Below are 57,671 nucleotides of genomic sequence, written 5' to 3'. Positions count from 1 at the left end.
TCACAGGAACATCTGAAACCTCTGAAACTGGAACAACAGCAGGGATGAGTGAGAAAATGGCTGGAATGAGTGAGAAAATAATGGGAAAAGTTAAAGAAGTTCCAATAAGCACAGATATCCTTTCAGCAAGAATAGAAGTATTTCTGGATGAAAAAAGTGACCAGCTAATAAAGGACTGGGACCTTGCAACCAAATCCGATATAAATGACCTTGAAAAAAGGTACAGTAAAGTATCAAGGGATGTTGGGGAACTGGAAGGCAGGTTCAATGAGTACAGGGGTTACACCAACAAGAAGATCAAGTCCATTGAAAATAGACTTGAAAAACTTGAAATGGAATGAGTCAGATCCTAGATTTTTAAGTTTCAAGACTTAAATTAAATTTTTTAATCTTTTCCTGTATTGAAAATTTTAGATTACCTTTTTTATTTTAAAACAACGTTTATTTTAAAAAGATAACATCATAATAAGTATGAGGGGAAACCTTTATATACTGTGAAATGTAAACAGTAATCTACAGCGGGGTGGGGTAGTCTGGTGATCCCGCGGGGCTCATAACCCCGAGAGCCCTAGTTCAAATCTAGGCCCCGCTATTTCATTTAACTCATTTTAAAATTAGATTATAAAATTAAATTCATTGTTAAATCAAATTATTTAGTCATGGATATATGATTGTGACAAACTTTAAATTGAACCATTCCAATATTTAATATTGACAGTTCAATGGCAAGCCGAAGGGCAGCCAACGGTTTTTACATCTTAGGATGTAATCAAACTGAGGAAACTCCACACATCTTACAGAACCGTGGTGCTATAAAGCACATGCCAAGAGGCATGACACTGGAGCAGAAACGACACGTCTTCTGGTGAATGAATATGATGCGCAAGCTGAAGACACCAGAAGGAACGGTGAAACGGCCATTCCGCGGGATGCAAGGGCAAATACTGTCAGTGAATCCTGTATGAGGCAGAGGTAGCTCGCAAAGATGAATGCTGCTGGAACAGAATGTGGGTTATTCTCGGCATGCCATTGACCTTCAAATTTAATTTTAATCAAATTCAATTCTAATTTTAATTTATAAACAACGATGAAAGGATTTAACACAATCAGAAATTTTTTTATATATTCCCAAAGAAATAACATTTATAATGGGAATTTACAGTTTATCCTACAAAAACCTTCGAAGAAACAGGATGAGAAACCTTTCAACCCTCATGAGAATAACCTTTGGAGTGATTGTTCTAACGATCCTCCTGAGTTCAGGAATAGGACTCAACAGTACGGTTAAACAGGTTGAAAATTTAACAGGAGACGTGATCCCACATAACGCTTCTAATCAAAACACCAACGCAGTTGAAATCGTACTGAACTCCGCAAGGGAAACTGTAAACTCTGTTTTTGGAACTCAATTCACGAGCTCTGAATTCTCGAAGAACGTGGCAAATATTTTAATGAATCTGATTTATTTGCTTGATTTTATTGCAAGTCTGGTGTTCTTAGTTGGTTTATTTGGTATTTGGAATGCCATGAACCTGAACATGCTTGAGAGAAAACGTGAATTTGGCCTTTTGAAGGTTATGGGTTTTACAGAGAATCAAATCATTCTCAGCACAATCCTTGAGGCTGGCATACTTGGCCTGATCGGAGCAGTGGTGGGAACCATCATGGGTGTTGGAGGGGTAACATTCGCCTCTCAGGTGCTCAACTTCAACCAGCTCTCAGTTCTGGTACCATGGTACCTTCCCCTAGGGATTATTTTAATAACAACTCTTCTGAGTATGTTGTTAGCGTTTTATCCTGCATGGTATGGGTGCAGGCAGGATGTCTCGAATTCGCTGCGTTACGAGTAGTGTTTCGTTTTTTTATCAGCTGTTATAACTACTTTTGATTCATATTTCAGAGCTTTTTAAGGAGTTCTAGGAATAAGGGGTATAAATTAATTCGTACATCCTTTAAATTCCTCATAAACCCTTAAAGAACTTGCTAAAGCTTTAGTTTCTGTTATGAATGCACCCATCATTATTGCCAGGAGGATCTGTTCATCCGTTGCTCCAGATTCCCTTGCAACATCCACATGTGTTTTAAGGCAGTGTTCTGCTCCAAGTGCAGATGCAGCGCCTATTGATATAAACTCCTTGGTTAATGGTGGTAGGGAATCATCCTCCATGAAACACTCTAATTTTTTAAAATAAGCATTTAAAGCACGTGGATTTTCACTCAAAACCTGAAATATCTTCGGAACAAAACCGAAGTAGGTTGTTATCTTTGCGAGTATCTCCTCAACATCTGCATCGTTTAAATTCTCTTTGTCTTTGCTTTCCATGGACATTGTATCATCTCATTTCTTGGATCATCATTCAAACTTCAATCTAATGATAATATGCACAGATAAAATAAATAGTTTCCTTATATCACGTCGTTATATTGATGATACTTTTGATTTAATGAAAAGTATTTTGTAATGAAAGTTTTCAATTCAAATGGACCATTTCAAATTTATAGGAACATCAATAGAACTTGAACAAAACAAAATTAGAATTCAGTTTAATTAGAATTCAGTTTAATTAGAATTCAGTTTAAAAAACTTAAAGTGACTTTTAAAAAAGTAATTAAAAATTATTAAAAGAGAAATTAGGGGTCATCAAAGTTCAATGACTTATTGCATCCTTGAACTTGTCGAACAATCCCTTCTGCTCCGCGTATATCTCATCCCCACTGACTTCAGCAAACTCCTGCAAAAGTTCCTTCTGCTTTGGGCTGAGCTTCTTAGGTGTTATGATTTTAACCTTAATGTAAAGGTTTCCCTTGCCATTCCAGCGCAGATGCGGCATTCCATGACCTTTTATACGGAAAGATGTGCCTGTTTGGGTTCCTGCAGGTATTTTAAGATCCACAGCACCGTCAAGTGTTGGGGCTTCAACCGTGTCACCAAGGGATGCCTGAACAAAGCTTATTGGCATTTCATATGTGAGGTCTGAACCCTCCCTATGGAAGAGCTTGTGCTTTTTAACATGGATCATAACGTAAAGGTCACCTGAAGGTCCGCCTCTCACACCTGCATCTCCCTCACCTGGAACACGTAGACGGCTGCCGTCCTCAACACCTGCAGGGATCTTGACGTGTATGGTACTGGTTTTCCTGACTATGCCCTTGCCTTGGCATTCACTGCAGGGTGTTTCAATGATCTTTCCCTCACCCTTACAAACACTGCAGGGCCTAACAGTTGCAAACTGACCCAGGGGTGTGTTGTTAACGTGTCTGACCTGACCGCTTCCTCCACAGGTTTCACAGGTTTTTGTATCTGTTCCTGGTTCTGCTTTAGCTCCGTGGCAGTGTGGGCATATCTTCTTGTGAGGAACTTCTATGTCCCTTTCGATACCCGTTGCTGCCTCCTCAAGGGTGATCCTAAGTTCGTAACCAACATCATCACCCTGGCGGGGTCCGTTTCTGTGGCCGCCTCCAAATCCGAAGAGGTCGAAGATGCTTTCAAATCCTCCCCCACTTGCACCTCCACTTCCTCCGAATCCAAATCCTCTGAATATGTCTTCAAAGTTCACGTTGTTGAATATGTCTTCCTGGCTGAATCCGCCCATACCTGCATGGCCGTACTGGTCATAGGTTTGTTTCTTCTCTTCATCAGAGAGCACAGCGTAGGCTTCGCTTATCTCCTTGAATTTCTCGGTTGACTCTGGGTCCTCACTAACATCTGGGTGGTACTTCATGGCCAGTTTACGGTAGGCTTTTTTAATTTCCTTTTTATCTGCACCCTTATCTACTCCAAGAACTTCGTAATAATCACGCTTCTCTGCCATTATAATCTTACCTTCAATTTTTTAGTTCAGGGCTGAATTTATCAGCCTGTAATGATTTTATGAGATTGATAATATAACTTAAATGACTACCAACAAAACTTTCTTTTCCTGTGGTAATTTTTGTGGTATGAAAATAGGTAACATATAGAAAATTAAACTTCATCTTATTTAATGGTACGATTGCTAATGTAATCTAATATAATTTTTTGTTGAACAATTCATTAAATAATCTTCATTAATTTTATTGATTATTTATTAATATTTACCAATTAATTTATGTTGATTAATTAATGATCTTACTTGTATCGGTAATAAAATAAATGAATGATGGGAGGAGGTTTTGAACCTCAACTCCAATTAAATGCTTATTTTTTGACTTCGTAGTCAGCATCTATTGTGTCGTCGCCATCATCCTTGGTTTGACCTGCATCCTGCTGACCTGCGCCCTGAGCCTGTTCCTGTTGAGCTTGTGCCTGCTGTGCTTCCTGGTATATCTTTGCACCAACTTCCTGCACTGCCTTGGTGAGCTCCTCAGTTTTGGCCTTGATTGCAGCAAGGTCGTCGCCTGTTGCAAGTTCCCTGAGCTCTTTGACAAGGCCTTCGATCTTGGTCTTCTGGTCTGCCTCAACCTTGTCTCCAAGTTCGTCCAGGGTTTTCTCTGAGGTGTAGATCATTGAATCTGCATTGTTGCGGACTTCAATTTCTTCCTGGCGCTGTTTATCTTCCTCTGCATGCTCTTCAGCTTCACGGACCTTCTTGTCAATCTCGTCTTTTGAGAGTTTGTTTGGAGCTGTTATTGTAACCTTCTGCTCTTTACCAGTTCCCATGTCCTTTGCAGAAACGTTCATGATACCGTTGGCGTCGATGTCGAATGTAACCTCAATTTGAGGCATTCCCCTTGGTGCTGGTGGAATTCCAACAAGCTGGAACCTTCCAAGTGTTGTGTTATCTGCCGCCATAGGCCTTTCACCCTGAAGCACGTGTATGTCCACGGATGGCTGGTTGTCCGCTGCTGTTGTGAATATCTGGCTTTTCTTGGTTGGTATGGTGGTGTTCCTCTCGATCAGTTTGGTGAAAACTGCTCCGAGTGTTTCAATACCCAGAGATAATGGGGTAACGTCAAGTAGAACAAGGTCTTTGACTTCTCCAGCCATAACTCCTCCCTGAATTGCTGCTCCTGATGCAACACATTCCATTGGGTCAATTCCCCTTTCAACAGGTTTTCCAATGTACTTCTCAACGAACTTCTGGACAGCAGGCATCCTTGTTGGACCTCCAACGAGTATGATCTTGCTTATTTCAGATTTACTCATCTTAGCATCAGATATTGCCTGTTCCATTGGTCCTGAACATCTCTTGATGATAGGATCAACGAGTTCTTCGAGTTTTGCCCTTGTAAGGGTTGCTGTCAGGTGTTTTGGACCGTCTGCTCCTGCTGTTATGAATGGAAGGTTTATGTCAGTTGTTAGGGTTGTTGAAAGTTCGATCTTGGCCTTCTCCGATGCTTCCCTGAGCCTCTGAACTGCCTGGTCATCGTCAAGGAGATCTATTCCTGTCTCTGCCTTGAAGTCCGCTGCAAGGTGTTTCATTATGGCAACGTCCATGTCGGTTCCACCGAGTTTTGTGTCTCCGCTTGTGGATTTAACCTCGAAGACTCCTCCTCCGAACTCCATAACTGTAACGTCCAGGGTTCCTCCACCAAGGTCGAAAACCATGATTTCAAGTTCGTCTTCCTCTGCCTTGTCTATACCGTAGGCAAGACTTGCTGCTGTTGGTTCGTTAACCAGACGCACAACTTCCAGACCTGCAATGGTACCTGCATCCTTGGTTGCTGTTCTCTGGTTGTCATCGAAGTATGCCGGAACTGTTATAACTGCCTTGTTCACTGGTTCGCCAAGGAAGGATTCTGCATCCTTTTTGATCTTCTGGAGGATGAATGCGGAGATCTCCTGTGGTGTGTACTCCTTACCAAGGACTTTGACCTTGTGGTCTGTACCCATACTCCTTTTTATAGCACTTATGGTGTTTTCAGGGTTTGTTACTGCCTGTCTTCTTGCAGGTTCACCCACGAGTCTCTGTCCGTCCTTTGTAAATGCAACGTAGCTTGGGAAAGCTTTACCGTACTGTGTTGCTCCTTCTGCACTTGGTATTATGGTTGGTTTACCTCCAACAAGTACAGCTGCTGCTGAGTTACTTGTACCCAGATCTATACCGATTATTTTTTCTTTTTTTGCCATGAAATTCACCTCTTTTTCTAAATACGCTTATTTAATGAGTTATTTCAAATACAATTGATTTTTAACGTATCTTTTTCAGATATTATATTCAATTTCTATCATTCACAAATGATCTTCAAAGTCGAGTTTTAAGGTTGAAGATTTAAACCAATGCTTTTGATCAATTTAAGAATTTTCATTTTTTCTTGCAGACCTTGACCTTTGAATACTTTATGACCTTTGAATCCAGGGTGTAACCCTTTGCAAGTTCTTCAAGGACTGTTCCATCTTCGAAGTCGTCGCTGTCCTCCACCATGAGGGCTTCATGTTTGAATGGGTCGAACTGCTCCCCCTCGCACTGGATACGCTGGAGGCCTTCTCCCTCAAGGATCTTCGTGAGCTTCTTGTAGATTATTTCAACTCCATCCTTGAGATCATCGGATTTTTCAGTTTCAAGGGCCCTTTCAAAGTCCTCGTAAACATCCAGGATCTTCAGTATCAATCCCTCATTGGCGTATTTGATGTACTCCTTAACATCCTTCTCAGACCTCTTTTTGAAGTTTTCAAAGTCAGCCTGGAGGCGCTGAACCTGATCCTTGTAATCTTCAATGTCCTGGTCTTTAGTTTGGATCTCGTCAACCTTCTTCTGGAGTTCCTCATCCTTCACTTGGATATCCTCATCTTTTTCCTGGATCTCAGATTTTAAACTGGCCAGATCATCCTTTAACTTCTTTATTTCATCTTTATCGGTCATTTATTCACCTTTCATATGGTATAAAAAGAACAGTAACCTTTAACTATTATAGTTACCAAAGGTTATATAAACCTTTCGCACAAGTATAAACTAGGAAGGATGCAAACATTCAACATATCATCAAATTAACAATCATGAATTTAAGGGGATTAAATTATGGATCTTGAAGCAATATTAGATGTAATGGGTTGCAAAACCCGAAGGGACATATTGGACCTTTTAAGGGATGAACCTCGCTTTGTGAGTGAAATATCACGTGAATTAGAGGTTGGACAGAAGGCAATAATTGAACACCTGCGCGCAATGGAGGAACTTGGACTTTTAAGTTCATCCTTCAAGAAGATAGAGCGAGGAAGGCCACGTAAATACTACGACATCTCCAAGGACATAGAAATTCAGATATTCATAGGCCCGGGCTCAATAAAGGTGAATGTTCTCGGTGATGAGTTCTCAGAACTCCAGAAGATACAGAACAAAATCCAGATGGGGGATGTTGAGGTTGCAGAGGAACTCATAAACCTCATCAAGAAGTACGCAGAGGCCAAAAACTATGCAGAGTACCTTCTGGCAGAGGTTGTGAGGCGCAAGCAGATCAAGGCACTGCAGGAATTCAACGATAAAATGGGATGATAAAAGTTCCAATGCTAGTTTATAATAATTTTTCTTTTATAGGAATTTTATAATTTTATTAAAGATAGCCCATTAAAAATAATAACTAATTAAATTTTAACAATTTTTACTTTTTAAACACTTTAAACTTATTTTTAGACTCTAAATCGTGTTTTTAGTTTTTAAATTTTTTTAAAATCTTTTTTCAAAAAAATAAAATTAATATGATTTTTTTATTCAAAGGATCCGAGCCTGTTGTGGTGCCATGCAGCCACTGCAGCCTGTCCCATTGACACTGAACCGTCGCCTGCACAGCTGTCACGGTGCTGGAGGAAACTGTAACCTGCACTTTCAACGAAATCCTTGATGGTCATGCTGATGGCTTCGTTGTAGAAAACACCTCCGGAACCTCCTATGGACTCCACACCAGTTCTGTCTGCACAGCGCACAGCAAGATCCGCAAGTCCCATGGAAACGGCCCTTTGAGCAGCCTTAGCAATATCTGCAATTTTCCTGTTCTCTTGCTTCAACTCCAGAACGTTCATGAGTATCTTTGACGTATCCAGAACCGCTTTTCCATCCTCTCTTTTGATTTCGTATGGAATTTCAAGGGAATCCCTGCCATGGTAACCAACCGATTCCAGTTTCATGGAACACTCACCCTCGTAGGTACGTTCTCCACAGATTCCAAGTGCAGATGAAATTGCATCAAGAACACGACCGGTACTCGTTGTTGTGGAAAGGTTGAATCCACGCTCAAGCTGTTTGGAAATGAGTTCAACTTCCCTTTCGCCGTGTTTGAAGTAACTCTGGTAGTCCCGTTTCATGAGTTCAACAAGCTCCTCACGGTCGTAGTAACCGTGCAGCATGGACATGACCATTCTGATTGGATACTTGGTTGTTAAATCTCCACCAGCCATCTTCTGAGGCATTAAGCTTCCAGCACGTTCATATTCATCCTGTTGGATGTGGAGTATTTCCCCTCCCCACGCAGTTCCGTCATCACCGTAACCAACACCATCTGCTGCAATGCATATCATCTCATCAAGATTATTATCAACGCATAGGGCTGCTGCATGGGCATGATGGTGCTGAACATTGAAAACAGGACATCCGAAACGTTCACCCATCTCATCTGCAAGTTTGGTTGTGAAGAACATTGGATGGAGATCGCAGGCAACAACATCAACTGAATCAGTCTTTGTTATGCCAATCATGTGATGAACTGCATCTTTCATTGAAAGGAAGGTTTCGTACTTGGTTGTGTTACCTATGTACTGTGAAACGTAACATTTCCCCTCCTTGAGTATGGAGAAGGTCACATCTATCTCAGGACCAAGTGCAAGGACGTTCAGATCTGTGTTTATTCCTGAAAAATCGTATGGCTCTGGTACGTAACCCCTTGAACGCCTTATGAATGCCATTTCACCTCCCCTGAATCTGACAACAGAATCATCACATCTGTTAACGATTCTGCGGTCGTGCAGGAGGTAGCAGTCTGCAACATCCTCAAGTTTCTCAACTATGTCCCTGTTGCGGATCAACATAGGCTCTCCAGGCATGTTGGCAGAGGTCATTATGAGTGCAGGTTCATCAGTGTAACGAAAGAGCAGGTGATGCAGTGCAGAGTAGGGGAGCATAACTCCCAGGTTGTGAAGAACAGGGGCAACTGAAGGTGCCAGGTAATAATCATCATTTTTATTTAAAACAACTATGGGACGCCTCCTTGATAGCAATGCTTTTTCTTCAAAATCTGCAACCTCTGCAAAGGTTTTGATGGTCTCAAGGTCAGGGGACATACATGCGAAGGGCTGGTTGAACCTTTCAAGCCTTTCACGGAGTTTCAAAACAGCATCATCATCTGTGGTCTTTACAACGAGGTGCGTACCACCTATACCCTTAACTGCAAGAATTTTACCCTCATCTATGAGTTTAACAGCTTCTTTTATGGGATTTTTCACTTCAAGACGTTTTTCGTTGTAGAGGAAGACTTCAGGACCACATTCTGGACAGCAGGTTGCCTCAGCATGGTAACGTCTGTCTTCAGGGTTTTCATATTCCTCTGTGCAGTCTGGACAGAGTGGGAAATCATCCATTGATGTTCGCTCACGATCGTAGGGCACAGACTCAATGACCGTGAAACGTGGACCGCAGTCTGTGCAGGCTGTGAAAGGATACTTGTAACGCCTGTTGTTGTCATTTAGGACTTCTTCAAGACAGCTATCACATGTTGCAAGGTCTGCAGGTATCACTGATGATCCTGAGAAGTTTTCAGAACTGGATAGTATGGTAAAATCATTGAATTCCTGACGATCTGAATCCATCCACTCCAGTTCAATGGAGTTTATAACAGAAATTGGAGGTTTTTTAAGCTTTAAATTTTTGGTAAAATCTTCTATATCTGTTTTGTCCCCTTCAAGGATGATCTCCACGATGTTTCCAAGGTTTCTGACGTAACCCGTGAGTTTCATGCTCTTTGCTATTCTGTAAACTGTGGGTCTGAATCCGACTCCCTGAACTATTCCCTGTACTAAGATCCTGGCTTTCTCCAAACTTCACACCCCGATATTCCAGTTTCAATGATGGATTGTTTATCAGCTGATTTCAACGGCTTTTTTTAATTGAGCCAAAGTTTTTATCACAGCGTTTATATACTATAGAATTCTTTTTAACACTCCAGATTTATATATTAGGGATAGATAAGATTAGTGATACCATGAAGGAAATACTTCAAAAACTTATGAATGGAGAGATCTCCTCAGAAGAAGCAGAGAAAATGCTTAAAACCATGCAGATCCGTGAACTGGAGGACTTTGCCAAGATAGACACAGGCAGGGATGTTCGTACAGGTGTCCCAGAGGCAATATTCGCAGAGGGTAAGGACGACGATGAGCTGGTTAAGATCGTTCTTGGATTTGCAGACAAGGGCCATGTGATTGTAACACGCCTTGAAAAGGATCGCTACTCTCTGATCAAGGATGAACTTAAGGTTCTTGAGGATCAGGGCCTTGAACTGGATTACAATGAAAGGGCAAGAATAATGGTTGTCAGGGACCATGAAATAGAGAAGAACGGTAAAATAGGTATAATAACTGCAGGCACCTCTGACATTCCAGTTGCAGAGGAGGCGCGGATAATAGCAGAAGAGGCAGGATGCGAGGTCCTGACGTCCTACGATGTGGGAGTTGCAGGAATACACCGCCTTTTTGGCCACATCCGCAGAATGCTGGAAAAGGATGTTAAGGTCATCATAGTGGTGGCAGGAATGGAAGGAGCACTTCCATCGGTGGTTGCAGGCCTCGTTGATGTTCCAGTTGTTGGGGTGCCAACCTCTGTGGGATACGGAGTGGGTGAAGGTGGATTCACAGCTCTTTATGCCATGCTTCAGTCATGTGCACCAGGAATAGCAGTTATGAACATTGACAACGGCTTTGGAGCAGGCGTTTTTGCAGTTACTATCGTTAAACAGATATGTAAACCCTAAAAATGATATGGGCATTAACCCCAACGTTTATTTAATCCTAATTTATTTTATCAAATCTTAAATCCTAATTTTCATATCCCAATTTTCATCAAATCTTAATTTCATTGATTTGATATACAAAATTCCAATTAATTTTAAACCCCTAATTCTAAAATAAGCTAAAAATAAATAATATACAATCTTAAAAAGTCAATTAAACACTTACCTGATTCACTTCATACCATGGGGGCAGGCGTAGATGCACATTCCACAGACTCCAGGTTTATCCATCCTCTCAAGGTCCTGAAGGTACTTCTCACACCTGCGTGCATCGTAACGGGATTCACGGGGTTCATCTTCGCTGAAATTTCTCCCTGTGAATGCGTTGACGGGACAGGCATCCACACAGTCTGTGCACTTACCGCAACGATCATCCAGAGGTTCTGCAGTTTTAAGGGGAGCATTAGTTAGAACAGTTCCCCACCTGACTCTGGGGCCTGCTTCAGGTGTTATAAGAAGACAGCTTTTACCTATCCATCCAAGCCCTGCAAGGTGGGCTGCAAGCTTATGGGAAAATGCCGCTGCAATCTTTTCATCGTCAACACGTTTCGAGGAGGGTAGGGGCAGTGCCTTGTAACCCTCGTTCTGGATGAGGCTTCCAATGCGTGAGGTTAAAAGGTCCAACCTTAGGTTTGTAATGTCGTAGATATGGCGGTAGTTCACAGAAACCGTGGTTTCGTAGCTGTGCGGTAGTTCATCTACTACTGTATCAGGGAGTCTTATACCCACTGAAACAGCCCTAGGATACCTTACAATGTTTTTACCTCCATAATCACCTATGAAATTCTTAGCACTGCTCAGATCCGCCACTCCAAAGAAATCTGCACCCAGTGCCCTTGAAAATTCATCCAGCCTCTCATCCATAAGCAAGTATTTCAACCTCCAAGTATATCTTTCAAAACCTTTTAAATTTCTATTTTTCTTAATCTAATTTATTTAATCAGGTTGCATTCAGCCTTTACGCCCTGCTACAACACAGTACTCGTAGTACTTGTAGAAGACATCCACATCATTGAAACCAATTGTATCGAACCATTTGAATGTAACAACAAGTGTTGCAGGATTGTCGAGCTTTCTCCGTTTATAGATGATGGATTTTTGTTCTTCTGTTAAATTTTGGCTTTCAAGGTTTTCATCATGCCTTCGTTGGTACTCACCTTCGGCCCTGTTAGTTGAACCACGCACTTCATCAGCATTTATGAAAATACCGCCCTTATTCAGGTGAGTGTAAACCTTTCTGTAAAGAAACTCCTTGTTCTCATGGCTCAAGTGGTGGATGGACAGGGATGAGATAACTATGTCATAGTTTCCTCCAAAATCCTCTTCAACGTAGTCAGCCTGGACGTACCTGAAGTTGGACTGCCCTTTGAATCGTTCCCTTGCAACTGCAAGCATCTCACCAGAGAGATCCATAAGGGTAAAATCTGCCTGGGGATACTTCTTAAAAATGTACTCTGTCAGGAGTCCTGTGCCTGCACCAAGATCCAGCACGCGGGGCTTATCAGGGGAGCAGTGTGCAAGATCGGCTGTTACCTCGTAAAGTTCATCTAGGTGAGGTATAACAGCCCTTCGGTGTTTGTCGTAATCCTCTGCACCTTCATCAAAGCTCTTCTTTATATGTTCATGTACCATGTTTTCCCTCCAGATTTAAGGTTTATCTGGATCACTCCAGATTCAAAGATTATTTGGATAGTTTAAGCTCAATTGGAGCTTTTCTATTTAAGGTTTTCTTGAATTTTTCTTGAATTGGAATGTTTTATAATCTGTAATTTATATATAATAAAATAATATTGGATATACGATACTTTCCAGAGGGGTGATTTTAATGGATGTTTTTGAAGCAGTGAAGGCTAGAAGGAGTATCAGGACTTACCAGAATGTGGAGATTGAGGAAGAAAAGCTTCAAAGGATACTTGAAGTTGCAAGACTGGCACCTTCAGCTGCCAACAGACAGCAGTGGAAGTTTCTGGTTGTCAAGAATAAGGAAACACGTGAAAAACTTGTTGAAGCAGCCCATGGTCAGCAGATGGTTACTCAGGCACCTGTGCTTGTTGTTGCCTGTTCAACAGAGTCTGAACATGTGATGCCATGCGGTCAACCAGCCTACACAGTGGATCTCTCAATTGCAGTTTCTTTTATGATACTGGAGGCACAGGAACTTGGACTTGGAACCTGCTGGCTTGGAGCATTCAGTGAAGACGCATTCAAGGAGATTCTGGAAATACCTGATGATGTAAGGGTTGTTGCAGCCTTCACACTGGGATATGCAGATGAAGATCCTGATTCAAGGCCAAGGAAGGCTATTGGTGAGATAACGTCTTACGAGAAGTACGAATAAATAATGAAGGCCATAACTCCAGGATATTTTAAACTGGATTTTTAATTTTTTTAAAAAACTTTTTAATTATTCATAACACTTTTTTCATGAATATAAAACGTATTTTCCGGCTGAAATGCCAAATATCTCACGTATATCAATCTATTACTTGGTTACCCCGATCGTTAATATTTTAAAGGATCAAATTCATAAATATAAGGTGAAAAATGATTAATTTTACCTGAAAATTCAATTGAAGTTCATAGTATCTTGTTTAAAAGTTTTCAATGGATTTAATATCTTTAATAAGATTCTGAAACGTGATGTAACCTTTAATTCAGGAGAATTATTGACTATTGAAATTTATTTTTTGGCACGTAAATCATTGAAGGGGCCAAAAACTTCTAAAAGCCTATTCAAAAACCTAAATTAAATGAATGGTTATAAGGAGGGAATTCAATGTCAGATCTTAAATTAAGCCCAGGTAATGACGTGGAAACTAGTGATTCTAAGTGGGCTTGGCTCTATAAAATTGGGGGAATTGCTGCACTGGTCATAGTGGTAATTATTCCCATCCAGTCTTTTATATTTGTCACCTGGCCTCCACCAACCACAGTATTGGGTTACTTCACCTTATTTCAGAACAAATGGTTCATTGGACTCTTAGACATGGATCTTCTGTACCTCCTTGTCAGTGCTCTTATGATACCTGTATATCTTGCACTTTACCTTGCTCTAAAACGAATCAATGAGTCTTTCATGGTAATTGCTTTGATTTTGGGACTTGTAGGGATAGCAGCCCATTTTTCATCCAACACTGCCTTTGAAATGCTTTCTCTCAGCAACCAATACGCGGCTGCAACAACAGATGTGCAGCGGTCTATTTTATTGGCGGCAGGACAGGGAATGCTTACCACATTTCAGGGCACTGCCTTTGACGTGTATTACATCCTCAACGCAATCACACTTATTATAATCTCATTTGTCATGCTAAAAAGCAATATTTTCAGTAAAAAAACTGCTTATTTGGGGCTACTGGCTGGTTTATTGATGTTGGTGCCGTCCACGGCAGGTACCATAGGTATTTACTTTGCTTTCACATCTCTCGTTCCATGGGCGATATTTTCAGTCCTGGTGGCAAGACGGTTGTTCCAGTTAGGTAAAAGTTGAAATAAGGTGGGTGTTCTTTAAATAAACTAATTTTATCATTCTTGGATAAAGGAAATTTTAGAAAAGATTTAGTAAAAATTATATTAGGTGTTTAATTTTCATCTGAAGGCTCGAATGTAGCATAAAAACCATCAGTATCTGCATAAAGGGCCTTGAAACCATAATCCTCAGCCTGTTTCATGGTTTTCTTAATGAAATCCCTTCCCCATGCAGTTACAGCTTCAGCACATTCTATCCTGTACCACCTGAATCTGGAGTATCCATAAACACCGTACATTGAATTTGCAAGTCTTTTAAGGGCCTGCTGCTGCACGTCCAGTATCTGCTTCTCCCTTGGATTCTCAGATGCCTTCATCATGGTCTTGATCCTCACCCTCTCCTTGAGTATGTTCCCTATTATAGATGGAACGAATCCAACAGGTTCTTTTAGGAATTTATGGCCAACCTCGGGGGCTATGTAACACTCATCCTCACTGCACTCTGAAACCATGGTGTCTGGGGAAACGTTCTTTGAGATTATTATGCTGGGGTACAGGCTCCTGAAGTCGAAGGAAACTATGTTCTCATGGAGTCCCTTCACAGGGTCCTTAACGTAGCCGCCTGCTGCCCTTTTACTCCTCCTCTCTGAGTACTGTGTTGAGGAGGGTTTGTTGGGCACGATTTCTCCGTACTCGTAAGCCTTCCTTATGAGATACCATTCCACCATCTGTCCCGTTGTCATTCTGGCTATGTCGAAGAATGGCTGGCCAACGATACGGGTGAGCTCCAGACTCAGGGGCAGCATTTTCTCTCCGATCTTGGTAACGGCCACGGCATCATCAAGGGAATACCTGAATAATGTGTCCAGTTTCTCCCCTCCATCGTCCCAGTACTGGTAGATCTCATCCCCTGGAACATCCTCCTTCTCCTCATCGAAAAGTTCCCTGTAAACCCTTTCAAGGGTGTAACGGTCCAGTGTGAGGTAGCGGCGCATTAATAAATAGAGATCAACGTGTATCCTACCCTTGATAAGTCCTGCATTTGCAAAACCCCTTCTCATGAACTTCAGCTTGGAAGCATCAGTGCCCATGTCCAGTTCAACCCCGATCTTCTCTGCTCTGTCGTTTATGTAGGGCATGTCGAAGTTGTCTGAGTTGTAACCAATTAAAAGGTCGGGGTTTTCAGATTTAACAATTTCAACAAACCTTTCAAGCATGGCTTCTTCACTTTCAAGGGTTTCAACAAATTCAAGCCTGGAACTTTTGGTTGAAAGCACCTTCTCAAGTCCCTGGTTGCTTGAGAGGCTCATCATTATGATTGGATCAACCTCTGCCTGTGGCATGCCTTTAGGGTTGTAAACCTCTATGTCGAAGCTCAGTATCTTCAGATCTGGAAATTCAGATTCAACTGGGCGAGGTTCACCCTGAATTTCAAACACACAGGTGTCCTCTGCACATCTGAAACTGTTATCCTCAGCATTTACGAACTCACCATCCACCTCAACCTCTGACATTGGAAACAATCCTTTATCTATGAGATAACGGCGGTAGAAGGGTATGTCGTGTTCTCGTATATCCAGAACAGAGTCCAGGTTCCTTATCTTATCCCTCAACTTTGGAACATCTTGGGGATGCTTGAGAGTAACCTTCAGGAAGTCTTTGGTTTTGCCTATGTCCTTTTCACGGACCCATTCAACTCCTTCAACATCCATTTCATTGATATCAGTCACACACTCCTCTGAATCATGTGGAAGAACGTAGATATAGGGTTTGAAGCCTTTATCGACTGCTATAACGGATCTCCCTTTTTCATCACCCTGCAGTTTGCCGAACAATCTGACAACTGCTCTGTCGTCTTCTGTGATGTAATCAATGTCCAGAAGCACGAATTTTTTGGTTTCCATAGCTTCTTATTTATAGAGATGTCTGTATATAATTTGTTGAATAACAAAATCACAGATTCTGGCAGTAAATTTCAAATGTAAGTTGCATGAAAAATTAGATGAATATAATCCGCATATATCTTTTATAAAATTCTCAATATTTATAAAAAAAAATCAGATTTGAAATTAAAACTTTTGATATAACTTTTTGATACCGTGGTTTAATACCATTAATACCAGTAAAATTGTTTAATTAATCTTAAAAGGAACGTTTTTAGAGATGAACATTGAAAGACTTGACACAAAAAGGCATGACCTTCAGCTGGTTTCAGAGCTTATCTACGAAACAGATAAAGACCTCTTCAGAATATTCCTGGATGAAAACCGTGAAAAAGCCCTTAAAAAACTTCAAAAACTCATAGTGGCTGGAAAGAATCCATACGGCCATGAGAACATCCACGTTGCAGAGGATGAAGATGGTAAAGCCATGGGTGTTCTGGTTGCCTACAGAGGGGATGAAATAAAATTCATGGACGAAGTAAAGGTTTACAGGAATGCAGTGAACTTTTTACAGTTTTTAAAGCTCACGCTCGTGAAACCAATCTTCGACAGGATTTCAGCTTCATCCATAGATGGTGATGATTATTACATCGGCAACATAGCAGTCAATCCTGAAGTAAGGGGTAAAGGAACTGGAACCTTCCTTCTCGAACATTCCTTCGAGATTGCAAGGAAGAAGAACTGCAAAAGAATGGTTCTTGATGTGCTATTCTACAACACCAAGGCGCGGGCATGGTACGAGAAACATGGCTTCACAGTTTACGGTGAAAAAAGGTTCAAATGGTTCGGACTTGATGATGGAACCTGGGGAATGGAGTGTTTGCTCTGAAAAATTTAAAATGATATTAATTCATGAATTAAGTAATTTATGCACTGATTTTTTTTAATTCAAACATTACTTCTTATTTAATTTTTAATTCAATTTCTAATTTTAATTCGTTTCCATATTAATTGATCCTGATACAAATTTGAAACCCTCAACACTCCTCCACACAAACCCAAATTATAAATAGTACCTTGCATTATACAGTACCTTGTAAAAGTACAGTGATACCATGAACACCCAATTTAAGAAAGGAGTGCTGGAAATCTGCGTTCTGGCAATACTCGACAAAAAAGACTGTTACGGTTATGAAATGGTCTCTGAGATATCCGAGAACATCGCAATCTCAGAGGGAACCATTTACCCCCTTCTTAAAAGGCTGAAAAAGGAAAAACTTGTGACCTCTTACTTGAAAGAGTCCTCAGACGGCCCTTCAAGGAAGTACTACAGACTCACAGATCTGGGAAAACAAAAGAAGGATGACTTGGTTGAAGAGTGGAAGAGTTTCTCTGTAGGTGTTAACAATTTACTGTACTCTGAAAATGCCACGGATTTGGAGGAATTTAAGGATGAATAAATGGGAATATCTTGAAAAACTCGATGAACTGCTGAAAGATCTGCCCGAGGAAGACAGGGAAGATATACTTTCAGACTACGAAGAACACTTCCAGATAGGGCTGGAAAATGGCAGGACTGAGGAAGAACTTTCAGGGGCCCTGGGAGATCCAAAAATAGTTGCAAAACAGGTTAAGGCAGAGTACATGATCAGCAAAGCTGAGGACAAACCTTCAGCAGGCCGTATGATGGAGGCAATATTGGCAGCGGCAGGATTGGGACTTTTCAACATGATATTCGTGGCTGTACCTGCCCTGGGATTTGCAGCCATTCTGGTTACACTGTTCGTTGTAGGACTGGCAGTTGTTTTCACAGGGATCTTGGCAATATTCTCACCACTCCTGAATGTGATAGTCCCAAACTACGTCCACCTCCCTGTGAGTAAGGGGATATTCGGCACACTCATAATGATAGGTGGAGGCATGGGTTTAACGGTTCTGGGAACAGTATGGGTGGTTATAATGGCCTACGTATCTAAATGGTTCTACGATCTGGCAATCAGATACCTGAAATTGAACTTGAGGATTATAAAAGGACGAGATGCTTCAAACAACTAAAAAAAATAATGGTAGTGATTTTTATGGACAAATTTCTTTGGAAGATAATCGCAAGCACGAAGGGAGGAAACAATCGTGCCAGGATAATAAAAGAACTGGAAAATCGACCATACAACATCAACAAGCTTTCTGAAAAACTCTCCCTGGACTACAAAACCGTTAAGTACCATATAAATGTCCTTGAGGAAAATGAACTTGTCACCTCACCTGGAAAAAACTACGGAGCCCTTTACTTCCTCTCGGAGAGAATGGAGGAGAGCTATGATTCATTCCTTGAGATCTGGGATGAGTTTAATGGGGATTGATTGAAGTCATGGATGATGTTGATCTGAAGATGGATTCCAGTCAGGGATGAGGTTAGTATGGGCAGGGATGTAACATCCATGATCCTGAATAATAATTATAATTTTTGTTCATAATAATCAATTTTAGTATATTACTTATTTTTAATCTCTTTAGAATCAAACACCGTGCAAATTTGTATGAGATCATTAAAAATTTTGTTAGGGACCAATTCTTGAATTTTTAGTTATTTTTTCACGATTTTTGAGGGAGTGATGGTGAGGTGTATTATGAATGGGGATCTCTGATGGTTAAAATTTGAATATATTCTAATTTATCTGTATAATTATTAAAAATGAGCTTAATAAATGTTTTATACATTTATTGTGGATTTTTTAGGTCTTTTATGTATTCTATCTGGTTTTTGATTGAAGTATCTTCTAATTCTTGTTTTGGTGCTTTTTTTCCGATAGTTTTATATATTGTTTTATTTAATTAGTTGTATTATTGTATTATTTGTAGTATTGTTTTTGTTGATTTGTATTAATTTGTTTGTGGAAGGTTATTTGATGATAAATGGGAAGTTTAATGTTGTTTTAGTGTTGATATTGGTTTTAGCGATTTTAACTCCGAATTTGGTTTATGCAGGTAATTTAACCGGGCCATGGAGTGGAAGTGTTAGTGATAATGGCCGAAGCGCTGTTGTAACGTCTCAGGCGGGTAACGTTACGGTTACGGGTGTTGTTACGACTTCCGGTAATGCTCGTTGGGGTGTTGCAGATTCGGGTGTGCCAGGTTCTGCTCCATTTTCTAATGGTAAGTTGAATACAAATAACTTCTGGAGCAATTCACATGCTGCAGGGCACACGTCCCTGCAAAGCAGTTACTGGTGGGATATTAGTCCAGATTCTGTGGGTACAAACATAGATCGTGCCGGAGATGATAAAGGAACCGGGTACATCACTTTTTACTTCAGCAAACCTGTTTTAAATCCAGTTTTGGACTTGGATCGTATGGGTGGTGATGGTCGTGTTTCAAACAAGGCAACCACTAACTCTGCAATCTTAACACTCTTAAACTCAGATCTGAGCCTTACTAAACTTTCGGGTAACAGTCAGTTTCAGGTTACCAGTAAAACTATAGAGAGAACACCTAATCAGAAGTTCTCCCAGTTTAATCAGGAAGCTTCATGGGCAGCCAACAGTGCAGGTGCAGGAAGCGTAATGATCAAAGGAATAATCAGCAGTGTGAGTTTTAAGTGGACAGGAACCGGCATAGAAGGAATGGGACAAGACGGAATAGAACTAGTATGGGACTTAACAGAGTACGTGGATAACACAGCCCCGGTTGTCATATCTTCGTTGAATCGTAATATGGTACGTTCTGGTGATAATCTTACTGTGGATGCTCAGTCCAGCGCAGATACGTCGTATATTGTTGCTAATGTTATGGGAAACCTGTACAGTATGAATAAAGGTTCGGGTAACAATTGGAACCTGGATTTCACAGTTCCAGATGCGGCAGATGGCGTTTATACTGTGTTATTGGGTGCTTTTGATGGTATGGGTAATATGGGCACTTCAATAATGAACTTCACTGTGGATAACACTGCACCAACTATAAATGCGACTTGTAATCCGGTTTTAACAAGGACCGGGAATAGTGTTCTGGTGAATGCCACTGCAGATGATGACACCGCGAGTATGACCCTGGAAGTACTGGGAACCATCTACAACATGATAAAAGATCCAACTGGCACTTGGATATTCAACTACACAGTACCAAAACTTGCAGATGGCACCTATGACATCATATTAACTGCAATGGATGCACTGGGAAATACAGGTAACAACTACCTCAATTTCACAGTGGACAACACAGCACCCACACTATTAGGGGATTTAAATCAAACCACATCCAGAACAGGGGATAACATAACATTGAATGTGAGTGCAGACAACGACACAGCCACTTTAACCGCAACCATCCTCGGACAGGTTTACAACCTCACAAAAGGTACTGATGGCTTTTGGACACTCAATTATACGGTACCACAGGTTGCAGACGGACTCTACACCATAATTCTAACTGGAACTGATGCACTGGGAAATATGGGTAGTGCATCGTTGAATTTTACGGTGGATAACACTGCGCCTGGTATTAATGGTTATGTGTTGCCGGGTCTTACTAAAACTGGTAACTCGGTGCTTGTTAAGGTGGTTTCAGATCCTGATACGGTTCGTATGACTGCAACAATACTCGGAACAACTTATGCTATGATCCAGGGTCCTGATGGTATTTGGACTCTTCAGTACACAGTACCACAGGTTATGGATGGTCTTTTACAGGTGATTCTGGATGCTTGGGATGGTGCTGGTAATCATGGATTTAATACAACGAATATGAGTGTGGATAATGCGCTTCCTGGTGTGAATTGTACTGTTTTACCGGGCCGTACTAAAAATGGCGGTAATGTCACGTTGAGGGTTTGTGCAGATCCTGATGTGGTTAATATCACAGCACTCATCACTGGAAACCATTACAACCTAACACAAAACAGTGACGACACATGGACCCTCAACTACTCCGTTCAAGGACTTGCAGACGGATTTCAAACCGTACTTCTTACTGCTACCAATGGTTTGGGTAGTCAGGGAACAGCTTATACAGGGTTTACTGTGGATAACACTGCACCGACCCTAAAAGCAGAGGTTTTGCTTGTTACTGTTAGGGAGGGTGGTAAGCTTTTTGTGAGGGTTTATTCTGATGTTGATGCTTTGGTAGTTACAGCGGAGATTCTCGGAAAAACCTACAACCTAATTAAAGGGTCCAACAGCATCTGGACACTCACCTACACTGTTCCCGGGCTTAAAGACGGTAATTACAATGTTTTATTGAGGGGTTGGGATGATCTCAACAACACCAACAACACCACAGTCGCTTTCAAGGTACAAAATCCCGTAACCCCAGTTAATCACGGTTCAAGTGGAGGTGCTAGTGGTTCATCCACATCAACTCTACATTCTGGTTTGTATGGTGGTGTGAGTTCTTCTTCTTTGAGTAGTTGTGGTCCTATGGCTCTTTCGAATGTTTTGTTTGGGTTAGGTATTTCTGCGTCGGTGGATGAGATTGTAAGGTTTGCAGGTACTACTAATGTGGGTACTAGTTTTTTGGGTTTGATACAAGCTGCTTTGAAGTTTGGTGTTTCCTTGTCTGGTGTTCAGTTGGGTGTTGGTGGGCTTCATCCTTTGGATATTGTTCTTCTGAATTTTAATGGAGTAACTCATTATAGTGTAGTGTTGCAGAATTTGGATGGTTGGGTGGTGCTTCAGGACCCAGTTTTAGGTATACGTGTTCTAACTAAAGACCAATTCAACCAGATATATACAGGATATGCTTTAATTTTGCCTCCTGTAAGCAGAGGTATTCCTTTAACCATTGATCAGATGAAAAATTTGATAGGTGGTGCTGGTTTAGAGGCTTTGTATGTTGGCTGGGGGGCTTCTATGGAGAGTTCGGTTGAGGTTCCAGGTTGGGGTTGGATAGTTGCAGCTCTGATTGCTCTATTTGGTGCGGTTTTCTTTGGAGGAAATTATCTCTTAGATAAATACGCACCCAACTTAATCCCCCAAAAAAGAACAGGATGGAAAGGACTAATACAAGATATTATAAATCTACCATGGCCAATTTTAAATTCGTTGAAAAAAGGAATTCCTGATTATAATATTAGATTATCTGATAATTTTAAAGAATACCAAGATAAAGAAGGAATTAATGGAATTTTAGGTAGGATACCTACTCCAAGGGATATTCGTGATCAGATTGCAAAGTTGATGGAAAACTGGGAAAACCTCAGTAAACCCTATAAAATGGCTGGAACTTTTATTTCATTGATTCTTTCGGGGTTTTATTTGTTCAAAAATGTGCCCGCACGTAAGAGGGACGTTTTTATTGGTGGAATGGTTAATTCTGTTAAATCTACATTTAAACCTATTGTTAAAGTGTCTAAACCTGTTGTTAAAATAATTAAAAAAGAATTTAATGAATATAAGCATAAAGGGGCTGTAAAATATATTAAACATAAAATTCAACAAGTAAAAAAAGGTTACAATCAAATAAAGAGATACTATGCCAAAAATGTTAAACCTCTCGTGAAAAAATATGTTAAACCAAAAGTACACAAATATCTGGATCCTATAGTGAAAAGCAAACCTTACAAGATGGTTAGGAATGTTCCAGTTATAAAGCAGGGTTTAAATTTTGTAGGTAAAATTGGAAGAAAAGTAGGGTTATGGTAAAAATGGGAATACTCACTTTATTTAAAAATAAAAAAGAGGATTGTAATAAGTTTATGAGGCTTAAACAGTATTCTGAAGTACTTGAATGTAGTGATGAAATATTAAAGAATGAACCAGAAAATTCAATTGCGTGGTACAATAGAGCTTTGGCACTCACTAATCTTGAAATGTATGAGGAAGCTCTTCAATCTTATGATAAAACAATAGAGCTAAACTCTAAAAATGTAGATGCATGGCAGAATAAAGGTTGGATTCTTAATAAACTTGGAAAGCCTGAAGAGGCTGTGGTTTGTTATGAGAAGGCATTAGAATTAAATCCTGAAAATGGAAGTATATGGTACAATAAGGGATGGATATTCACTAGATCTGGAAAATTTGAAGAAGCATTAAAATGCTATGAAAAAGCATTAGAAATAGATCCTGAAGATTTAAAGTCATTACATAATAAAGGAAACACTTTAATTAGGCTTGAACGGTATGATGAATCTTTAAATTATTTTAATAAAGCTTTAAAATTAGATCCAAACTCTGAATATTCTTGGAATAATAAAGGTGTTGCACTTTTCAACCTCGAAAAATATGAGGAATCTTTAGAATGTTATGATAAAGCTATAGAGTTAAACCCTAAATCTGAATATGCTTGGTATGAAAAGGGTCATTTATTTAAAAAGCTTGGAAAGTTTGAAGAAGCTTTTGTATGTTATAGTAATACTTTAGAAATAGATCCTGAAGATGAAGATGCATGGTATGAGATGGGAATAGTTTTAGAAAAACTTGAAAGATACTCTGAAGCATTAGAATGTTATAATAAAGTTTTGGAGTTGAATCCTGAATTTGAAGATGCAATCAAAGCTCAAAAATCAGTTAAAAAACTTTTAGAGACTTAATCAACAAATATTCCTTTTTTTATAATGTAATGGATATTAACTTCTTTCTGATGTTGTGGCAGTTACAGCGGAGATTCTCGGAAAAACCTACAACCTAATTAAAGGTTCCAGTGGTATTTGGACACTCACCTACACTGTTCCTGGACTTAAAGATGGTAATTACAATGTCATGTTGAGGGGTTGGGATGATCTCAACAACACCAACAACACCACAGTCGCTTTCAAGGTACAGAATCCAGTAACACCCATTAATCACGGTTCAAGTGGAGGTTTTACTGGTTCATCCACATCAACTGTGCATTCGGTTTCACAGGGTTACAGTAACGGTGTTCATAGTGTGCAGGGTGGTTCTTCTGGTTCTGCCGTGGCTGTTAAAGTGGTTTCTCCTATTGCTCCTGTTGGTGGGGGTTTGTCTGCCATATCTTCATCGTCTTCTGGTTTGTTGGATGGGTTTTTGGATTATGCAAGTAATTCTTTGGATTGTAATGTGCAGGGTTCTATTTATGGCAGTTATGCTAAGTTTATAGAGAATCCTTTTAGCCCGCTTTTTTATCAGTTTTACATACAAGATAAGTTGATGCAAGCCGCTCAGAAGGCCCGGAGTACTGGGAACTTCTGGGATTTCTGGAATTATAATTTTTATCATATTTACGGTTACAGTAATTTGGATCATGTGTGGGGTGGGGAGAATATTAAGTGGCTGCTTTATTGGGGATTTGGTGTTGAACAAAATGGTGATATGTCCGTTGGAAACTTCCTCCTAAACGTACTTGCGATAATACCCATCGGAAGAGCAGGAACAATACTGGGTAAGGCATTATCAGGACTACTAAGTAAAACAGGAATAAAAATAGGAATAAAATTAACTGATAATGTTTTATTAACGAGAATTGGAAGTTTCATGAGACGTTTAACTGAGAAGTTTAAATTAAATAACCTTGAATATTTGAAGGAGGTTGTTTCTTGGGTGGGTGATGTTTTGTTTCCTAATCCTGTGGGTTGGTTTGTGGATGTTTGTAAGGGTTTGGGTAAGTTGGTTGGTAGTGAGAGGTTGGTTGCTATTGCAACGGCTTTTGGTAATTTTGAGTTTAGGAGGGGTTTGGGAGATTTGGGTAAGCTTTTGGTTAGTCCAGATCCACTTAAGAAAGTATGGGAGAATTACGGTGAGCTCGGTGCTTTTTTAAATAGAAATTTGAATTATTTAATAGATTCATCTAAAAGTTTAATAGATTCCTCTAAAAAAGTTATTAATAAAGCCGTAAATACTGCTAAAACCGGTTTTAATAAGGTTATGACTAAAATCACCAATACTGTTAGGCAGGTACTGCCAAAAGTCGTGACTAAAGTTAAAACAACCATAAAAAAAGTAGTTAATAAAGTTAAAAAAACTGTTAAGAAAGTAGTTAATAAAGTTAAAAAAGTTGTAAAAACAGTTAAAAGAGTAATTAAGAAGGTAGTTCATAAGGTTAAAAAAGTTGTGAAGAAAGTGGTTAAAGTTGTGAAGAAAGTAGTTGCTAAAGTCAAAACTACCGTTAAAAAAGTAGTGACTTCAACTGTAAACTGGATCAAAAGTAAATGGCCATGGTAATGGAAGTGAAAAATATGAGTTTTTTTAGTGCAGAGCCGACTGTTGATGTTGCGGGTAAAGTTTTGGATGAGTTTGGTGATGTTGATGGGTTAAAGGAAGTGATTGAGGGTATACTTGCTTTGGAAGATTCTGAAGTTTATGAAAAGCTTGTTCATATGGGTAATCCTATTGATTCAAGTGTTGATAAGGGTTATGCTGCTAAAAGTGATGATTATTCTGATTTAGCAATTTTTGCTGGTAAATATCTTAGTAAATTTCCTTTAAGTATTCCTTTAGCACCATTAATCGATATAAAACATTTTTGGGTGATTTATACTTTTATAGGCGATCTTTACAGTATTAGGACAAATCATAATATTTACCAGGAAGATTTATACAAAGTTGAAAACGGAGAAATGGCCACAAGAATAATTTTGCTCTTAGAGGATTTTGATTCTGACATTGAAACTCCCAATCCTAGTGCTGAATTTTTTAAACGTTTAGGTAAAGTTAAATGGCAAAATAAACAGGTAAAGAGGCTTTATAATCATATTCATGAAATTAATTTTATGTTGATACATAACAAGTGGAAAGGAACAGAAAGGGTGTCAACAACTTTTTTAGTCACTGAAGAATCTTTTATTTTGCTTTTATCTGGTTGTAGTGCAGTTATGTGTGGTAGGGATAAAATTAACAGTTTTGATGTTATAACGGCTAATAAAACTTATCTAAAACTTATAAACACAGATATTAGTCGTTTGATGTGATGGTTTATGGGGTTTAGGAATTTTTTTTGCAGTGTTAGCTGCAGTGATTTTTCATTGGCACTGGTACGGTCATTGCTTTGTCTGTAGATTATGTTGGCCAATCCTCGGGAAATCCAATTATAAGGATTGTTTATATGTTTTGTACTGGCTTCAATGGTTTACAACCTTATAAAAGTTGATACAGTTGAAGATAAAATTCAAAAAAAGGAAAAACCAGTTGCAACTGGTAAAGACATCTCCAGAAAACTTGAAGAAAAACAGCAGAAAAGATAAGGGCAAATTTATCGGTTCTGATTTAAATTTAACTGATAAAAAAAAACTTTGAATTTCTTTTTTTCATACATTAAATCCTTATTTTTACTTCTTAACCTTTCATCTTTCATTCAATGATTTCCTACATTGAACTTCTGAGACCCAATTTGGGTGTAATCTGGAGTGAATCCAGAGACAAATTTGAGGAAAATACGGGTTAAATTTCCCTTAATTTTGGAAAAAACTATTTTTAAGAGTTTAATCAACATTAAAATAGAGTTAAATTTGATGGGGTGATTTAAACTGGATTTTAACATTCAAAATATTCAAAAAATTGTTATAAAATCTTCAAATAAAATAGATCAGATATATTCATGATTTCAGTATTTTTTAATCCCTTTGAAGATTTTTTTTTAGTCAATCGATAAGTGAAAGAATTTGAGGTGATAAATTATGGATCTTTATAAACTGGCCTTCAACAACATCCGCAGAAGGAAGCTCAGAAGCGCCCTGACGATGCTAGGAATAATCATCGGCGTTGCAACCATAATGGTGCTTGTGGGCATAACTGCAGGTGCAACATCGGTCGTAAAAGAAGAAACAAGTGCTTATATGTATGATTTAACTGTATCCCCTGCAGGAAGCACGGGATCTTACCTGATGGATAACCAAACAGCTTCGAAGGTGGAAGCCTACTCCAAACTCTACGATACCAAGGAATTCACAGTCTTCAAGCAAACAATAAATGGACAGGAAATTGCGGTTCAGGGAACCAACGACTGGAAACAGCTCAGACTCAAGACAGGATCCCCAGGAGTTGTTATGGACTACAGTATTGCTGACACCTTGGGCTACAAGGTCGGTAGCAAGGTGAACGTTGATGGTAAGGAAATGGCAATAACAGGAATAGCCAAAGAGGATGGAAACGGCCTATACATAAATCAAACCCTTGCAAAAGAGATGCAGGATAACAGGGTAAGTATCATAACAGCCAAAACCCATGGAGACCCAAAAACAGTGGCAGATGCACTTGAAAAGGATGTTGGAAATGTTACAGTCGAAACAAAATCTGATAAAGTAGCAGAAGTTCAGGAGATGGCAGACAAATCCATGCTCTTTGCAAGTCTCATTGCAAGTGTGGGACTCCTTGTGGGTATAATAAGCGTTGTAAACACCATGTTCATCAGTGTAATGGAAAGAACACGAGAATTAGGAGTTTTAAAGGCTATTGGATTTACAAATAAACAGATAATGGGAAGCACACTCTTTGAAGCTGGAATCCTTGGATTCATAGGGGCAGTTGTTGGGGTGATCGTAGGTGCCATTGGAATAGTTGCACTGGCCAACGTACTCAACTTCACTGACTACATGTCAGAAATGCTGCCTGCATGGCTCATTGTAAGCGCGATTGCAGGTTCCACACTCCTGAGTATCCTCGCAGGACTTTACCCTGCAGTGCGTGCTTCAAAACTGAACGTTGTGGAGGCATTGAGAAATGAGTAACAATGTAATTGAATTTAAAGATGTCTGGAAAACATATAAAATGGGGGATGAGGGGGTAAACGCCCTTGCAGGGCTGAATTTAGCCCTGAGAACTGGATCTTTCACTGCAGTGATGGGTCCCTCTGGATCTGGAAAATCAACCTTCCTCCATGTTGCAGGAATACTGGACACCCCTACAAGGGGTACTTTCCTCATAAATGGAAAGGAACCCGGCAAATTCTCCTCAAAAAAACAGGCCCAGATGCGTAGAAATGAGATAGGATTTGTTTTCCAGAGGTTCAACCTGATGCATCAGCTCACGGTCCTTGAGAACGTAATGCTCCCAATGATCAAGGAGGACAAATCAAAAGCAATGGAGCTCATCGATAGGATGGGGTTGGAGGGCAAGCATAACAAACTTCCAAGCCAGCTTTCAGGTGGTGAACAGCAGCGCGTTGCAATAGCCCGTGCCCTTATCAATGATCCATCGATAGTTTTTGCAGATGAACCAACTGGAGAGCTTGACAGCAAGAACGCAAATGCAATAATGCAGATATTCCAGGATCTAAACCGTAAGGATGGTGTCACCGTCGTGATCGTGACCCACAACCTGGAATCTGCTGAATACTCAGATGAGATCATTGAGATGAGGGATGGGAAGATTCGGGTATAATACCCTCCAGGGATAAATTCCTTCCCCCCCTTTTATTGAGAACTTGTTATTTATCTTTTTAATTCTTTTTTTAATTTTTTAAGTTCTATTCTGATTGAAATAAATCAATTAAAAAAATAACTTATTTTAATGGTTTATTTGCTCCAGAACAGTTGCCCTGTGGTAAAATCCATATCTTTCGTAAAACTCCAGGGCTTCCTCGTTACCGTTGGCCACAAGGATCCTGCGCTTCTTAACATGGTTTTCATCCATCCATTCCAGGGCCCTTTCCATCAACCTGCTACCTATACCCTCTGATCTCCACGCTTCATCAACGTAGATGGAATCAATTTCTCCCTCAAGTTCAGTGGATAACGAGCTCACACAGTAACCAACAACCCGATTTTTAGGATCCTCTGCAAGGTCAACCCTCATGGAACCCTCTGCAGATTTTTTAAGCAGATCCTCCTTCCTCTCCTGGAAATCAAAATTCTGATAGTGGTTCTGAAAGTGCTCTGATTTTTTCTGGTGGTGCTGCCGCAACTTCTCCCACAGGGGTTGTATCAGGTCCAGGTCCTTTTCATTACCTTCGATGTAACTTATTTCCATGCTACTTCCTCAAAGATTTACTATTTTAATATTTTATCTCATTTAACCAGGTTTTCAACCCATTCTTCAGTTGTTAAAACTCTGCTGAACCTCATTGCCTGTGTCACAAGGATGGCTTTGTGCAGGTCCTCATCTGAAACTTCTCCAGCGTAGTTGGAGATGCTCAGAGTTCCTGTTGCATCGGACAAGAATTCCACATCGAAGCCCAGATGCATGGCCTGCCTTGCAGTGGTGTCACAGCACATCTGGGTCATGTAACCTGCTACAACCACGGTATCAATGTTGTTTGCTCTAAGCCAGGCTTCAAGATCAGTCCCTGTGAAACTGCCTGGCAACCTCTTTTCAATGATATGTTCGTATCCTTTGGATTTCACTTCACTGTGAAGCTTCCATCCCTCACTCCCCTTAGCAAAGGTGGGAGCATCCTCTGGATTTGTGTGCTGCACCAGGACCACAGGGATTTTCTGCCTATTTGCAACATCTATTGCCCTCAAGATGTTATCAAAGCTTTCCCTGGGGTAACTTACAGGTAACGCACCTGAAAAGTATTCATTCTGAACATCTATTATTAACAACGCTCTTTTCATAATTTGCCTCAACATCAAGCTTTTTTAATAGGTTATGCTGTTCTTTGGACATTTATTGCCCATACTACCTTTAAAACAATTGAACCTATTTTAGAACTTTTTACAGTATTATACTTTAATTAAAAGTTTCATATTAATAACCAGCAGTTTGGGATCATGGTCCGGATCAAAGAAGCTGTTCATTCCTTTAAATTTCTTTTAAACATATGATGATCTTTTGTAAGATGTATTATAAAAAAAGGAGGATTTCAACATGAAAATAGGAATCGTGGTATATTCTCAGACGGAACATACATATTCTGTGGCTCAGAAACTCCAGAAAAGGCTCCAGGAAAAGGGAAAGGAAGTAGAACTTGAGAGAGTTGTCATGAAAGGAGAGGCTCAGCCGGGTTCAAAGGACATGGAATTTGAAATCATCCCTGAGGTGGAAAAGTACGATGCACTGATATTCGGGTCTCCTGTACAGGCATTTTCACTTGCACGGCCCATGAAGGCGTACCTTGAGCAGATTCCATCACTTCAAGGTAAGAAAATAGCTCTCTTTGTAACCAAGGGGGTAAGATTCAATTGGACAGGTGGAACTCAGGCAATAGGCAAGATGAAGAAGATATCTCAATCCAAGGGAGGAAGCATAGTCGGAACGGATATCATAGTCTGGAATAAGAACAGGGATGAGAAGATAGATGCACTACTCAGAAGATTCAGTGCAATTTTTTAACGGTCCTTCCAGATCGTTTTAAAAAAGTAGTTCATACTTTCCTATTTTTACTATTTTAATCAAATTAATTTTAATCAATCAAACTATATTTTAAAGAAGATTAACATGTATTTTAAAAACTCTGTTTTAAGAGTAATATCTTATTTTTCTTAATTTCAATTGAAAGCCACTTAAAAATTTAATAAGTTATTTTATAACTTTTTTATTATAACTTTTAAAATTCTTTTTTTCAAAACGAATCCTTTATATAACATAAATAACACTCTGTTATATAAATAACACTGTGTAATTAAGATAACATAACGTGATTATTATAAACGATTGTTGGGGGTAGGTGAATAACATGTCCATCAAGAAATTAAAGGAAAAAGAAAAAGAAGAAAGGCGAAATTACATTGTTAACGCGGCAGAGAAGTTATTTTTTGATAAAGGTTATGATAACGTCTCAATGAATGATATAGCCCAGGAAGTAGGGGTTAACAGGGCCACACTCTACCTCTATTTCAAAAATAAGGAAACTGTTTATTCTGCAGTGGTTCTGCGCGCAGTTAAGATAAGGAATAAAATGTTCGAAGAAGGAGCAAAAGGCAATAACGGGCTTGATAAACTTAGAGGGATTGGAAGGGCATATTTTAAGTTTTGCAATGATTTTCATGATTATTACAAGGTTTTCCTTTATTTTAACTCGCAGAGATTCGATGAAAGTGATAACGAATATGTGCCTGAAATCAGGACTTTTTCATGTAAGACAATCCAGATAATGCGTGAATCAGTAGAGGAAGGAATTGAGGATGGTTCCATAAGGGCAGACGTGAATTCCCTTGAAGTGGCAATTTTCCTAGCAACAACATCAAAACAGGTTGTAAAACTAAATCCGCGTCATTTAAAAGAATTAGAAAGTGAAGGAATTACTTATGAACAATATGTTGAGGATTCTTTGGATTTGTGGATGCATATGGTAATGAAAAAAGCTTAAACGAATGCATTTTTATTTAAAACAACATTTAAATTTTATTTTTACTTTTAAGATTCCACCAATAGATTTAAGGAGCTAAATTTATGGAAACATCAGCAGAAGATCCTGCACACGATAAATTATCTGAAACAACTTATAATAACAGGTATATCATTTTGGCAATAGTGCTTACAGGTACTTTCATGTCCTTGATGAACAGTAATATAGTGAACGTTGCTTTGCCAAACATAACCAACTATTTTAACGTCAGTATTGCGCAATCGCAGTGGATAGTGACCTCCTATTTTTTAACGGTTACTGCAATGTTTTTAATTTTTGGAAAGATATCAGAATACACAGGCAAGACAAAGCTGTTTATTTTGGGTTTTGTAATTTTCACTCTTGGGGCACTGTTTTGTGGGTTTTCTGCAAGTCTTGATCAGCTAATATTTTTTAGAATATTACAGGCGCTTGGAGCATCCATGGTTTTCAGTATAAGCACGGCTATCATTATGGATGTATTTCCAGATAGTGAAAAGGGTCGTGCATTAGGATATCAAGCTTCTGTAATTGCAATCGGCCTGATCATTGCACCCTCTTTGGGAGGAGTTATTGTAGATTGGCTAGGATGGACCTATGTATTTTTCGTCAATATCCCCATAGGAATTGTAGGCCTGGTTTCAGCCCTGAAATATTTAAAAATTGAAGAGCACAAATCCGAGAATTTAAACATGGACTGGATGGGATCTTCCCTGTTCGTGGTGCTCATGGTTGCATTAATCTTATTCATGGGGGATTTATCAAATGGTGGAGGTGTACTGACCCTAATATGTGGTTCCATATTTGTACTGTCTCTTTTTATCTTCATATTAAGAGAATCGAATTGTAAAGAACCACTGCTTGATTTAACCATATTTAAGGCAAAATCTTTCATAAAACCTGCTATGGGCCTTATATTGTTTTTTATAGCATCAAATATGATTAATATAATATACCCTCTTTATTTTGAGGATGTATTGGACTGGAGAGCTACAGAAGTTGGCCTCACCATGATGATAATGGCAGTCGCGATGTTTCTTATATCCCCAGTCAGCGGATGGATCTATGATAAATATAAATTCCGAAATTTATCTTCATTAGGAGTATTAATCACAGGTTTAACAACCCTCCTCTTTGCATATATGCTTTTAATTGGAAATATCTTGGGTGCCATGATATCCCTGGCACTTATAGGTGTCGGATGCGCCCTATTTATGGTTCCTAATAATACAGATGTCATGAGTTCGTTGCCACAAAAAACAAACGTTTTATCCAGTGTAACTGCAACTTTTAGAAACTTTGGCGCCTTTTTAGGAGTTGCACTGGCAACTACATTAACATCTTTAAGCTATTCAAGTCACCTTGGATTGGGGCTCTCTGCAGGAACCATGATGGTCGGTATATTTTTTGGAATAGGCGGAATTTATCTCGTTTCAGCAATAGTTGTGTATAAAAGCTGAAATTAAGTGGTAATAATTAATTCAAGCCCAAATAAAGATGATAAAGAAATTTACATTATTCTTCTTTTTAATTTATCAATATAAATCTGAATTCCATTATCCAAGGTATACCTATATTCCATAGGATATTTTGAGTTCAGTGTTATTTTTTTGATGATTATCAAGATCTTATTTTATCCAAATCTTTATATAATATAACTAACCATGGGTTATCTATATAACCATAGGTTATAAATCTAAATGATGGTTAAAAGAGGGTGGTGAGATTTGGTGTCTATTAAAGAATTAAAGATCAAAGAGAAAGAAGATAGACGTAAATATATTTTAGACATTGCTCAGAAGTTATTTATATATAAAGACTATGATAATGTCTCGATGAATGATATAGCTCAGGAAGTGGGAGTTAATAAAGCAACGCTGTATAATTACTTCAAGAATAAAGAGGCACTGTACTTTGCTGTAGTATTACGCGGAGTTCAAATTTTAGATGAAATGATCAAAAAAGAAGTAAAAAAAGGAGATACAGGTTTTGAAAAGTTCAGATTATTTGGAAATGCAAATAATGAGTTTTATAATAAATATCCAGATTGTATGGGCCTTTTATATTCTCCACAATCGAATAAATTTGATGTAAGCAATATAAACGCTAGTGAAGAGTATAAAGAAGTAATGAAGATACTTAAAGAACTAATTTTCATTATGAGTGATTCAATACAATTTGGAGTGGATGATGGCACAATCCGGGATGATGTGAATCCAGTGGAAGCAGCCATATTGATATCATTGATCTCACAGAGCATGTCGAATATGAGCTGTTTGCATAGAGATATACTGGAAAGTAGGGGAAGTGATGAAAAGCAATTTTCCACATATGTAAAAGGAATCATACATCAAATGCTGATGAAAAAAGAGGATTGATTTGATTTTTTAAATCAGGGAATGGCTAACTGGATATAATGGAGAAATTAACATGTCAATTGTAAAAATAAATGATATAAATATGTATTATGAATCACATGGTGAAGGAGAACCTTTGATATTAATATCTGGTAATGGTGGTGAGTTATCCCAGTGGAAAGACCATATAACTATGTTTTCCAAAGAGTATCAGGTGATAGCTTTTGACAACCGCGGTGCAGGCCGTACTGATAAGCCAGATATGGAATATTCAATTGAGATGATGGCGAACGATGTAGTAGGTTTGATGGATGCCCTTGGAATCGAGAAGGCACATATACTCGGCGCATCTATGGGTGGAATGATAGCTCAGAGTATTGCTTTCTTGCACCCTAACAGAGTGAAAAGTTTGATACTTGCTGTAACAATGATGAAAGTATCTCCACAGGCAAATTATGCTGCTCAACATGCGATAAAAAATGTTCAGGAAGGAGTTGATCCTGAAAGTCTTGCAATATATTCAATAGCATGGTCATTTCCAGATGAAGTTTTTGAAAACCCCACAGCTGTTGAAATGATTAAAAAAGCCATGTTAACAACATTAAATCAGCAAAATGTTCATGGATTTAAACTGCAAAATGATGCAGCATCTGAATTTAACTCAAGTTCATGGGTAAGTGAGATCAAAGTTCCAACTCTTGTCATAGAGGGAGAAGATGACATTGTTGTGCCTAAAAAATATTCCTCCAGGGAAATTGCAAGAAACATTTCTGGCTCAAAGTTCATCTCTCTTCCAGGAGGACATATGGCCTATTTAATGAATGCTGGATCCTTCCAAAAACATGTAATGGACTTTATCGCATCAATCACATAATAAATCTGATATTTTTTCTTATTTTATTTATTCAACAATAATTTGTGCCCTATGATTAAATTGATGTTCAATAAATGGTAAATGTCAAAATATGTGCTAAAAAATCCAATGAATGTTAACGAAAACTTAAATTCAATTGAGAACAACCATGATCATGAATCTGTACGTTGAAGAGTCAGGCCAGGAAAACGCTGAAACCATTTTATTCCTTCATGGTGGTGGAATGGCAGGTTGGATGTGGAAGGAACAGGTTGAAGTCTTCAAGGATTACCATCTGATCATCCCAGACCTTCCAGAACATGGAAAAAGCATTGATATCAAGCCATTCACCATTGAAGGTGCTGCAGACAGGATCATAGATCTCATAAAGACCCGGGCAAAGGGTGGAAAGGCCAATCTTGTGGGGATATCCCTGGGGGCTCAAATAATCCTCCAAATTTTAAGCAAGGCTCCTGAAGTTTCGGATCATGCAATGATAAGCGGCACGCTCGTCCACAGCATCCCCCACACAGAAACCTTTTTAAAACTTCTTGATTATCTCATAAAGGTTTACCAGCCAGTTAAGGACACAGATTTCTTCATAAAGGCCAACATGAGAACATACAACATACCTAAAAATCTTTTTAACGAGTTCAAGGAATCCACGTATCTCATAAAACCAGCATCTCTGGACAGAATCCTGCACGAGAACATGCTGTTCCAGATGCCCACTGGATTGAACCATGCAGATGTTCCAGTACTGGTCATGGATGGTGGGAAGGAGTACAAGGTCATAAAGGAATCAGCTCAAGATCTGCTGGAAGTTTTACCTAACGCCACAGGAATAACGGCACCCAAACTGGGACACGTGTGGAATATAGAAAATCCAGACCTCTTCAACAGAGTTTTAAGAAGCTGGATAATGGATGAAAACCTGCCAGAGGAAGTTTCATTTATAAAATAGATTTCAAAACGATTCTTTTTTTAATAAATTTTTTAATAAAATTTTCAGGATAGACATTTTTAGATAACATCCTTCACAGAATTATAACTATCACAGAAATTATTTTCTTTCCATTTTCCTTTATTTATGTAACAATTTTAAAGAGATTGTTTGATAAAAAGGAGGTGTATATGTGGTTAAAATTGGATACAAACTCAGCAGTGAACTTCACAGTCCTCTGGATCTGGTTCGATACGCCAAGCATGCTGAGGATGCAGGATTTGATTTTGCTTCAATCTCTGACCATTACCATCCATGGATAAGCAAGCAGGGTCATAGTCCCTTTGTATGGTGTACAATAGGTGGCATATCTCAGGTAACAGAAAGGTTAATCATAACCACGGGTGTTACCTGTCCAACTGTGAGGATACATCCTGCAATCATAGCTCAAGCTGCAGCAACAGCCGCAGCCATGTTACCTGGCAGGTTCATCCTGGGTTTGGGTTCTGGGGAAAACTTAAACGAACACATCCTTGGTGATGTCTGGCCTTCAGCCCCCGTCAGGATAGAAATGCTGGAGGAAGCAGTGGATATCATTCAAAACCTGTGGAAGGGAGGTATGCAGGATTACGAAGGCAGGTACTACAGGGTTGTGAATGCAAGGATCCACACGCTACCTGAAGAGTTACCTCCAATATTCATCGCTGCCAACGGTGCAATGGCAGCTGAAACAGCGGGTATAATGGGGGACGGTTTGATAGCATTGGGTGAGAAAAAAGGGCTGGTTGATATATTCGTTGAGTGTGGAGGTCAGAATAAGCCTTGTCTATCTGAAATCTCACTATGCTGGGCAGAAACCGATGACGTGGCCGTGGATACTGTCTACGAGTACTGGCCCATTATGCCCTTTAAAAGCGATCTGAGTTGGGAGATTCCAACCCAAACTCACTTTGAACAGCTCGCCCAGAATGTTAAACTGGAAGATATAGCTGAAAGCACGCTCTGCAGCTCAGATCCCCAGAAACATATAGATAAAATCCAAAGAACCGTTGAGGCAGGGTTCGATCATATCTGTATCCAGCAGATAGGTCTAGATCAGGATGAATTCATAGAATTCTACAGAGAAGAGGTGCTGCCTGAATTCAGATGATGGGTGTTAGTTATCACAGTAGATCACAAGTTATGGAATAACATTATTTAACACAAGTTGATTAAATAATAAAACTATGTCAACTAAAGCCGCATTCATATTCATTGCACCTGAAAACGATTTTAACAAACACCGCGCAGTAATCGATTCTCCAGTTGTTGAACTTTCGGTGGTTGGAGTGAAAAACTACGACGAAGCAGAAGAAGTTGCCCTAAAACTGGTAGCGGATGGGGTCACAGCCATTGAACTGTGTGCAGGCTTTGGAAACGAAGGAACAGCCAGGATAGCCCGAGCTGTGAAGGGAAAAGCAGTGGTGGGAGTTGTACGTTTCGATCTGCACCCTGCCTTTGACCATCAGAGCGGGGATGATCTCTTTTAACTACTGAATCTATTAAAATGGATTCGCAGCGTTGATTTAATCCGTTAAAATATTTAAGATAAGGAATAATGATTATTAAACATATTCGGGGTTAATCTATGAAACAATGGTACGAAGAACTATTCTCCAATTACGCAGATACCTATGAAAGTGAAATCTACACCCAGGGAACCCTTGGGGAAGTTGATTTCATTGAAAATGAACTCAATCATGATAAAAAATGCAGAATTCTGGACATTGGCTGTGGAACTGGCAGGCACGCCATAGAACTCAGAAAACGTGGCTACAGCGTCACAGGAGTTGACCTTTCAGGGTCCATGCTCAAAAAAGCCAGGGAAAAAGCTGAAACTGCTGGTTTAAATATCGATTTCCAGCTTGCAGATGCCAGAAACCTGCCCTTTGAACAGGAATTTGACCTGGCAATAATGTTATGTGAAGGTGCATTCCCGTTGATGGAAACAGATGAAATGAACTTTGACATTCTCAAAAACGCAGCCAAGGCATTAAAAAAGAATGGAAAATTCATATTCACAACTTTAAACGGTCTTTATCCGTTGTATCATTCTGTTAAAGATTTTATAGAATCCAACAGGGAGAAAGGTAGTTTTGAAAACTCCTTTGATATCATGAGCTTCAGAGAGGTATCTACCCTTGAGATCAAGGATGATGATGGAAATTCAAAGGTTTTAGAATGCAACCAACGTTACTACGTACCTTCTGAGATTTCATGGCTTCTTAAAACTCTTAATTTCAACAATATTGATATATTCGGTTGTAAAATTGGAAATTTCAGTAGGGATGATGGTTTAACCACTGAAGATTTTGAAATGCTGGTTGTAGCAGAATTCTAATTTGTTTCTAATCTTTAAATCAATCGTGGTGTTTTTATGAACAAAAGTAAAAAGCTCAAAGAACTTTTAAACTCTGAAGAAACCCTGATAATACCTGATGCCTACGATCCAGTGAGTGCCCGTCTTGTAGAAATGGCAGGTTTCAAGGCGGTGCAGTGTTCAGGTTACAGCTTCTCAATTGCTGCAGTAAGGCCAAAGGAAATTGATATCTCAAGGGATGAAAACCTGGAAATAACCCGTAGAATGGTGGATGCTGTAGGAGTCCCTGTTATGGCCGATGCTGAAGATGGATATGGGGATGCAATGGAAGTGAAACGTACTGTTCAGGCTTTCATGGATGCCGGTGTTGCAGGACTGAACCTTGAAGACCAGCTACTGGATGGAAGCCATGGTGTAAGCATAATCAGTTCAGAGGCTATGGTGGAGAAGATCCGGGTTGCAAAGGAAACAACAGAATCTGAAAATCCGGATTTTATCATCAATGCCCGTACAGATGCACTGAAATCCTTGGATAATAGAGAAGATGCCCTTAACCTTGCAGCAGAACGTGCAAACCAGTACCTTGATGCCGGTGCAGATCTAACCTTCGCCCCTTACGTTGAAACAATTGAAGAGGTCAAAACCCTTAAAAAAGAGGTTAAAGGGCCCTTGAGTGTGGCTGCAGGAATGCCCTACAACATAAAAAACTTCTCAATAACCGATCTTGAGGATCTGGGAGTTGAAAGGGTTAGTTTACCCACACTCTTAATATACTCAAGTCTCAAGGCTATAAAGAACTCTTTAAACCATATTGAAAAGGATAGTTTAATGGAACTTGATGATAAGGATTTATTGTATGATATTAAAGATTTAAAGGATTTAATTAGATTATAACAGTTTAAAATCACTTACTTTTAAAAATAATATCATTAAATCTAAAAAAATCTGGATGTAAAACATTTGATAGTTGATAAGGTGATTAAATGAGCAAAGGATCCTTCACTGATAAAAATCACGAACCCTCTGAAGATGAAATCTTTGAAGCTTTAGCATCAGTTAAACCATTGTGGAATGATTTAAGGGAATTCATTGACGATAACTACAAAATTTCAGGTGAACTCAAGTTCTACGGTAAGAACTTTGGATGGGCCTTGAGGTACCGTAAATCAGGAAGGGTTCTGGTCTCCATGTACCCGGGAATTAATGAGTTCACAGTGCAGATCATCCTCAACGGGAAAGAGGTTGAAAAAGCCATGGAAATGGACCTTGAACCAGATACAATGAAGATCATTGAAGAAACAGAACCAATACGTGAGGGGAAATGGATTTACATCAATCTCACATCAGAAACAGGTTTGAGGGATGTTGAAGATCTGATCTCAGTCAGATCACCAATAAAAAGATCCGTTAAGGGAATAAAATAAAAATTTTAAGCTCATTCAACTTATTTTTGCATATTCCATGGCCTTTCTTATGTCTTCAGCTATCATATTCCTTTTACTTTTTTCGATGTTGAAAGAAGGGCCTGTTTGAGTGTAGGAAGGCACGTAAAGAATTGAATCCATGACATAATCATTGGATCGTAATTTGTAGGTTGAACCCTGAGGAATAACCCTTTCACCATCCCTCCTCTTTGTTATGTAGTTGATGCATTTAATTGCAAAGTCCCCCATGCACATAATAACGGATACATTGGGAAACTGGGACAGTTCTTTTTCTAAAATCATTGAACAATTTTTCAGGGTTTGTGCTTTGACGTTGTAATTTTTCTTAGGACATTTAATTGCAGTGGTGAAGTATATTCCCTTTTCAACCAGCTCCTCAAAATTTTTAGGGGAGTATCCTGCGTCTTCAAATGTAGTGCATGTTGTAGTTTGAAAAAAGCTACCATGATTGGTGTAGTAGTAATCTTTTTCATCGAGAGGAGGTGCTTCAGATACAACCACAATTTTAACTCTTTCAGGGTCTAAATTTATTTTGGGGATTGTCCAGATGTGTTTAACATCATCGCATGGAAAATCACACTCTAAATTTGTGTTAACCATCAAATTCATCCCTCCATTCTTGGATAAAACTATTACATACAACTGAAATCATTAATATTACCTTTGTTTTTGTAGCATAAAATAAGTTTCCATTCTTAAAAGGAAGGTTCACAAAAAGTACAATAATCAATTCCTCCTAATAATTCATTCAAGAAACCTTCAAACCATTGAAGTTGTTATTTGTAAAAAGGGGTAGGGTGCAAAATGTTACCAAAGGTCATAATATACAATGCAGTAAGCCTTGACGGCCGCATAACAGGATTTAATGCAGATTCAGAGCTTTATTATGAACTTGCTTCAAAATTGGGGGTTGATGCGGTTTTAATGGGAAGTGAAACTGTGCTGACAGGATTCGAAGCCCAGCCCTTCCAGGCTTTTCAGGAGATTGGAGAGGACTTCAAACCCAGAGAGGTTGATCCGGCAGATGAAAGACCGCTTCTCGTGGTTCCAGACAGCAGGGGGCAGGTAAGAATCTGGAGAAGGGTTCTTGAAATGCCCTACATCAGGGACGTCCTGGTTTTATGCTCCAGATCCACTCCCCAAGAGTACCTGGACTTTTTGGATGAGAACTGCGTTAAGTACATGATCATAGGTTACCAGAAGGTTGATCTGGGCTTTGCATTGGAGGAATTAAACACCCAGTTTGGAGTGAAGTCAGTGAGGGTTGACAGTGGTGGCATCTTAAATGGAGTTCTCCTGAGGGAGAACCTTGTGGATGAAGTCCACGTTTTCATCCACCCCGAGCTCGTGGGAGGAACATCACCTTCATCCATTTACCAGGCACCTGACCTGGAATCAGATGAAGATACGATACCGGTTTTTCTCACGGGCCTTGAGAAACTGAAGAATGATGTAGTTCTTCTCAAATATCGTATATTCAAGTGAAAGAAATCAGGTGAATCCTTAAAATCAGGATATATGGAAAAAAATTTATAGAAGAAATATGCAGGGAATTAAATGGACTCAAACACACTTTATGGGGAAAAAATAGCCTCGAAATGGACAACCGTCCTTTTTGCATTTGTCACGGTATTCTTCATCTTCATGATGTTCTACCAGATATTCGTGGGCCCACTTGGAGACTACCCCGCCCCAAGATGGGGTTTAATTGTTTTAACGGTTATTTTTCTGTTTTTAACCTTCAACTTCAGGGCAATGACCATTGAACTGACTCCAGAATTTTTGTCAACAGGTTTTGGTGTTGTGAAGCATAGGATTCCATGGGAAGACATTGAAAGGAGCTGGGAAGATGAATCACCTGTGTGGACCTACGGTGGTTGGGGAATACGATTTGAAAAGTCCCATGGAAAAAGAAGACTTGCCTACACAGTTCCACAAACTCCAAGAGTTGCTCTTTCACTTAAAAGGGGCAGATTTCAGGAATTCATATTTTCAACCAGAAAACCTGGAGAATTGATTGGGTTAATTAATGAGATGACGAGCAGTACATGATCGCTGCAGCTCAAAACCAAAATAAACCTTATTTCAATCATACAATCTGTTTTATTAAATTTTAGAATTTATAATATAAAAAAATATTAAAAACTAATTAAAATCGATGGGAAGGTCATAAATTGCAGCTTAAGCAGATGAACGATAATATAAATGATTACATAAAGGATTCTGAAATCCTGAACTACAATGATCAAAATATCCAGAAAAAGGCACTGGAACTAACTCATCACTCTGAAAATCAACTCGAAACAGTTAAAAATGTTTACGAATTTGTAAGGGATGAAGTACCACATTCACTGGATATTGGAGGACAGATGATAACCTTCAGGGCATCTGATGTTCTGGATAAAAGTCAAGGACTTTGCTTTGCAAAATCCAACCTCCTGGCTGCAATGCTCAGATTTTTAGGAGTGCCAACAGGTTTCTGTTATCAGAGGCTCACCCACGAGGAGGGTTACGTTCTTCACGGCCTCAACGCAGTACTTCTGGATGGTGAATGGTACAGGTTGGATGCAAGGGGTAACAGGGAGGATGTTGATGCCCAGTTCTCAATGGATACAGAAAAACTTGCATTCCCAGTTTCACACGATGGTGAGGTGGATTACCCTGGAATCTACTCAGAACCAGTTGAATCAGTTGTGAAATCATTCAATGGTGCTGAAAATGTTGATGAAGTTATGGAGAGGCTTTCAGAGGTAAGGATTTAAGGAGGTTTAGTATGGAATACGTACACGGTTATTCAAATAGGGAAGCCCTAAGGCTTGCTGATCAAGCTGATACTCTGACAGAAATACTGCATTCAGGTATAACTTATCCTTCAGGAAGCAGTGTCCTGGAGGCAGGATGTGGTGTTGGGGCTCAAACAGTTGTACTGGCTAAAAACAGTTCTGAATCTGAAATAACTTCAGTGGATATTTCAGAGGAATCCTTGAATCATGCAGAATCCTTAATAAGATCTGAGGGTATTTCTAATGTGAATTTTCAGCAGGCAGACATCATGAACCTTCCCTTTCCAGAAAACAGTTTTGATCATGTCTTTGTTTGTTTCGTTCTCGAGCACCTTCAAAATCCAGAACAAGCCCTTCAAAACTTGAAAAGAGTTTTAAAAAAGGGAGGATCAATAACTGTGATTGAAGGCGATCATGGGTCCTGCTACTTCTATCCTGAAACAAAGGAATCTGTGAAGGTATGGAACTGTCTGGTACAGAGTCAAAAGTGTTTGGATGGGAATCCTATGGTTGGAAGGGAGTTACAGCCTCTCTTAAAGAATTCTGGATTTAAAAATGTTGAAATTTCCCCTAAAATTGTATATGTTGACTCAAACAGGCCAGAACTTGTTGATGGATTTATAAAGAAAACCATCATTGCAATGGTGGAAGGTGTGAAGGATCAGGCTCTGGAAAATGGTATGATCGATATTGAAACATGGAACAGGGGAATAAAAGACCTTTACAAGACTGCTGAACCAGGTGGAACCTTTTTCTACAACTTCTTCAGGGGTTACGGTATCAAGTAAATATAAATATGTAAAATGGATAATCGGTGGATTCAATGGAAAAAATAGGTTTCATAGGCTACGGCAGTATGGGGAGCATGATTATAAGGGGAATTCTGTCTTCAAATGTTCCAAACCATGGAGAAATGATCGTATCAACGAGGACAGACTCCAAATTAAATGATCTGAAGAAAAATTACCCTGAAATTGAAATAGCCGATAATAATATTGATTTAGCCCAAAAATGTCATAAAATATTCCTTTTTGTAGGTACTGGTGATGTTAAGGGAGTGATAGAAGAAATAAGAGAATATCTCATGGAATATGTTCATATAATCTACATATCTGCTGGTTTAACTTTGGATGATGTAAATACGATTTTTCCAGGAAAGCTGAGTAAGGTCATACCCTCAATAAATTCAGAAGTGGGTGAAGGAGTTTCTCTGGTCTGTCACAGCCAGAATGTGGCTCATGAGGATGTTGATTTTGTGGATAAAATCTTCGGAGCTCTAGGGGATGTTGTGGTTGTTGATGAAGCAGATCTGGAAGTTGCAACCAACCTCACAAGTTGTTCTCCTGCATTCATTGCATTGATCCTTAGGAAGTTTGCAGAGGCAGGATCCAAGATCAGTGGTATTTCCAACCAAGAAGCAGAGGATATGGTCATGAAAACATGTTATGGAACTTCAAAACTTTTGTACGAAGGTAACATGACGGTTGAAGAAATTGTATCGAGGGTTGCAACTCCTGGAGGCATTACAGAAGAAGGTTTAAAGGGTTTAGAAAGGGATCTGCCCCGTGTGTTCGATGAACTCTTTAAAACTACCGTGAGCAAACATGAAGTACTGAAAAAGCAGTTTTAAAGATTAAATCTTAGATAGATTCATAAAAAGGTTAAAAATAAAACGTGAATCTCTGCTCTGTAATTCACGATTGTGTTTCAGCGTTGGAAAGCTGTCTTGTACATTGCAAAGATCACAACAAGGTATCCAAGGGTTCTAACAACCAGAAGTGAAATCTCTGAGCTCTGGGAGCCGAGAAGAACTGCAATGTGTGATATTCCAAAAAGACCAAATCCCAAGCCTATGTACAGTGCAACAACATTTTCTTTTTGTCTATAAGCCCAGTATCCAAGTATAACTATCAAAATACAGAATAAAAGGTTGAGAACAGATACAGGATCCCACACGAAAGCCATGATATTAACCTCAGGTATTTTTATAATAATCTGTTTCTGGAAACATATAACCTTTTAGATGGGAAGGTTATCCTTTAAATAAAATGATAGGTTCTGCGCAGTTTAAATAATGATCTATAGGATAATTTATAAGATAGGATATCTAAAAATAATTATAAAAATTGTTGATATTGTTTAGAATGAATAAAGAGATTTCTAAGCCCTGAAAATCAACTATTCACCTTTTACAAGCAATTAAGGATGTGACATTCATGAAGGTTATCACACTCATTGCACTGTTATCAGTAATGTTCATAGGGGTAATATATGGGGTTTTATATGCAACAGGGGATACTCCTGCAGATATGAATGGAAGCATAGTTGGTGTCTGCCAAAACGATCAAATGATGGATTATTCATCATCAAATTCAATTCTGGTTGATGGTGTGGTCACAGATGGCAACCAGCATGGAAACGTGTCTGTAATAGTGACCAATGAAACTCAAATATTTAAAAAACAAGGAAACAAACAAATATCTTCATCATTCAGCAGTTTTAAACCTGGACAGAAGGTCGAAATTCAATTTTCCGGTCCAATAATGGAGTCTTATCCTCCACAAGTACGTGCAGGTCAGATAGTCATATCTGATTGAGGAGTTTCCACAGTTTTCAGATGGGTTGTTAATTGGAATTTTCGTTCCGTTACATGTAAACATTGGCGCATGATTTACAGGATCCATAATACCTTCCGTAAGGTTTAAATATAAACAGAACGTAACCTTACTAATAAGCCAAGGTAGCTTAGAGGCGAAGCGGTGGACTGCAGATCCATTACACGGGAGTTCAAATCTCTCCCTTGGCTCTAAATGTTCTAAGAAGATTTTTAGAACCTACAACACATGAATTTTCCTAAGGGGTCATAGTGTAACCTGGCTATCATCTGGGACTCCAGTTGTCTTTGAAGAAAGTGCGCACACTGAGGAAAGGTATGATGACCGATTGGAGTACTGAGACAAGAGAAATCCTAGGATCTGGGTTCAAATCCCGGTGACCCCACTTTTTCTAATTAAACTTAATAAAAATCTTATTTTACACTTCACGGTGATGCTTATTGAAAAAAATCAACAACATCATAATGATAGACGGAATGGGTTACGATTCAAACATCTACATCTTCGATGATGTGGTAGTTGACACAGGAACCGGAGAAAACATGGGATACATCAAGGATTCCATTGAAAAAGCAGGCCTGAGTCTGGATGATCTGTCCCTAATCGTGAACACCCACAACCACTACGACCACACCGGCGGTAACAAATACTTCAACCTTGAAGTTGCAATGCATGAGGCGGATGCTGAAGCATTTGAACGTGGAGATGATGATGTAACCGTTGCATCAATGTTTGGAGGCTCCACTGAAGGTATGAAGGTGGACAGAAAACTCCACGAGGGAGACAAGATCCATGATTTCACAGTTTTCCACACACCGGGTCATACAAAGGGAGGAATATGTCTCTACGATGGTGAAACACTTATATCTGGCGATACTGTATTTGCAGGTGGAGGATTCGGACGTACCGACATAGGGGGCGATGTGAATGACATGCAAAACTCCCTTGAAAAACTGAGCAAACTGGATGTCAAGTACCTGCTCCCGGGACACGGTCCCTGCACTTCAGATGGATCAAGGCACATCAAGATGGCCTTTGGCATGGTTAAGATGTTTTAAGTTTAGATGTTTTAGAAAACAAAAGTGCTAGTTACTTCTTGTGCTGTTTTGGACTACTTTAAAAAATTCAATACTAAAAATTAAATAGATTTTTTAAATAGATTTTAGAATATCTCAAAAAAAACAGGTGTTATACTCAATTCACCTTCAAAACGATTTTTACTTTACATAAGTTAAGTTACATAGGGAATAATGAAATGGGTTAAGAAATCCATGGTATCTGTATTGCAGAATTCTTAAAATATCTGATGGTAGTATCTAATGATCCTGTTGAGTACTGCTTACTGATTGAGGATTTCATAGAAAATCAATCATTTGGTGAATAATTTGGTTGTTGCCTTCACTGCAGGACTTTTAACCAGAACAAATATTCTATCTCCCCTTGCAAGTACAACATCTTCTTTAGGAATGGTTATTTCTCCATCCTTGTATATTGCATTTATTATGTAATTATTGGTTGGGCTGAGATCCCCTATTCTTTTACCAACAACTTTATCATTGGTAACTCTTATGTCCAGTATCTCTGCATTTCCCTTTCCAATAACTATCAAATCTGCAATCTTAGGTCTTGTTATAATTTTTTCAAGGTAGCTTGCCGCTGTGAGTTCTGGGCTGATAACATCATCTATTCCAACCTTCCTGAAGGCCTCCTCATGGTCAGGGTTGCTGACCCTTGCAATTATTTTTTTCGGGTTGTACTCCTTAACGAGTATACATGAAAGCAGGTTAACCTCATCGTTACCTGTTGCTGCAACAAAAACGTCTGCATCTCTAATGTTAGCTTCTTCAAGGGTTTTTACATCTGTTCCATTTCCACATATAACCAATGCATCCATTTCACTGGCAGCGTCGCTGCAGAGGCTTGCATCATTATCAATTATTGTGATATCGTGGCCACCGCTTACAAGTGATGCTGCAAGGCTCACCCCTACTCGGCCACTGCCCATTATAACTACATACATAATAATTACACCTTTTAATTTATTACTAATTTTAATATTGATCTAGGATATAAACTTAAAATCAATCAACAAAATTCAATCGGTCCTTTTTCATGTAACTGGATAAAAAAATTTTCATATCTAATTGTATATCTAAACTTTGACATTCAGGTATTAAAGCCTTTTGAATAGATCGAATCCAACCTTGAGGAGCACGATTGCAGGAATGATCTCGATCCTTCCAACCCACATATTAATGATCATGAATATCTCAGGGATCTTTGGCATGGTTGCAGATGTTATTCCCACAGAAAGACCCACGTTACCCTGTGCTGATGCAATTTCAAACAAAGAATCTATTCCTCCGTATCCATACTTGGTGAAAACGATCCAGCTTACTAGTATGCAGAAGAAGTACAGGAACACGTAACTTCCTGCCTCTTTTATCTCTGCATCTTTAACGGTTTTTCCAGATATCTTCCTTGGAATTACAGAACCTTCAGGGGACACAACTTTCAATATATCCCAGTAAACGCCCTTTACAAGTGTAACTACCCTTATGAGTTTCAATGCACCTGTTGTTGAACCTGCAGACATACCGATTATCATACACGCCACCAGTATTATCTTTACGTAGGCTGTCCAGTTGACCATTTGGATGCTGGTCATTGTGTTTGAACCGGTACAGCTTAGGGCTGAAACAACGTAAAAAACAGAGTTAATATCGGATAAATTGCCGTAAAGCATTAAAAGTACTGAAAAAACTGTAACTATAATTATCATGGCCTGGAATTGTATGTCCTTTAATACATCAGTTATTTTTCCTTTAATGGCTTTGTAATGTACGAGGAAGCTTGTACCTCCAAGTATCATCAGAACCATTGTTACGATGTAGATCCAGATGCTGTGGTATGCTCCGATGTTGTCGTTTTTAATGGACATACCTCCTGTGGAGAGGTTTGTGAAACAGTTGTTGATTGCATCGAAGAGGGGCATACCTGCAATGACATAGAGTGTTATTCCAAGAACTGTGTAAAATAGATAGATCCACCATATTGTCTTCACTGTGTTGACTATGTTGGGTTTTATTTTCTCCTCACGGGCTTCAGCTTTGTAAAGTCTTGCAGCAGCAGTTCCGGGCCTTATAAGCACTCCTATAACTACAATTACTACTCCAAGCCCTCCAACCCATTGTTCAAGGCTTCTTAGGAACAAAACAGATTTTGGGAGTATTTCAACGTTTGCGTACATGGTCAGACCACTGCCTGTCCATGCGGACATGCTCTCGAAGTAGGCATCAAGAAAACTTATGTCTGTTGAAAGGTAAAGACAGAGACTTCCTATCAATGCTGCCCAAAGCCATGCAAGAGCAGCTATTATCATTCCATGCTTGAGTCTGAGGTTGGTACCTTCACCAGAGAAACGTTTTAGAACGTAACCAATGGAAAGTGAAATCAGTGCAGGTACAAGAAAACACAGGTAAGTCTGTTCGTTGTAGATGAGTGCAACAATCAATGGTATGAGTACAACAGCCCCTACACCTTCCATCACAGTTCCAAGGTTCTGGAATATAACAAAAAAATCTCTCTTTCTAAGGTAACCTCTCATATCATTAATATGATGGAATCTTTCTAATATAAAATTTTGCTTTAATAAGGATTCCTTTTAAGGAGAAAACGTAACAAAACTTAAATAATAAAAATTTTTAGTAGAATAAAGTAGATTTGTAAGTTAAAGATTTGTTAAATGCTTTATTTTTGTTTAAATCGAATTATTCCCAAGATATACCTTTAAAAAAATAGGATTTTAAGTGATTTGAATTCAACCTTTAAAACTTTACATCACTTTTTTTCATCCTTCAAACTTTCCTGGGCCATGAACTCCTTGATTTCCTGTATGGTTGTCATGAGTTGGGCTGGGAAAACTATTGTGGAGTTTTTTTCCACGGCTATTTCACTTAAAACTTGCAGGTTACGAAGTTGAAGTGCTATTGGATGGTTTTCAATGATGTCTGCAGCTTCACCGAGTTTGGCTGCTGATAGGAATTCACCCTCAGATGTGATGATCTTGGATCTTTTCTCCCTCTCTGCCTCAGCCTGTTTGGCTATGGCGCGTTTCATTGATTCAGGAAGTTTAATGTCCTTGATTTCAACTGCTGTAACACTTATTCCCCAGGGTTCACTGTGTGAGTCGATTATTTCTTTGATCCTCTCGTTTATCTTTGGGGTTTCTGATAGAACCTCGTCCAGTGTGAACTGTCCTATGACGCTTCGAACCGTGGTCTGTGCTATCTGGTTAACTGCTCTGTTGTAGTTTTCAATGACGACAACTGAGTTAAGGGCGTCAACCACCTTGAAGTAGGCCACTGCAGCCACATCTATTGAAACGTTGTCCTGGGTTATGATCTTCTGGGAGGGTATTGGCATGGTCACGATACGCAGGGAAACCTTTACCATCCTGTCCACAAGGGGTATTATAAGTCTAAGTCCGGGCTGCCTAAGTCCTATAACTTTTCCCAGACGGAAAACCACCCCTCTTTCATACTGGTTCACTATTCTGATTGAAAGACCGAGTATGATTAAAATCACTATGCCTATAATGAAAAGAGTTATTATATCCATATTAAAACCTCCATGTATTTTTTTGTTGGTTGTTTCTAGTTAATATTTAGGTTTTTCAACTTATTATACATGAAGATCGTGTTTGGCCCTTCACTAAAAAAATTCAATGTTTTTTTAAACTGAACATCCATTAGAAAACATCCATTAGAATCTTTACTTATTACGTAGATCTGATGTCATGTTCTCAATTCACTGCATAATATTAGTACAAAATTAGATTTCATTTAAAAACGGTAGGGGATGTAAGATAATTTAGAACAATAAGTGGATAATAAGAAATAAAACAGTTTAATCAGTTAATAAGTTCATTAAAAATAAATAGAAATATTCATGAAAATTTAAAATTTATAAAACTTACAATTTTCAAGAATAAAAATTTCCTAATTCAAAGCGTAGTCTTATTCGACTATTTCTGCGAAGGCAAAGTTCCTTCTGGTTGAGTTAATTTTGATTTTGACTTCGTCGCCTACTTTTGCGCCTGTTACGAATATAACAAAACCTTCTATACGTGCGATTCCGTCTCCGTCCCTTCCGAGATCTTCAATTTTAACATCGTATTCTTCTCCTACGTTAATAGGAGCTGAATTTTCTCTACTTTCGTAGCTATCATTTCTGTCGTAATTATTTCCGAACAATTCATCACTTCCTAATTCAGCCATAAAATGACCTTAACTACCATTTATTTTAATGGTATATATATCTTTGCAAAAAAAGTGAAATTGTTTCAGATAGTTATGGGGTTTTAAAATGGTTTATAATGTTATTGGAAAGTTTAATGGGAAAAATATTCTTGTAGTGGGGCACTGTTAATATTAATTTCAAAAAGATTACACATGGTTATTTTTTTTAGTTATTCAAAACTTTTTGGTTCTGCATTCCTTTGCATTAATCTCTTTAACAGTAATAATCGTAAAATTAATAGGGATACTCACATGAATATTATAATGATGATGCATAGCTTTTTTGGAACTAGCTTAGGTGCATTGAGTTTATCTAAATGGTTTCAAAGTAACAATTCATTCTTAGCAATTTCTATAATATTTATAATATTAAAAATTTTCATAATATTAATTTCATGATTCCCTTTAATAATACAGAATCCATGAAAAAACAGTTTTCCATGACTGATACAGGTTAAGGAGAAATTTTTATGATAGGTATAATGGCAGACACCCATGATAATCTAAGTGCAATTAGAGATGCAGTTCAACTATTCAATGAGAATGGCGTTGAACTTGTTATACATGCAGGGGATTTAATAGCTCCTTTTACAGCTAAAGAATTCCAGAAACTCGATGCGAACTTTGTTGCAGTTTTTGGAAATAACGATGGTGAAAGGGATGGCCTGAAAACCGCCTACCATGATCTTTGCCTGCTTGAAGATTTCAGGGAATTTTCAGTTTCAGGTAGGAAATTTGCAGTTATCCATGGAACACAAGAGCCAATTGTGAATGCACTGGCTAAAAGTGGACTTTACGATGTTGTTATAAGGGGACACACCCATAAAACTGAAATAATAAAGGACGATACAGTGATTGTAAATCCTGGAGAGGTTTGTGGTTACGTTTCAGGGGATAGGACCGTTGTGCTCCTGGATCCAGAGACTTTGGGTCATGAAATTGTACACCTCTAAACTGCAGCTTAAAAGTAGAGTAAACTCCAATTCAATACTCCTTTAAATATAACTTGGTTCAATACTAATATTTCACACTGTGATTTAGAAAATTTTTTAAGGACGTTTCATGAATTTTCTATGAAGAGTACCTAAGAAGAGTTACCTTAAACTTATCTAAAACTAAAATATTAATGATCAAATCTTTTGAGACCTATTAAACTTAGATCATAGTATCAAATTAATTCAAGATTAAAATTGGTTTATAAACTATTGAAGGAATTATAATGAAATATAAAACTCTTGCACTATTTTTGGTGGGAATTGGAGTACTTGCTGTAATGGTATTATTCATAGGGCCTGGAGAAGTTGAAAGTGCAATTGCGCTTGCAAATCCATGGTACGTGGCCATTGCAGTTCTTGTACAATTTGCAATATATGGTCTCTGGACCTTTAGATGGGATATAACCATTAAATCCCTTGACATAACTGCTAAAAAACGGCACATACTGCCAATGCTCATGGTTGGCCTTGCAATAAACAACCTCACCCCAAGTGCAAGGGGAGGGGGAGAACCTGTAAGGGCATACATACTGGGCAAATATTCAAAGTCACCCATGGAAAATGCCTTTGCAACTGTAGTAGCTGATAGAGGTCTTGACACCTTCCCCTTCGTGGTGCTTGCAGTTTTCTCTATCACCTACTCGGTTCTCTACTTGAAACTATCGGAAATCACAATAGGGGCTCTTATAGCTGCCCTTTTGATTCTCCTGGTAGCATTTTTCATCATAATCTACATGTGCATAAATGAAGGGGCTGGAAAAAAGATAACCATGTGGCTTGTGAGGCTTATAAAAAGATTCTCCAGAAAAGAACACAGCAACATTGAAAACAAAGCTTTAAAGGCTTTGAACAACTTTCAGGACAGCATCAAGTCCATGATGAAAAATAGGAATGTCCTGCTGTATGGTCTGCCACTATCATTCGTGATATGGCTCTTTGAGATAGCGAGGGTTTACATAGTATTTTCAGCCTTCGGTGTTCAGGTTTCTCCGGGAGTTATAGCAGTTGTTTTTGTAATAGCAACGCTGATTGGAATGATACCTCTTTTACCAGGAGGTTTGGGGGCTGTTGATGGTATAATGATACTCATGTACTCAATCGCAGGTGTACCACCTTCAATAAGTGCAGCTGCAACCATAGTTGAGAGACTCATATCCTTCTGGATGACCTCGGTCATAGGAATGCTACTCCTTCCTTACTTTGGAACAGGTGTTATGGACAAGGTTTCTGAGGAGATGGGGCAGTAAAACGTTTCAATTTGTTATTTAATTCAATTTAATTGCTTAAATTTTTAAGTTAAGAATGTTTATTTGATATTTTTAGTACCTAATTAATTATTCCTCATTTTATAAAACTTCAATGGGCTTTTAAGTTTTTAATATCTTAATAAATTGTTAATTCACTTTTTTTGAGTTATAACTGCATTAATCTTGACTGTATACTAAAATGGCTTGAAAACTTCATCTGTCCAACTGAAAAAATCAAATGGAAAAATTTATACCTTTTCTTCTCCTACATCAAGTCGGTGATAATCATGGAAATAAACGGCGTGGAAATAGAAGATAACTTTGCAGAAGCATTCGGTATACAGACATCCAGAATTCTCATAACTGCAGCAACCAAAAAACTGGCAAAGGTAGCGGCTGTGGAAGCTACAGGCTACGGAACATCCGTTATTGGATGCCCAGCAGAGGCAGGAATAGACTGCTACGTACCTCCACAGGAAACACCTGACGGAAGGCCAGGATACATCATCATGATCTGCAACATGGACAAGAAAAAACTCGACCATGAGCTCCTTGAACGTATTGGAATGTGCATACTCACAGCAGCAACCACAGCTGTCTTCGATGCAATGGAAGAACCAGACGAAAAATTCAAAACAGGTCACAAGCTCAAATTCTACGGTGACGGATACGAAAAAGTCCTTGACATCCAGGGAAGAAAGATACACTCAATCCCGCTCATGTCCGGAGATTTCCTTGTTGAATCCGAACTGGGAGTAAAAGCAGGAGTTGCAGGGGGAAACCTGTTCATACTCGCTGAAAACCAGCCAGCAGGACTCTTAGCTGCAGATGCAGCAGTAGACGCTATTAAAGCAGTACCTGGCGCTATAACACCATTCCCAGGGGGGATAGTTGCTTCAGGTTCCAAGGTAGGTTCAAACAAGTACAAGTTCCTCAACGCATCCACCAACGAAAAAATGTGCGTAACACTCAAGGGCGATGTTGAAGGATGTAACATCCCAGAAAACGTTGACGGAGTCTATGAGATAGTTATAGACGGTGTGGATGAAGAAGCAGTTAAAGCAGCAATGAAAGCAGGTATAGAAGCTGCAACCAAAGTTAACGGTGTTCTACAGATCAGCGCGGGTAACTTCGGTGGAAATCTGGGTAAATACAACATAAAACTGCAGGAACTGTTCTAAACAGTTAAGGTTGAAATTTAATAAAAGATTTCTTATCTTTTTTTATATTTTGGCTGTTTTTAAATCATTTTTTATTTTTCATATTCCTTTAAAACTGTTTTTATAAGATTAACTGATTTTATGAGTTTTAAAACTTTTTAAAGCTTTTGATAAAGTTTTAAGATATTTTTATTTAAAGAGTTTAGTTTCAATAACAATATTAAAAATTCTAATAAAATATTTTAAAAATAAAATATTAAAAAAAGAAGGCTTTTTAAGAGTAGTACCTATTAAAAACTGATTCCGGTTTCAAAAAAAATCACTCTATACAGAACTTCTCAATCTCTTCACTCTCCAGGATTTCCCAGATCTTCTCTTGAGGCAGATCAACCCCTAGCAAAATTCCCCTTTCAGTTAGGGCTTGAACTATTTTCTGGCTTGTTTCAACATCCCTTGCAGATACTGTGTGGCTGTGCACATTTCTTGATATGTGGGAGAGTGTTTCAAGGGATCTTCTGGCATCAGGTTTCTTGTACTCCTCCTCACACCTCTTGAGATCCTTTTCATCCTTGATGTAGAGTTTTCTTGATACCACTTGTCTTAAACCCGGGAGGTAATGCTTTGAATCAAGTATTCGGCCACCCAGACCTATTATGATCCGTTTGTCATCGGTTTCACCAGGTTTGTGCCTTAAAAGAACCTCATTAACACGCCCATATTCTTTGATCTTTCTGATTATCTCCTTCTGGCTTAGGTTAACCCCTAGTAAGAATCCTTTTTTTTTCAATTCGTTCTCTACATCCGCAAGACTGGTGGTGTCAGGTCCAGATATTGTGTGAGAATGTATACCTCCTCCAGAAAGAGTATAAAGTCTTTCAAGGGATTCCATTCTTGCTGAATCCCTTTCCAGTTTTTTAAGAAACCTTTCCATCTCCTCGATCCTGGACAAGCCCACCTTCCTCTTGAGCGGTTCGTGAAAGCCCGGAAGGTAATACTCTATATCCTCAAGGGTGCAGCCGTGTTTCAGGATGATCTCAGCTTCTTCCCTTATGTCTCTGACGTCATGGGTTTCTGTTATTTTGATCTCTGGTTTAAAAACAACCTCAACCAATCTTCCATGCTTCCTTGCTGCTTCTTTTATCTCCTCTTCATCGAGGTTCACTCCGAGAAGGATGCCTTCACTTTTAAGTTCATTTGCAACTGCTTCAAGACTTTCCTTGGTTGGCCCTGATATCCAGTGGGAATGAATTCCGCTCACAGATTCGTAGATCTTCTCAAGGGATTTTTTACGGGTATTCTCACGTTCCAAACTCTCTAAAAATCTGTTCAGTTCGCTGATCTCTGATACTCCAATTTTTCTTGCCAGAGGTTCCTTGAACTCAGGCAGGTGGTACTCTATGTTTTCAAGGGTGCAGCCGTGTTTCAGGATGATCTCTGATTCCCTTTTTATGTCATGGACTCCGTGCATGGTGGTGATCTTCATGATGGTGGGTTCCATTGCTGCAAAATATATGTCCTCAGCACCGCTAGTTTCAGGAGAAACGACCTTATCTGCTCCAGAACGATAAAGTCTCCGGATATTCTCCTTTTTACTGGCCCTTGTGACTATCCATATTTCAGGATGTATTTCACGTGCAGTCAGGGTTATGAAAAGGTTGTCCACATCCTCTCCAGTTGTTATTATAACTCCCCTAGCCCTTTTAAGCCCAGCATCTAGCATAACTGTTTCATCAGTGGCATCCCCAGGAATTGCCAGAACTTCTGGATCGTTCCACAGTTCCTTTTCAACGATCTTTTTATCCCTTTCAATGATTATAACGTCTCGATTCCTCTTTTTAAGCTCTTTATGGACGGCATTACCCACCCTTCCATAACCGCAGAGCACGAAATGATCCTTCGTTGCACCGATCATCCTTCTCTGCTTAGCTCCAGATGTTATTTCTTCAACTGCCATTGTAACCACCGTTATTGTTAATGTAAATGCATATGCAAGTAAACCAACCCCTCCCAGAACAAGTGTAACTACAAAAAGTCTTTGAAGTGGTGTTACTGGGCTGATATCACCATAACCTACTGTTGCTATGGTTATAACTGTAAAATAAATAGCATTGATTGGGTTTAAACCCATGATGTAAATTGAACCAATAATCCCATAAACCACAAGTCCACTGACTGCAGTTAATGCATAAAGCATCATTCTGTAAGGGATGGGTGGAATATCTTCCTCTTTTGGTAGAATGTGCAGTTCGAAGGGGTTCAAAGGATCACCATTATTTTTTAATTCTTTTAAACCTTTCAATGTGTCCTTAAAAAACTGATAATATTACTCTTCACGGGTTCGATGTAATTTATAAGATTTTGGAAAAAGAGGCCCTTAAAGCACTGTTTTTTTTGAACGATTTTGCTTGTAGGATAAGTCTTCATTCGTTAAGCTGGGTCTCAAGGTTATTATTAAATATCATCTGTTTTATAATTTATAAGTAGTGATAAAATGACTCCAAAGGACATGATGGTTACTGATGCCAATGCAGAGGCTATGGGAATACCTAAACTTTCACTCATGGAAAATGCAGGTAGATGTATTGCAGATGTGATATCCAAAATCTCAGATCCATGTAAAACCGTTATATTTGCAGGTAACGGCGGAAACGGTGGTGACGGATTTGTGGCTGCACGCTACCTTTTAAACAGAGGATTTGAAGTTGACGTGATACTTTTAAACCACCTTTCAAGGATAAAATCTCCGGAAGCACGTGCAAACCTGGAGGTTCTCCGGAGGATTAACAGAGGTTTGAGTCCACTGAGGATCCAGATGATTGAAGACTCTTCAAACCTTAAAAAGTTTGATTCTGGGGTTGTGGTGGATGCCATACTTGGAACCGGTGTCAGGGGAAAGCTCAGGGAACCGGTTTCCACAGCGGTGGATATTATAAACGATTCAAGTGCCATTAAAATTGCTGTTGATGTTCCAACAGGACTTGACCCGCTGACTGGTGAGGTTCACCACAAATCAGTTGCTCCAGACATCACAGTAACCTTCCACAGGGCGAAAAAAGGCCTTAAAAATGCCGGCATTGAACAGGTGGGTAACGTACGTGTATGTGATATTGGAATACCTCCTGAGGCTGAAATATTCACAGGCCCTGGGGATCTTCTAAGGATTCCGAAAAGGGTTGAAACATCTCATAAGGGACAAAACGGACGTGTACTTATTATTGGGGGCAGTGCAGATTATTCAGGTGCTCCTGCGCTTGCAGCATTTGCTTCAATGAGATCCGGTGCAGACATAGCAGTTGTGGCCTCTCCAGCATCTGTATCTGGTGCAGTAAGATCCTATTCTCCTGATGTAATCGTTAAAACTCTTTCAAACACAGTATCAAATGATTTTGTAACTCTTGAAGATGTTAATGAAATCCTGAAACTTTCAAAGAATGCAGATTCCTTAGTAGTTGGTTGTGGAATAGGAATGGCAGATGAAACAGGAGATGCATTGAACGAACTTATGCGAAAGGTTCAGAACCCCGTGGTTATTGATGCAGATGCACTTAAACTTATTGACATCGATACTATTACAGAATCGGCACAAAATGGGCTTGATGTTGTTGTAACGCCCCATGGGGCAGAATTCAAATCATTATTTGGATTGAATGTGCCTGAAGGTCTTGAAGAAAGGATGAATATGGTTTCAGAGGTTTCGAAAAATTCAGGGGCTGTCACCGTTCTCAAGGGTACCGTTGATATCATCTCAAATGGTGATAAAGTAAGGTTGAATGCAACAGGCAATCCTGGAATGACTGTTGGAGGTACAGGGGATGTTCTCGCAGGACTCATTGGTGGATTGATGGCACAGGGCCATGACGCCTTTGAATCAGCATACCTTGGTGCCTACATAAATGGAATGGCTGGAGACATGGCACAGGAGAGGTACGGCTTCAACTTCACTGCAAGCCAGGTTGCAAATTTCATACCTGGGGTTTTGAATCAGAAGTAAAGTATAAAGGGAGAATAGATAAGTTTTATTTGGAATCAAAGGTTGTAACTAGATAATACCAATGAAACTCAGTATCAGCAGGAATATAACTCCAAAAATCCCTCCAAAACCTGCAACTAATACTGTAAGAATGTTAATGGGAATATCAACTGAGGGAATTAGATCAACGATGAAAAGAAGTATGAATCCCAGGATCATGTTCAGGAGTATC

The 57,671-nt window shown here is 39.1% G+C and carries 57 protein-coding genes, 3 tRNA genes and 1 other RNA gene (2 of these 61 running past the window's edge); 42 read left to right on the top strand and 19 right to left on the bottom strand.

Annotated features, from left to right (window positions below; translation table 11 throughout):
* From MCBB_RS10745 to MCBB_RS10730, 4 genes are all read left to right on the top strand, one after another.
* On the top strand, window positions 1-341 hold the 3' portion of the coding sequence (locus MCBB_RS10745) for a hypothetical protein (RefSeq protein WP_071907756.1). The gene continues 196 nt to the left of window position 1, outside the view; 341 of the gene's 537 nt are visible here — the last part of the coding sequence; its start codon lies beyond the left edge, outside the window; it ends in the stop codon at window positions 339-341.
* A 176-nt stretch (window positions 342-517) separates the two neighbouring features.
* A tRNA-Met gene (locus tag MCBB_RS10740) sits at window positions 518-592 on the top strand.
* A 133-nt stretch (window positions 593-725) separates the two neighbouring features.
* Window positions 726-1,027: RNase P RNA component (gene rnpB / locus MCBB_RS10735), an RNA gene on the top strand.
* Between the two features lie 121 nt (window positions 1,028-1,148).
* The gene (locus tag MCBB_RS10730; protein WP_084789959.1) at window positions 1,149-1,850 is read left to right on the top strand and encodes an ABC transporter permease; all 702 of its coding nucleotides are present in this window, start codon (window positions 1,149-1,151) and stop codon (window positions 1,848-1,850) included.
* An 86-nt stretch (window positions 1,851-1,936) separates the two neighbouring features.
* Here MCBB_RS10730 and MCBB_RS10725 read toward each other — a convergent pair whose 3' ends face one another.
* The 4 genes from MCBB_RS10725 to grpE all read right to left on the bottom strand — a co-directional run bounded on the left by MCBB_RS10725 (window position 1,937) and on the right by grpE (window position 6,782).
* Entirely contained in the window at window positions 1,937-2,329 is a 393-nt protein-coding gene (locus MCBB_RS10725) for a carboxymuconolactone decarboxylase family protein (RefSeq protein WP_231916363.1), read from the bottom strand.
* A gap of 319 nt (window positions 2,330-2,648) precedes the next feature.
* Window positions 2,649-3,812 carry a molecular chaperone DnaJ gene (dnaJ, locus tag MCBB_RS10720; RefSeq protein ID WP_071907754.1) on the bottom strand — a complete coding sequence of 388 codons (1,164 nt, stop codon included), beginning with the start codon at window positions 3,810-3,812 and terminating at the stop codon, window positions 2,649-2,651.
* Between the two features lie 365 nt (window positions 3,813-4,177).
* Window positions 4,178-6,049, bottom strand: coding sequence for a molecular chaperone DnaK (dnaK, locus tag MCBB_RS10715; RefSeq protein WP_071907753.1), 1,872 nt, complete (start codon window positions 6,047-6,049; stop codon window positions 4,178-4,180).
* Between the two features lie 175 nt (window positions 6,050-6,224).
* Window positions 6,225-6,782 (bottom strand): nucleotide exchange factor GrpE, encoded by a 558-nt coding sequence (gene grpE, locus MCBB_RS10710; protein WP_071907752.1) that lies wholly within the window; start codon window positions 6,780-6,782, stop codon window positions 6,225-6,227.
* Window positions 6,783-6,938: 156 nt separating this feature from the next.
* On the opposite strand from grpE, the gene MCBB_RS10705 reads away from it, so the two are divergent.
* The gene (locus MCBB_RS10705; protein ID WP_071907751.1) at window positions 6,939-7,412 is read left to right on the top strand and encodes an ArsR/SmtB family transcription factor; all 474 of its coding nucleotides are present in this window, start codon (window positions 6,939-6,941) and stop codon (window positions 7,410-7,412) included.
* A 212-nt stretch (window positions 7,413-7,624) separates the two neighbouring features.
* On the opposite strand, the gene hypF is transcribed toward MCBB_RS10705, so the two are convergent.
* On the bottom strand, window positions 7,625-9,943 hold the full coding sequence (gene hypF, locus MCBB_RS10700) for a carbamoyltransferase HypF (protein WP_071907750.1): 2,319 nt from the start codon (window positions 9,941-9,943) through the stop codon (window positions 7,625-7,627).
* A gap of 164 nt (window positions 9,944-10,107) precedes the next feature.
* On the opposite strand from hypF, the gene larB reads away from it, so the two are divergent.
* Window positions 10,108-10,875 carry a nickel pincer cofactor biosynthesis protein LarB gene (gene larB, locus MCBB_RS10695; protein WP_071907749.1) on the top strand — a complete coding sequence of 256 codons (768 nt, stop codon included), beginning with the start codon at window positions 10,108-10,110 and terminating at the stop codon, window positions 10,873-10,875.
* A gap of 210 nt (window positions 10,876-11,085) precedes the next feature.
* On the opposite strand, the gene MCBB_RS10690 is transcribed toward larB, so the two are convergent.
* Window positions 11,086-11,778: a 4Fe-4S double cluster binding domain-containing protein gene (locus MCBB_RS10690; RefSeq protein WP_071908086.1), complete on the bottom strand. Its 693-nt coding sequence runs from the start codon at window positions 11,776-11,778 to the stop codon at window positions 11,086-11,088.
* 87 nt (window positions 11,779-11,865) lie between these two features.
* Window positions 11,866-12,546 carry a class I SAM-dependent methyltransferase gene (locus tag MCBB_RS10685; protein ID WP_071907748.1) on the bottom strand — a complete coding sequence of 227 codons (681 nt, stop codon included), beginning with the start codon at window positions 12,544-12,546 and terminating at the stop codon, window positions 11,866-11,868.
* 193 nt (window positions 12,547-12,739) lie between these two features.
* On the opposite strand from MCBB_RS10685, the gene MCBB_RS10680 reads away from it, so the two are divergent.
* Window positions 12,740-13,252, top strand: a complete 513-nt coding sequence (locus MCBB_RS10680) for a nitroreductase family protein (RefSeq protein ID WP_071907747.1) — start codon at window positions 12,740-12,742, stop codon at window positions 13,250-13,252.
* Window positions 13,253-13,690: 438 nt separating this feature from the next.
* Window positions 13,691-14,401, top strand: coding sequence for a DUF4386 family protein (locus MCBB_RS10675; RefSeq protein ID WP_071907746.1), 711 nt, complete (start codon window positions 13,691-13,693; stop codon window positions 14,399-14,401).
* Between the two features lie 91 nt (window positions 14,402-14,492).
* Here the strand turns inward: MCBB_RS10675 and MCBB_RS10670 are convergent, their stop codons facing one another.
* A complete protein-coding gene (locus MCBB_RS10670; RefSeq protein WP_071907745.1) occupies window positions 14,493-16,283 on the bottom strand; it encodes a DNA-directed DNA polymerase in 1,791 nt (596 codons plus the stop codon).
* A gap of 259 nt (window positions 16,284-16,542) precedes the next feature.
* Between MCBB_RS10670 and MCBB_RS10665 the strand changes: the two genes are divergently transcribed.
* The 6 genes from MCBB_RS10665 (at window position 16,543) to MCBB_RS10640 (ending at window position 23,784) form a co-directional block, all read left to right on the top strand.
* Window positions 16,543-17,151 (top strand): GNAT family N-acetyltransferase, encoded by a 609-nt coding sequence (locus tag MCBB_RS10665; protein WP_071907744.1) that lies wholly within the window; start codon window positions 16,543-16,545, stop codon window positions 17,149-17,151.
* Between the two features lie 226 nt (window positions 17,152-17,377).
* Window positions 17,378-17,722: a PadR family transcriptional regulator gene (locus MCBB_RS10660; RefSeq protein WP_071907743.1), complete on the top strand. Its 345-nt coding sequence runs from the start codon at window positions 17,378-17,380 to the stop codon at window positions 17,720-17,722.
* The gene (locus tag MCBB_RS10655; RefSeq protein WP_071907742.1) at window positions 17,715-18,317 is read left to right on the top strand and encodes an HAAS signaling domain-containing protein; all 603 of its coding nucleotides are present in this window, start codon (window positions 17,715-17,717) and stop codon (window positions 18,315-18,317) included. The genes MCBB_RS10660 and MCBB_RS10655 overlap by 8 nt, the downstream gene beginning before the upstream one ends.
* Before the next feature lie 23 nt (window positions 18,318-18,340).
* Window positions 18,341-18,622: an ArsR/SmtB family transcription factor gene (locus tag MCBB_RS10650; protein WP_071907741.1), complete on the top strand. Its 282-nt coding sequence runs from the start codon at window positions 18,341-18,343 to the stop codon at window positions 18,620-18,622.
* Window positions 18,623-19,168: 546 nt separating this feature from the next.
* Window positions 19,169-22,897: an Ig-like domain-containing protein gene (locus MCBB_RS10645; RefSeq protein WP_071907740.1), complete on the top strand. Its 3,729-nt coding sequence runs from the start codon at window positions 19,169-19,171 to the stop codon at window positions 22,895-22,897.
* The gene (locus tag MCBB_RS10640; protein ID WP_071907739.1) at window positions 22,891-23,784 is read left to right on the top strand and encodes a tetratricopeptide repeat protein; all 894 of its coding nucleotides are present in this window, start codon (window positions 22,891-22,893) and stop codon (window positions 23,782-23,784) included. Before MCBB_RS10645 ends, MCBB_RS10640 begins: the two co-directional genes overlap by 7 nt.
* A 94-nt stretch (window positions 23,785-23,878) precedes the next feature.
* Here MCBB_RS10640 and MCBB_RS12175 read toward each other — a convergent pair whose 3' ends face one another.
* Complete coding sequence (locus tag MCBB_RS12175; RefSeq protein ID WP_171899132.1) at window positions 23,879-24,040, bottom strand: hypothetical protein; 162 nt, start codon at window positions 24,038-24,040, stop codon at window positions 23,879-23,881.
* 153 nt (window positions 24,041-24,193) lie between these two features.
* Between MCBB_RS12175 and MCBB_RS10635 the strand changes: the two genes are divergently transcribed.
* The 4 genes from MCBB_RS10635 to MCBB_RS10620 all read left to right on the top strand — a co-directional run bounded on the left by MCBB_RS10635 (window position 24,194) and on the right by MCBB_RS10620 (window position 28,525).
* Window positions 24,194-25,372: a hypothetical protein gene (locus tag MCBB_RS10635; protein WP_171899131.1), complete on the top strand. Its 1,179-nt coding sequence runs from the start codon at window positions 24,194-24,196 to the stop codon at window positions 25,370-25,372.
* Entirely contained in the window at window positions 25,366-26,118 is a 753-nt protein-coding gene (locus MCBB_RS10630) for a hypothetical protein (RefSeq protein ID WP_071907737.1), read from the top strand. Before MCBB_RS10635 ends, MCBB_RS10630 begins: the two co-directional genes overlap by 7 nt.
* Window positions 26,119-26,823: 705 nt before the next feature.
* On the top strand, window positions 26,824-27,873 hold the full coding sequence (locus MCBB_RS10625) for an ABC transporter permease (protein ID WP_071907736.1): 1,050 nt from the start codon (window positions 26,824-26,826) through the stop codon (window positions 27,871-27,873).
* Entirely contained in the window at window positions 27,866-28,525 is a 660-nt protein-coding gene (locus MCBB_RS10620) for an ABC transporter ATP-binding protein (protein WP_071907735.1), read from the top strand. Before MCBB_RS10625 ends, MCBB_RS10620 begins: the two co-directional genes overlap by 8 nt.
* Window positions 28,526-28,651: 126 nt before the next feature.
* On the opposite strand, the gene MCBB_RS10615 is transcribed toward MCBB_RS10620, so the two are convergent.
* Together MCBB_RS10615 and MCBB_RS10610 are read right to left on the bottom strand one after the other, a co-directional pair.
* Window positions 28,652-29,113 carry a GNAT family N-acetyltransferase gene (locus MCBB_RS10615; RefSeq protein WP_071907734.1) on the bottom strand — a complete coding sequence of 154 codons (462 nt, stop codon included), beginning with the start codon at window positions 29,111-29,113 and terminating at the stop codon, window positions 28,652-28,654.
* A gap of 38 nt (window positions 29,114-29,151) precedes the next feature.
* Window positions 29,152-29,700, bottom strand: coding sequence for a cysteine hydrolase family protein (locus tag MCBB_RS10610; protein WP_071907733.1), 549 nt, complete (start codon window positions 29,698-29,700; stop codon window positions 29,152-29,154).
* 253 nt (window positions 29,701-29,953) lie between these two features.
* Between MCBB_RS10610 and MCBB_RS10605 the strand changes: the two genes are divergently transcribed.
* From MCBB_RS10605 to MCBB_RS10555, 11 genes are all read left to right on the top strand, one after another.
* On the top strand, window positions 29,954-30,418 hold the full coding sequence (locus MCBB_RS10605; RefSeq protein WP_071907732.1) for a flavodoxin family protein: 465 nt from the start codon (window positions 29,954-29,956) through the stop codon (window positions 30,416-30,418).
* A gap of 343 nt (window positions 30,419-30,761) precedes the next feature.
* The gene (locus tag MCBB_RS10600) at window positions 30,762-31,394 is read left to right on the top strand and encodes a TetR/AcrR family transcriptional regulator (protein ID WP_071907731.1); all 633 of its coding nucleotides are present in this window, start codon (window positions 30,762-30,764) and stop codon (window positions 31,392-31,394) included.
* A gap of 83 nt (window positions 31,395-31,477) precedes the next feature.
* Window positions 31,478-32,872: an MFS transporter gene (locus MCBB_RS10595; protein WP_071907730.1), complete on the top strand. Its 1,395-nt coding sequence runs from the start codon at window positions 31,478-31,480 to the stop codon at window positions 32,870-32,872.
* Between the two features lie 270 nt (window positions 32,873-33,142).
* Entirely contained in the window at window positions 33,143-33,790 is a 648-nt protein-coding gene (locus MCBB_RS10590) for a TetR/AcrR family transcriptional regulator (protein ID WP_071908085.1), read from the top strand.
* Between the two features lie 52 nt (window positions 33,791-33,842).
* Window positions 33,843-34,643 carry an alpha/beta fold hydrolase gene (locus MCBB_RS10585; RefSeq protein WP_071907729.1) on the top strand — a complete coding sequence of 267 codons (801 nt, stop codon included), beginning with the start codon at window positions 33,843-33,845 and terminating at the stop codon, window positions 34,641-34,643.
* 148 nt (window positions 34,644-34,791) lie between these two features.
* The gene (locus tag MCBB_RS10580) at window positions 34,792-35,586 is read left to right on the top strand and encodes an alpha/beta fold hydrolase (RefSeq protein ID WP_231916362.1); all 795 of its coding nucleotides are present in this window, start codon (window positions 34,792-34,794) and stop codon (window positions 35,584-35,586) included.
* Between the two features lie 172 nt (window positions 35,587-35,758).
* On the top strand, window positions 35,759-36,715 hold the full coding sequence (locus tag MCBB_RS10575; RefSeq protein ID WP_071907728.1) for a TIGR03557 family F420-dependent LLM class oxidoreductase: 957 nt from the start codon (window positions 35,759-35,761) through the stop codon (window positions 36,713-36,715).
* 76 nt (window positions 36,716-36,791) lie between these two features.
* Window positions 36,792-37,094, top strand: a complete 303-nt coding sequence (locus MCBB_RS10570; RefSeq protein WP_071907727.1) for a DUF6506 family protein — start codon at window positions 36,792-36,794, stop codon at window positions 37,092-37,094.
* 98 nt (window positions 37,095-37,192) lie between these two features.
* Complete coding sequence (locus MCBB_RS10565) at window positions 37,193-37,945, top strand: class I SAM-dependent methyltransferase (RefSeq protein ID WP_071907726.1); 753 nt, start codon at window positions 37,193-37,195, stop codon at window positions 37,943-37,945.
* A gap of 36 nt (window positions 37,946-37,981) precedes the next feature.
* Entirely contained in the window at window positions 37,982-38,818 is an 837-nt protein-coding gene (locus tag MCBB_RS10560; RefSeq protein ID WP_071907725.1) for an isocitrate lyase/PEP mutase family protein, read from the top strand.
* Between the two features lie 89 nt (window positions 38,819-38,907).
* Window positions 38,908-39,348, top strand: a complete 441-nt coding sequence (locus tag MCBB_RS10555; protein ID WP_071907724.1) for a DUF3788 family protein — start codon at window positions 38,908-38,910, stop codon at window positions 39,346-39,348.
* Between the two features lie 15 nt (window positions 39,349-39,363).
* Here the strand turns inward: MCBB_RS10555 and MCBB_RS10550 are convergent, their stop codons facing one another.
* Window positions 39,364-39,969 (bottom strand): uracil-DNA glycosylase family protein, encoded by a 606-nt coding sequence (locus MCBB_RS10550; RefSeq protein ID WP_071907723.1) that lies wholly within the window; start codon window positions 39,967-39,969, stop codon window positions 39,364-39,366.
* Window positions 39,970-40,173: 204 nt separating this feature from the next.
* Between MCBB_RS10550 and MCBB_RS10545 the strand changes: the two genes are divergently transcribed.
* From MCBB_RS10545 to MCBB_RS10525, 5 genes are all read left to right on the top strand, one after another.
* Window positions 40,174-40,854, top strand: a complete 681-nt coding sequence (locus tag MCBB_RS10545) for a dihydrofolate reductase family protein (RefSeq protein ID WP_071907722.1) — start codon at window positions 40,174-40,176, stop codon at window positions 40,852-40,854.
* 72 nt (window positions 40,855-40,926) lie between these two features.
* Window positions 40,927-41,421 carry a hypothetical protein gene (locus MCBB_RS10540; protein WP_071907721.1) on the top strand — a complete coding sequence of 165 codons (495 nt, stop codon included), beginning with the start codon at window positions 40,927-40,929 and terminating at the stop codon, window positions 41,419-41,421.
* Between the two features lie 122 nt (window positions 41,422-41,543).
* Window positions 41,544-42,131, top strand: a complete 588-nt coding sequence (locus MCBB_RS10535; RefSeq protein ID WP_071907720.1) for a transglutaminase-like domain-containing protein — start codon at window positions 41,544-41,546, stop codon at window positions 42,129-42,131.
* A gap of 11 nt (window positions 42,132-42,142) precedes the next feature.
* A complete protein-coding gene (locus tag MCBB_RS10530; protein WP_071907719.1) occupies window positions 42,143-42,940 on the top strand; it encodes a class I SAM-dependent methyltransferase in 798 nt (265 codons plus the stop codon).
* A gap of 35 nt (window positions 42,941-42,975) precedes the next feature.
* Entirely contained in the window at window positions 42,976-43,782 is an 807-nt protein-coding gene (locus MCBB_RS10525) for a pyrroline-5-carboxylate reductase dimerization domain-containing protein (protein ID WP_071907718.1), read from the top strand.
* 77 nt (window positions 43,783-43,859) lie between these two features.
* On the opposite strand, the gene MCBB_RS10520 is transcribed toward MCBB_RS10525, so the two are convergent.
* Window positions 43,860-44,117, bottom strand: a complete 258-nt coding sequence (locus tag MCBB_RS10520; RefSeq protein WP_071907717.1) for a hypothetical protein — start codon at window positions 44,115-44,117, stop codon at window positions 43,860-43,862.
* Window positions 44,118-44,368: 251 nt separating this feature from the next.
* On the opposite strand from MCBB_RS10520, the gene MCBB_RS10515 reads away from it, so the two are divergent.
* From MCBB_RS10515 to MCBB_RS10500, 4 genes are all read left to right on the top strand, one after another.
* Window positions 44,369-44,749: a DUF3221 domain-containing protein gene (locus tag MCBB_RS10515; protein ID WP_071907716.1), complete on the top strand. Its 381-nt coding sequence runs from the start codon at window positions 44,369-44,371 to the stop codon at window positions 44,747-44,749.
* A gap of 137 nt (window positions 44,750-44,886) precedes the next feature.
* A tRNA-Cys gene (locus MCBB_RS10510) sits at window positions 44,887-44,958 on the top strand.
* Window positions 44,959-45,009: 51 nt separating this feature from the next.
* Window positions 45,010-45,152, top strand: a tRNA-Trp gene (locus tag MCBB_RS10505).
* Between the two features lie 55 nt (window positions 45,153-45,207).
* Complete coding sequence (locus MCBB_RS10500) at window positions 45,208-45,825, top strand: MBL fold metallo-hydrolase (RefSeq protein WP_071907715.1); 618 nt, start codon at window positions 45,208-45,210, stop codon at window positions 45,823-45,825.
* A 311-nt stretch (window positions 45,826-46,136) separates the two neighbouring features.
* On the opposite strand, the gene MCBB_RS10495 is transcribed toward MCBB_RS10500, so the two are convergent.
* The 4 genes from MCBB_RS10495 to MCBB_RS10480 all read right to left on the bottom strand — a co-directional run bounded on the left by MCBB_RS10495 (window position 46,137) and on the right by MCBB_RS10480 (window position 50,022).
* Entirely contained in the window at window positions 46,137-46,787 is a 651-nt protein-coding gene (locus MCBB_RS10495; RefSeq protein WP_071907714.1) for a potassium channel family protein, read from the bottom strand.
* 153 nt (window positions 46,788-46,940) lie between these two features.
* Entirely contained in the window at window positions 46,941-48,374 is a 1,434-nt protein-coding gene (locus MCBB_RS10490) for a TrkH family potassium uptake protein (protein WP_071907713.1), read from the bottom strand.
* Between the two features lie 233 nt (window positions 48,375-48,607).
* On the bottom strand, window positions 48,608-49,387 hold the full coding sequence (locus MCBB_RS10485; RefSeq protein WP_071907712.1) for a slipin family protein: 780 nt from the start codon (window positions 49,385-49,387) through the stop codon (window positions 48,608-48,610).
* A 398-nt stretch (window positions 49,388-49,785) separates the two neighbouring features.
* Entirely contained in the window at window positions 49,786-50,022 is a 237-nt protein-coding gene (locus MCBB_RS10480; RefSeq protein WP_071908083.1) for a TRAM domain-containing protein, read from the bottom strand.
* Window positions 50,023-50,537: 515 nt separating this feature from the next.
* Here MCBB_RS10480 and MCBB_RS10475 point away from each other — a divergent pair.
* From MCBB_RS10475 to fhcD, 3 genes are all read left to right on the top strand, one after another.
* Complete coding sequence (locus MCBB_RS10475) at window positions 50,538-51,020, top strand: metallophosphoesterase (RefSeq protein WP_071907711.1); 483 nt, start codon at window positions 50,538-50,540, stop codon at window positions 51,018-51,020.
* A gap of 266 nt (window positions 51,021-51,286) precedes the next feature.
* Window positions 51,287-52,309, top strand: coding sequence for a UPF0104 family protein (locus MCBB_RS10470; protein WP_071907710.1), 1,023 nt, complete (start codon window positions 51,287-51,289; stop codon window positions 52,307-52,309).
* Window positions 52,310-52,596: 287 nt separating this feature from the next.
* Window positions 52,597-53,490, top strand: a complete 894-nt coding sequence (gene fhcD / locus MCBB_RS10465; RefSeq protein WP_071907709.1) for a formylmethanofuran--tetrahydromethanopterin N-formyltransferase — start codon at window positions 52,597-52,599, stop codon at window positions 53,488-53,490.
* A 298-nt stretch (window positions 53,491-53,788) separates the two neighbouring features.
* Here fhcD and MCBB_RS10460 read toward each other — a convergent pair whose 3' ends face one another.
* The gene (locus tag MCBB_RS10460) at window positions 53,789-55,666 is read right to left on the bottom strand and encodes a 3H domain-containing protein (RefSeq protein WP_071908082.1); all 1,878 of its coding nucleotides are present in this window, start codon (window positions 55,664-55,666) and stop codon (window positions 53,789-53,791) included.
* 294 nt (window positions 55,667-55,960) lie between these two features.
* On the opposite strand from MCBB_RS10460, the gene MCBB_RS10455 reads away from it, so the two are divergent.
* Window positions 55,961-57,460, top strand: a complete 1,500-nt coding sequence (locus MCBB_RS10455; protein ID WP_071907708.1) for a bifunctional ADP-dependent NAD(P)H-hydrate dehydratase/NAD(P)H-hydrate epimerase — start codon at window positions 55,961-55,963, stop codon at window positions 57,458-57,460.
* 48 nt (window positions 57,461-57,508) lie between these two features.
* On the opposite strand, the gene MCBB_RS10450 is transcribed toward MCBB_RS10455, so the two are convergent.
* Window positions 57,509-57,671: the 3' portion of a pro-sigmaK processing inhibitor BofA family protein gene (locus MCBB_RS10450; protein WP_071907707.1), read on the bottom strand. It continues 74 nt past the right edge of the window; 163 of the gene's 237 nt are visible here — the last part of the coding sequence; the start codon falls outside the window, past its right edge — the gene reads right to left on this strand; the stop codon is at window positions 57,509-57,511.

The organism is Methanobacterium congolense, assembly GCF_900095295.1.
In the GTDB taxonomy this organism is placed as follows: domain Archaea; phylum Methanobacteriota; class Methanobacteria; order Methanobacteriales; family Methanobacteriaceae; genus Methanobacterium_C; species Methanobacterium_C congolense.
This window is presented reverse-complemented; position numbering and strand designations above follow the sequence as displayed.

What these genes read in the sequence shown, in the direction of transcription:
- MCBB_RS10580 (WP_231916362.1), top strand. Translation starts at nt 34,792, where the DNA reads ATGATCATGAATCTGTACGTTGAAGAGTCAGGCCAGGAAAACGCTGAA.
- MCBB_RS10685 (WP_071907748.1), bottom strand. Translation starts at nt 12,546, where the DNA reads ATGGTACATGAACATATAAAGAAGAGCTTTGATGAAGGTGCAGAGGAT.
- MCBB_RS10525 (WP_071907718.1), top strand. Translation starts at nt 42,976, where the DNA reads ATGGAAAAAATAGGTTTCATAGGCTACGGCAGTATGGGGAGCATGATT.
- MCBB_RS10655 (WP_071907742.1), top strand. Translation starts at nt 17,715, where the DNA reads ATGAATAAATGGGAATATCTTGAAAAACTCGATGAACTGCTGAAAGAT.
- MCBB_RS10625 (WP_071907736.1), top strand. Translation starts at nt 26,824, where the DNA reads ATGGATCTTTATAAACTGGCCTTCAACAACATCCGCAGAAGGAAGCTC.
- MCBB_RS10640 (WP_071907739.1), top strand. Translation starts at nt 22,891, where the DNA reads ATGGTAAAAATGGGAATACTCACTTTATTTAAAAATAAAAAAGAGGAT.
- MCBB_RS10475 (WP_071907711.1), top strand. Translation starts at nt 50,538, where the DNA reads ATGATAGGTATAATGGCAGACACCCATGATAATCTAAGTGCAATTAGA.
- MCBB_RS10690 (WP_071908086.1), bottom strand. Translation starts at nt 11,778, where the DNA reads ATGGATGAGAGGCTGGATGAATTTTCAAGGGCACTGGGTGCAGATTTC.
- MCBB_RS10650 (WP_071907741.1), top strand. Translation starts at nt 18,341, where the DNA reads ATGGACAAATTTCTTTGGAAGATAATCGCAAGCACGAAGGGAGGAAAC.
- MCBB_RS10620 (WP_071907735.1), top strand. Translation starts at nt 27,866, where the DNA reads ATGAGTAACAATGTAATTGAATTTAAAGATGTCTGGAAAACATATAAA.
- MCBB_RS10675 (WP_071907746.1), top strand. Translation starts at nt 13,691, where the DNA reads ATGTCAGATCTTAAATTAAGCCCAGGTAATGACGTGGAAACTAGTGAT.
- MCBB_RS10585 (WP_071907729.1), top strand. Translation starts at nt 33,843, where the DNA reads ATGTCAATTGTAAAAATAAATGATATAAATATGTATTATGAATCACAT.
- MCBB_RS10515 (WP_071907716.1), top strand. Translation starts at nt 44,369, where the DNA reads ATGAAGGTTATCACACTCATTGCACTGTTATCAGTAATGTTCATAGGG.
- MCBB_RS10680 (WP_071907747.1), top strand. Translation starts at nt 12,740, where the DNA reads ATGGATGTTTTTGAAGCAGTGAAGGCTAGAAGGAGTATCAGGACTTAC.
- MCBB_RS10570 (WP_071907727.1), top strand. Translation starts at nt 36,792, where the DNA reads ATGTCAACTAAAGCCGCATTCATATTCATTGCACCTGAAAACGATTTT.
- MCBB_RS10610 (WP_071907733.1), bottom strand. Translation starts at nt 29,700, where the DNA reads ATGAAAAGAGCGTTGTTAATAATAGATGTTCAGAATGAATACTTTTCA.
- MCBB_RS10485 (WP_071907712.1), bottom strand. Translation starts at nt 49,387, where the DNA reads ATGGATATAATAACTCTTTTCATTATAGGCATAGTGATTTTAATCATA.
- MCBB_RS10725 (WP_231916363.1), bottom strand. Translation starts at nt 2,329, where the DNA reads ATGTCCATGGAAAGCAAAGACAAAGAGAATTTAAACGATGCAGATGTT.
- MCBB_RS10460 (WP_071908082.1), bottom strand. Translation starts at nt 55,666, where the DNA reads ATGATGCTTTATGCATTAACTGCAGTCAGTGGACTTGTGGTTTATGGG.
- grpE (WP_071907752.1), bottom strand. Translation starts at nt 6,782, where the DNA reads ATGACCGATAAAGATGAAATAAAGAAGTTAAAGGATGATCTGGCCAGT.
- MCBB_RS10490 (WP_071907713.1), bottom strand. Translation starts at nt 48,374, where the DNA reads ATGAGAGGTTACCTTAGAAAGAGAGATTTTTTTGTTATATTCCAGAAC.
- dnaK (WP_071907753.1), bottom strand. Translation starts at nt 6,049, where the DNA reads ATGGCAAAAAAAGAAAAAATAATCGGTATAGATCTGGGTACAAGTAAC.
- MCBB_RS10670 (WP_071907745.1), bottom strand. Translation starts at nt 16,283, where the DNA reads ATGGAAACCAAAAAATTCGTGCTTCTGGACATTGATTACATCACAGAA.
- MCBB_RS10550 (WP_071907723.1), bottom strand. Translation starts at nt 39,969, where the DNA reads ATGGTTAACACAAATTTAGAGTGTGATTTTCCATGCGATGATGTTAAA.
- MCBB_RS10560 (WP_071907725.1), top strand. Translation starts at nt 37,982, where the DNA reads ATGAACAAAAGTAAAAAGCTCAAAGAACTTTTAAACTCTGAAGAAACC.
- MCBB_RS10615 (WP_071907734.1), bottom strand. Translation starts at nt 29,113, where the DNA reads ATGGAAATAAGTTACATCGAAGGTAATGAAAAGGACCTGGACCTGATA.
- MCBB_RS10470 (WP_071907710.1), top strand. Translation starts at nt 51,287, where the DNA reads ATGAAATATAAAACTCTTGCACTATTTTTGGTGGGAATTGGAGTACTT.
- MCBB_RS10595 (WP_071907730.1), top strand. Translation starts at nt 31,478, where the DNA reads ATGGAAACATCAGCAGAAGATCCTGCACACGATAAATTATCTGAAACA.
- MCBB_RS10705 (WP_071907751.1), top strand. Translation starts at nt 6,939, where the DNA reads ATGGATCTTGAAGCAATATTAGATGTAATGGGTTGCAAAACCCGAAGG.
- MCBB_RS10605 (WP_071907732.1), top strand. Translation starts at nt 29,954, where the DNA reads ATGAAAATAGGAATCGTGGTATATTCTCAGACGGAACATACATATTCT.
- MCBB_RS10530 (WP_071907719.1), top strand. Translation starts at nt 42,143, where the DNA reads ATGGAATACGTACACGGTTATTCAAATAGGGAAGCCCTAAGGCTTGCT.
- dnaJ (WP_071907754.1), bottom strand. Translation starts at nt 3,812, where the DNA reads ATGGCAGAGAAGCGTGATTATTACGAAGTTCTTGGAGTAGATAAGGGT.
- MCBB_RS10455 (WP_071907708.1), top strand. Translation starts at nt 55,961, where the DNA reads ATGACTCCAAAGGACATGATGGTTACTGATGCCAATGCAGAGGCTATG.
- MCBB_RS10645 (WP_071907740.1), top strand. Translation starts at nt 19,169, where the DNA reads ATGATAAATGGGAAGTTTAATGTTGTTTTAGTGTTGATATTGGTTTTA.
- MCBB_RS10520 (WP_071907717.1), bottom strand. Translation starts at nt 44,117, where the DNA reads ATGGCTTTCGTGTGGGATCCTGTATCTGTTCTCAACCTTTTATTCTGT.
- fhcD (WP_071907709.1), top strand. Translation starts at nt 52,597, where the DNA reads ATGGAAATAAACGGCGTGGAAATAGAAGATAACTTTGCAGAAGCATTC.
- MCBB_RS10600 (WP_071907731.1), top strand. Translation starts at nt 30,762, where the DNA reads ATGTCCATCAAGAAATTAAAGGAAAAAGAAAAAGAAGAAAGGCGAAAT.
- MCBB_RS10630 (WP_071907737.1), top strand. Translation starts at nt 25,366, where the DNA reads ATGGTAATGGAAGTGAAAAATATGAGTTTTTTTAGTGCAGAGCCGACT.
- larB (WP_071907749.1), top strand. Translation starts at nt 10,108, where the DNA reads ATGAAGGAAATACTTCAAAAACTTATGAATGGAGAGATCTCCTCAGAA.
- MCBB_RS10555 (WP_071907724.1), top strand. Translation starts at nt 38,908, where the DNA reads ATGAGCAAAGGATCCTTCACTGATAAAAATCACGAACCCTCTGAAGAT.
- MCBB_RS10495 (WP_071907714.1), bottom strand. Translation starts at nt 46,787, where the DNA reads ATGTATGTAGTTATAATGGGCAGTGGCCGAGTAGGGGTGAGCCTTGCA.
- MCBB_RS10545 (WP_071907722.1), top strand. Translation starts at nt 40,174, where the DNA reads ATGTTACCAAAGGTCATAATATACAATGCAGTAAGCCTTGACGGCCGC.
- MCBB_RS10565 (WP_071907726.1), top strand. Translation starts at nt 37,193, where the DNA reads ATGAAACAATGGTACGAAGAACTATTCTCCAATTACGCAGATACCTAT.
- MCBB_RS10730 (WP_084789959.1), top strand. Translation starts at nt 1,149, where the DNA reads ATGGGAATTTACAGTTTATCCTACAAAAACCTTCGAAGAAACAGGATG.
- MCBB_RS10660 (WP_071907743.1), top strand. Translation starts at nt 17,378, where the DNA reads ATGAACACCCAATTTAAGAAAGGAGTGCTGGAAATCTGCGTTCTGGCA.
- MCBB_RS10540 (WP_071907721.1), top strand. Translation starts at nt 40,927, where the DNA reads ATGGACTCAAACACACTTTATGGGGAAAAAATAGCCTCGAAATGGACA.
- MCBB_RS10665 (WP_071907744.1), top strand. Translation starts at nt 16,543, where the DNA reads ATGAACATTGAAAGACTTGACACAAAAAGGCATGACCTTCAGCTGGTT.